Genomic DNA, 56,103 nt, shown 5'->3' with positions numbered 1-56,103 from the left:
AGGCTGTTGCGGTAATGGTAATGGCAAGGCAACTTTAGTTATCGTTTGCGGAAGTTGTGCCACCGTGTGCGCTAGTTTCTGACACGTCGCATAATCTGGGTGGACCTGATCATCCGTTGTGCAATATAACAGCACATCCTCTGCAATAAACAATGCTAAGTTATCCATGTGCCCGCTGGTTTCATCAGCGCTGAGTTTACCGTCAAAAAAATATACTTCGAGTCCAGCTAAGTTCTGTTCGACGCGACGCGATAACTGCTTTTCAGTTAACTCGGGTTGACGAGATTTTAACGCCGCTAACCCCATCAAGGCGACCGCCCCATTATGGGTTAACATTCCCCCTTCACCAATTAATTTGGACACAGGGTAAAGATGTTCCGCAAATAACTGTTCAGGCAATTGGCTATCTTGTTCGATTGTCTGTTGCACATCGCCCCAGCCATCAAACTCCATCAATAATCCGCGCCATTGCCCTGAGTCTTCTTGATACCAGAGCGGCAGAATATCACGCATCCAAATATCATCGTAAGAAACGGTTTGTGGGGTTAACAAGCATATCGGATGGTATTGACGCAATAATTGAGCCAAGGATTCAATGCACTTGCGCGCTGGACGTGCAGATTGTCTCCACACGTCACGTCGGTAGGGTTGAGCCAGCACAATCTGCTGAGCTGAAGCGAAGTCAGGACGCCAATAAACCATAGTTAACTTAGCTTACTTACGTTTATTTTTATTCACGCGCTGTGCTTCACGCAGGCGATCTTTGCGTCTCGATGTGGCTTTACGAATCTTAGCGAACTTACGTTGCTTAGACTCCTGATGACGCGGGTCGATAAAAGACTTATCCTCAGGCGGCAAACCTACTTTTGCACGCAGTTCGTTAACCTGTTCCAGCCCTAATTCGCTCCAGCCACCCTGAGGAAGGCCTGATTCCAACTGAATATCGCCATAACGCACTCGGATCAATCGGCTCACCTGAACTTCCTGACTTTCCCACAGTCGCCTTACTTCACGGTTACGACCTTCTTTCAGCGTTACATGGTACCAACGGTTCATTCCCTCACCGCCACCTGCTGCTTTGATGGTATCAAAATGTGCCAATCCGTCTTCCAGCTGAACACCCTTCTTCAACCGATTAATCATCGCGTCGGTCACTTCACCAAAAATACGCACAGCATACTCACGCTCAACTTCTTGGCTCGGGTGCATCAATCGGTTTGCCAGTTCGCCATCGGTGGTAAATAGCAGTAAACCTGAGGTGTTGACGTCCAAACGACCCACCGCGACCCAGCGTGCACCACTCATACGCGGCAGACGTTCGTAAACGGTCGGGCGACCTTCAGGATCTTTTCGGGTGCACAATTCGCCTTCTGGCTTGTGATAGGTCAAAACACGGCAGACAACTGAGCTTTCGGACTTAATCACGACCTCATGACCGTCTATACGGACTGACGCATCGGCATCAATTCGCTCACCCACCTGCGCTACCTTGCCATTCACACGGATGCGGCCAGCACCAATCATCGCTTCAATTTCGCGTCGTGAACCATAGCCAGAACGGGCCAATACTTTTTGTAACTTCTCAGTCATGAAGATCGTCTCTCTCAGTTATCGCTGTCTCAGCGGTAGTCTCATCAGAAAAATCAATCGATGGTAATTCTGACAAGTTTGTTAGATTAAAATCATCCAAAAATTGCGCAGTGGTGCCATACAGCTGCGGCCGTCCAGGCACTTCTTTTTGCCCAACAACCGCGATCCACTGTCGCTCTTGCAATGTTTTAATAATATTCGAACTTACGGTGACACCGCGCACCTGCTCAATTTCACCACGCGTAATCGGCTGCCGATAAGCAATCAATGCCAATGTCTCGAGCAGCGCCTGCGAGTATCGTGTCGGTCGTTCTTGCCACAAGCCTGCAAGTAACTCACCAAATTCAGGGCGCGTTTGAAAGCGAAATCCGGATGCCACATTAACGAGCTCAATACCGCGATCATTGTAATCGTCTTGCAAGCTCTTAAGTGCCGACCTAACGCCATTTAATGATACACCTCTTGCCTCAAACAGCTCATGTAGCCGTTGTACAGACAATGGCTGAGGGTGCGCAAACAATGCTGCTTCAATCAGTTGTTTCAGTTGCTTCTTGTTCATCAAATGAGGCTTTTCTTCGTAGATGAATTTCGCTCATCGGTGTTACCTGTGACAATTCTATCATTGATTCCTTCACAAGTTCCAAAATTGCTAAAAAACTTACCACAGCGCCGGCTCGGCCCTCGCTTTTATTAAATAGCTGCCCAAAGCGCAAGTACGGTTGCGTCTGTAATCGCTGCAAGATCTGGCTCATGCGCTCACGAGTCGATAACTGTTCACGCTGAATATGATGATGCGCATTTAATTTGATTTGATTAAGAATACGGCTAAAGGCCAATGTTAAATCTTCGAGGCTAACTTCAGGTGGTGCTGTGGTAACGTGATCGCGCGCATTACTGCTGACTTCAGACAACCACATATCACGACCTACTTGCGGCTGTTCATCAATATACTCGGCACCGTGCCGAATCGCTTCATACTCACGTAAGCGGCGCACTAACTCAGCCCGGGGATCGTCTTCTTCATCGTCCTCTTGCGGCGGCTTTGGTAATAGCAAACGACTTTTAATTTCCGCTAACATAGCCGCCATAACAAGGTAATCAGCGGCCAGCTCAAGCTTGAGCTCTTTCATCATCTCGACGTATTGGACATACTGCCGAGTGATGGTTAACACGGGAATATCGACAACATCAAACTTTTGTCGACGAATTAAATACAACAGCAAGTCCATTGGCCCGGAAAAGGCATCAAGGATAACTTCGAGCGCATCAGGCGGAATATAGAGGTCTTCCGGCTTTTCAATGACCGGCTCGCCACGTACGAAGCCAAGTGGTAAGGATTGCTGTTCTGCCACGTCCTTGTTAAGACTCCATTAAAACTCAAACGGTTGGGTGTCACCTGAACCACCGCGAATGACCACGGGGGCGCCCTCAGATAAATCAACCACAGTCGTTGGCTCTTCACCTTTATGCCCGCCATCGACGATGAGATCTACCCGTTTTTCAAGCTGTTCACGAATGGCCTCTGGGTCAGACTCGGCTAACTCGTTGTCACCCAGAATTAAACTCGTCGACATTAATGGCTCATTCAATTCCTCAAGTATCGCGAGCGCGATACGATTAGTTGGCACACGGATACCAATTGTCTTACGTTTGGGGTTGAGCAGCCGTTTAGGTACTTCTTTAGTGCCTTTCAAAATAAAAGTGTAAGGTCCCGGCGTATTGTTTTTCAGCAGCCGAAAAGCATCATTATCGACCCGAGCGTAGGTTGACAGTTCGGAAAGGTCTCGACACATCAAGGTAAAGTTATGGTCCTTATCTATGTCGCGGATCTGACAAATGCGGTCAACCGCTCTTTTATCGCCCAGCTGACAGCCAATCGCATAGCCCGAATCCGTCGGATAAACCACGATACCACCTTGACGAATAATATCGACGGCTTGCTGAATGAGTCGCTTTTGTGGATTCATCGGATGTACTTCAAAGTATTGGCTCATAGCCCCTCCATGCTCGGGTGTGGTCTTTAACTGAACCAGTCATTCCATATTGGCACACAAGTATCCGGCAGACAAAGATTTTTGCCTAAATCACGCCACTGCGACGGATAGTGAAAATCCGACCCCTGCGAAGCTTTCAATTGAAAATCGTTGGCGAACTCAGCCAAGGCTGAGCGTTGGCCCATGGTTTGTTGACCAATACTAACTTCAAGACCATCAAGTCCCCAAGCTTTCGCTTCGCCGATGAGCTTTCTCAGCCATTTGTTAGATAGTTGATAGGCATGTGGGTGCGCCAGCACTGCGCTACCTCCGGCGTCATGTATGGCTTTAATCGCATGCCCAATTGAACACCACTGCGGCCTTACGTAAGCAAAATTACCTTTGCCGATAAATCGGTCAAAGGCTTTTTGAACTTTATCAACATAACCCTGCTGGACGAGTTCATCGGCAATATGCTTGCGGGTAGGGATACCCTCACTATCAATCTCAACGTTGATATCGCGCGACGCGAGCTTTTGGATTATTGAATCGATGCGCTCCCGGCGGCGGTTTTGCTGCTTTTGCAGCAGCCGCTGTAAGCTTTCACTGCGTGTGTCGACATTCAAACCCACAATGTGGATTTCAAAACTTTCCCACCAACAGGATAACTCAACCCCTGCCACCAACGTCAGATCATAACGTGCTTGTTCAATATACTGTTGAGCTTCACCTACGCCGTCGATGTTATCGTGGTCAGTAAGCGCTAACACCGAAACACTATTATTGTGTGCGCGGTCAATCAACTCGGGCACAGTCAAGCTACCGTCAGAATGCGTACTATGACAATGTAGATCGATTATCAAATTAAATCCTTGCTGCGAGTTCCGCCCCTTGACGAATCGCTCGTTTCGCATCGAGTTCAGCGGCTACGTCAGCGCCACCAATAAGATGCACGGGTTTGCCCTGTTGCTCTAGCGAAGATTGTAACGCGCGTAGCGGAACCTGTCCTGCACAAATAATAATATTATCCACTTCAATCAGTTGCTCTTTACCATCGCGCTCAATCAATAAGCCCTCGGCTGTCACTTTCTTATAGGTCACACCATTCCACATGTGCACTTTTTTACTTTTCAGTTCAGTACGGTGTACCCAGCCCGACGTTTTCCCCAAGCCTTTACCCACTTTGCTCTCTTTACGCTGCAGCAACCAGACTTCGCGAGGACTGTCTTCTGGATGTTGCTGTTTTAAGCCGCCACGCGTTTCATAAGATTTATCGATTCCCCAACGCTCGCTCCAAGCCGACTCATCGAGCGTCAGTTGCTCTTCAGTCGTCAGATACTCTGCCACGTCAAATCCGATACCCCCTGCGCCTATCAGCGCTACACGTTGGCCGACCGCTTTGTGATCACGCAATACATCCAAATAACTCAACACATGGGGCTGATCGATACCTTCAATATCAACTTGGCGAGGCAGTACTCCGGTAGCCAAGATGACTTCGTCAAAGCCACCCTCAGTGAGACTTTCAGTCGATTGTTCCTCACCCAAGACACGTTTCACACCCGCGTCTTTTAAGCGTTCATCGAAATAACGTAGGGTTTCGAAAAACTCCTCTTTGCCAGGAATTTGTTTCGCGTAGTTAAACTGTCCACCGATTTCGCTCGCTTTATCAAACAGCGTCACATCATGACCACGCTCAGCGGCGAAGCACGCAAACGCTAACCCCGCAGGGCCTGCTCCAACCACTGCGAGCCGTTTTGACTGTTGCGTCGGCTGCATTAATAACTCAGTTTCGTAGCATGCGAGTGGATTAACCAGACACGACGCCCGCTTATTCGAGAACACATGATCAAGACACGCCTGATTACACGCAATGCAGGTGTTAATTTTTTCAGGTTGTTGGCGTTGCGCCTTGATCACTAGCTCGGGATCGGCCAACAACGGGCGTGCCATCGACACCATGTCAGCTTGTCCACTAGACAAGATATGCTCAGCAATTTCAGGCGTATTGATACGATTAACCGCCACAACGGGCACTGACAGTGACTGCTTCACACGCTCAGTGATCCATGCAAACGCGCCCCGTGGTACCGACGTCACGATCGTTGGCACACGCGCTTCGTGCCAGCCAATACCGGTGTTGATGATGGTCACTCCGGCTTTCTCAAGCGCTTGTCCTAACTCAATGACCTCGTCGAGCGTATGACCGTCTTCAACCAAGTCCAGCATGGACAGTCTAAAAATAATAATAAAGTCCTTACCCACTTGCTCGCGCACGCGATTAACGATTGCGAGTGCCAAGCGACTACGTCCGTTAAAATCGCCACCCCACTCATCCGAGCGCTTATTTGTGCGCGGGCAGAGGAATTGATTAATCAAGTAACCTTCCGAGCCCATGATCTCAACACCGTCATACCCTGCCTTCTGAGCGAGCTTAGCGCAGCGCCCGTAGTGGCGAATGGTATTGGTGATTTGTCGTTCACTCATCGCTTTAGGGCTAAAAGGCGTGATAGGCGCTTTAATTGCACTCGGAGCTAAAGAAAACGGGTGATAGCTGTAACGTCCGGCATGCAAGATTTGCAGACAAATTTTACTATCATGCTTATGTACAGCATCTGTCACTTTTCGATGTTTAGCGACGTGCCACGGCTTTGACAGCTCACTTCCAAAAGGCGCCAATCGTCCTCTAAAGTTTGGACTGATACCCCCTGTGACAATCAAGCCGACGCCGCCCTTAGCACGCGCCTCGTAGAAAGCTGCCAGCTTTTCGAAGCCATTTTTCTCTTCTTCGAGTCCCGTATGCATTGAGCCCATGAGCACGCGGTTTTTTAACTGAGTAAAGCCAAGCTCAAGCGGTGTAAAAAGCGTCGGATACTGTTGTTTGTTAGCTACCATCTTCATTATTCTCTATTTTAAACGGGCGTTTAATTTTAGCTCACTCTATACCTTTATGGGTATTTGCTCAAGCCTATCAGTAGTCGTGTTTGTTCGCACGATGGTCGCATTTGTTTTGACCCCTACAGGTAAAAACCTGCTAATCTGATATGGAAAATTCCAAGGAGAGCGTTATGACTTTAGCAACAAAAACTATCGTAGGCACATTAACTGCGACTTTATTAACAACCGCCTCAGTCATGACATTGGATGCTCAAGCACAGACTCAAGACGTGACGGCGCACCAGCGTTTAATTCCGATTGAATCAAGTAAGACCACTGAGCACAGTGTCGAAATTCGCGGCGAAACTGTTGATTATACGGCAACGGCCGGCACCTTACCGGTATGGAACGACGAAGGTAAACCAACGGCCACCTTGTTCTACACCTATTACAAACGAGAAGACATTGATAATCGTGAAAAGCGACCCATTATCTATTCGTTTAATGGCGGTCCAGGCTCGGCTTCGGTATGGATGCATTTAGCCTATACCGGCCCAAAAGTCCTCAAACTCAGTGATGAAGGTTACCCCGTGCAACCTTACGGCGTCGAGGATAACCCTTATTCAATTTTAGACGTCGCTGACATCGTATTTATCAACCCAGTTAACACGGGTTACTCGCGCGTGCTACCCAATGAGGACGGCGAAATGCCTTCTCGTGATGCACAACAAAAGATGTTTTTTGGGGTAAATTCGGACATCCAATACTTAGCAGAGTGGATGAATACCTTTACCTCACGTTACGACCGCTGGCGTTCACCTAAGTTCTTAATTGGTGAAAGCTATGGTACAACACGTGTATCCGGTCTAGCTCATGCACTGCAAAACCAACAGTGGATGTATCTCAACGGCGTGGTATTGGTGTCACCGACCGAGTTAGGTATTGAGCGCAGCGGCCCCGTTGAAGAAGCTAATCGTCTGCCTTACTTTGCTGCCGCAGCCTGGTACCACGACGCATTACCAAGCGACCTGCAAAGTAAGGACCTGCTAGAGGTACTCGATGAAGCGGAGTCATACACGCTCAACGAATATTTACCCGCGCTAGCAAAAGGCGCTTCATTGACTCAACAACAACGTGAGCAGATCGCTTCGCAAGTGGCGCGCTACTCCGGTCTTTCAGAAGAAGCCGTGTTGAGTAATAACTTAGCACCAAGCACTTGGTATTTCTGGAAAGAACTCTTACGTGACCGCGATCGCACAATTGGTCGTCTGGACTCTCGCTATTTAGGTATCGATGGCAGCCGCGCAGGTGATAGTCCTGACTACAATGCTGAACTGACTTCATGGTTACACTCGTTCACGCCTGCAATTAACTACTATTTACGGGAAGAGTTGGGTTACAAGACCGATGTGAAATACAACATGTTCGGTCCTGTTCACCCATGGGATCGTACTAATAACAACACTGGCGAGCAGCTCCGCGAGGCGATGGCAGCGAACCCTTATCTGAATGTGATGGTACAGTCAGGTTATTTCGATGGTGCGACCAACTACTTTGACGCGAAGTATACAACTTGGCAGTTAGACCGCAGCAAGTTAATGCAAGATCGTATTAGCTTTAAAGGTTATCGTAGTGGTCACATGATGTATCTGCGCCGCCCTGACTTGCAGAAGTCTAATCAAGATCTTCGCGAATTTATTATGAATGCACTTCCTGAAGAAGGTCAGCCGGCACAATACAAGTAATGCGTTTTGGGTGTTGACACCGCGCTCTTTGCGCGGTAATTTGTCAACAACTGATTAGCAAACTGAAACGAATTGGACATTATTACGATGCAACTCGCACAATTTTCACTACAAGCTTGGTGGTGGCACTTCCCGAATTAGCGGGTTGTGGTTCTGTGCGCATACGTAAATAAGTACAGTTTCGAAAACCCGCTCAACGAGCGGGTTTTTTTATGCTTGTTGGGCGGTCTCAAAAGGAAGTAGTTAAATGAATTCAAACACTCAACAAGCGCTAGCAGCGGTCACATCGATTCAGGTCGAGTTACCCTACCAAGCCGATACGCAGAGCGTGTACCAACAGGTTTGCCAACCTCATGGTCGTCACGTGCTACTCGATTCAGCCGATATCGGCACCAAACAAGCGCTAAAAAGTCTGTTACTCATCGATGCCGCCCTCGAACTCAAATGCAGCGGTCAGCGCGTTATCGTGCAAGCACTGACGAATAACGGTAAGCCACTTAAAGCGCTGTTAGACCAACAGCTCAGTGATTATTTGCTGGCGGCCTCGGAGTCAACCAGTGAATTCGAATTCCCTGTTTCCAACCGAGATCTGGACGAGATAAGTCGCCTTAAAGAGGTCTCTAACTTCGAGCCGTTGCGGCTTATCCAAAACACGCTAGAGCGTCGCAACGCAGCTTCAAACCACGAGTTTGCGGTATTCCTTGCAGGCTCATTGGGTTACGACTTACTTGCCAGTTATGAGCAATTGCCACAGGTTGAAGCTGGCGAAAATTGCGCACCTGATTATGTGCTCTATGTGTCTGAAACACTGCTAGCGGTCGACCATCAACGCCAGTCGAGTCAATTAATAGCCAGCTTGTTTACACCCGAAGTGTCCTCCGACGCATATGCGCAAATGAGCCAGCGCATCGGAGAGCTCGCAGCACGGTGTCAATTACCGCCACGTCAGCAAACCCATTACACTCCGCTTGCCGCAGACTATCAAAGTGTTACAGCAACGCCCTCACAAGCGGTATTTAAGCAACATGTCTCGGAGTTGAAAGAACATATTCTCGACGGCGATATTTTTCAAGTAGTGCCCTCGCGTCGCTTTAGTTTACCGTGTCACGATGCACTTGCGAGCTACGCCGTACTTAAGCAGACCAACCCATCACCCTACATGTTTTATTTAAGTCATCCAGATTTCACGCTATTCGGCGCCTCACCTGAGTCCGCTTTAAAGTACACCGCGGCGAGTAATCAAGTCGAACTCTATCCGATTGCAGGCACCCGTCCTCGCGGCAAGCAGCCTGACGGCAACATTGATCACGATCTCGATAGTCGTTTAGAACTCGAGTTACGCATGGATCAAAAAGAATTATCAGAACACCTGATGCTAGTCGACCTTGCACGAAACGACCTTGCGCGGATTTGCCAACCTGGTACACGCAATGTCGCTGACCTACTCAAAGTTGATCGTTACTCCCACGTAATGCACTTGGTGTCTCGTGTTGTCGGTCAACTACGTGAAGACTGCGATGCGCTTCACGCTTACCGCGCCTGTATGAATATGGGCACACTCATTGGCGCTCCCAAAGTCAGCGCGGCACGGCTAATCCGACAGGTCGAGCAGCAAGCGCGTGGCAGCTACGGCGGTGCTGTTGGTTATCTGGCTGGTAATGGCGACATGGATACCTGCATCGTTATACGGTCCGCCTTCGTGAGTGAGGGACGTGCATTAGTTCAAGCCGGTGCCGGCGTGGTGCACGACTCCGATCCGCAGGCGGAAGTTGAGGAAACGGAAAACAAAGCACGCGCCGTAATCGCCGCAGTGCAGACAGCGAACGCACAAGGAGAGCGCTCATGAAAGGTCGTATTACGCTCATTGATAACCTTGACTCGTTCTCTTACAACTTAGTTGATGAGCTCAGCCAACTTGGTTATGAGCTAAAAGTTTATCGCAACACGATCAGTGCCGAACGCTTAATAAGCGAACTCGATAGTTACTCAGGTCCGCAAGTCGTCTGTCTATCGCCCGGTCCTGGTAGCCCGTCGCAGGCGGGGCATTTAATGGACATGATCGATGCATGCCAAAAGCGATATCCCATGCTCGGTATCTGTTTAGGTTTTCAAGCTCTGGCTGAAAAAAGCGGTGCCCGAGTCGACCGCTGTGGCGAGGTCGTGCATGGCAAAACCGCACAAATGTTGTTTCGCTCTCACCCACTGTTCGCGAGCCAACCGCAACCAAATCATTGCGTCATCGGTCGTTATCACTCACTCAGTATTTACGATTTACCAGCGACCATTGACGTAGTCGGGGAATGTCAAAGCGTCAATGGAATGATTCCTATGGCGGCGGCGTTTACCGAATTGAATGCTGTGGGTTTTCAATTTCATCCAGAATCTTTATTAACACCGACCGGCAAACTTATGTTGCAGGATGCGGTTCAGTACCTTTTTACACAGTTTAGTCAAGGACACAGTCATGAATGAGATCACCACCCTGCTTGAAGGTCGACCTCTGTCCCAGGACGAGAGTCAAAAACTATTTCGTCACCTGGTAAAAGGTGAGCTCAATGATGCACAAATCAGTGCCGCATTGGTCGCCATGAAACTACGCGGTGAAACGCCAGCCGAATTGGCCGGTGCAGCGCGTGCTGTGCTCGATGTGAGTAAGCCTCTGACAAGCACCAACGGTATACTTGCGGACAGTTGCGGTACCGGTGGTGATGGCTCCAATAGTATTAATCTATCGACCACATCGGCATTAGTTGCCTCTTCGATGGGCTTACCCATGGCAAAGCACGGTAACCGCAGCGTATCATCGCGCTCAGGGTCAGCCGATGTATTAGAGTCGTTAGGTCTGCGCGTTGATCTCGATCCGCGCGAGGCTTCAAAACAGCTCTCTGACCACGGCTTTTGCTTTTTATTTGCGCCGCATTATCATCCTGGTATCAAACATGCGATGCCCGTGCGCCAAACACTCAAAACACGAACCCTATTTAACCTTATCGGTCCGCTAGTGAATCCAGCACGGCCCAATATTCAGCTATTAGGCGTATATAGTCCAATTTGGCTACAACCGATGGCCGAAACCTTACAGCGTCTTGGCACTGAGCGTGCTATGGTCGTGCATGGCTCTGGCGTTGACGAGTTTGCTTTGCATGGCACGACGGAAGTCGTTGAGTTACGTGATAACCAACTTGAACAATACACCCTGTCGGTCAGTGATTTTGGCTTGAATGAAGCCCCTCTGAGCGAACTGAAAGGCGGCGATGCCGACTTTAATGCGACGGTATTGAAACGTATCTTAGCCGGGCAAGGTTCCCGCGCTCACAACCATGCCATTGCAATAAACACAGCACCATTATTAGTGATGGCAGATAAGTTTTCAGACTACAAACAAGCGGCCGAGGCAGTGCTTGAGCATCTCGCAAGCGGCGCAGCCATGGCGCACTTAGAGGCAATTCAAGCGGTACAAGGAGTCATCCATGTCAAGTAATATTCTGACTGAAATTGTTGCCCGCAAGCGAGTGCAGAACGAGCAACAGGATCAACACTACCCGATGCCGAGTGACAAACACGCGCTGTCGCGCAGTGAGCGTAGTTTGTACGATGCGTTGAACCGGCCTCAAGCCGGCTTTATTCTAGAGTGCAAAAAAGCGTCCCCTTCCAAGGGACTTATTCGCCCCGATTTTAATCCAGTGGAGTTGGCAAAGACCTACCAACCCTATGCTGCCGCGATTTCGGTATTGACTGAACCTGAGTATTTTCAAGGCAGCTATGAATACCTTGCGGCAGTCAGTCAACAGGTTAACCTACCGATACTATGCAAGGACTTCTTCATTGATGAACAGCAAGTTTATCGTGCACGCTACTTTGGCGCTGATGCGATCCTGCTCATGTTATCGGTACTCGATGATGATCAGTATCAACGTCTGCACGCAGTCGCGGACGACTTAGGTTTAGATGTACTGACGGAAGTCGCCAATGAGACTGAAATGCGTCGCGCCGCGCAGTTAGGTGCGCGCATTATTGGTATTAATCACCGTGACTTGACCGACCTAAGCATCAACCCGAATCGCAGTCATGAACTCGCACCCTATGCCCCCGAGGGTGCCTTACTTGTTGCTGAGTCGGGCTTTAGTGAACACAAAGATATTCGCCGCTGCAGTGATGTCGTAAATGGCTTTTTAGTCGGAAGTGCATTAAGTGCTGAAAACGATGTCGACCTGGCTTGCCGTAAGTTATTGTATGGTGAAAACAAAGTCTGTGGACTAACTCGAGCGGAGGACGCCTTAAACGCTCATGCAGCCGGTGCGGTATTTGGTGGACTCATCTTTGCCGAGCGTTCGCCTCGATGCATTGAACCAAGCCAGGCCGGGGCGATTATCCGTCAAGTTCAGGGTCTTCAGTATGTCGGCGTATTTGCCGACCAGCCGCTATCCTTTGTTGTTGATACTGCTTTCGAACTGGGTTTACACGCAGTGCAATTGCACGGGCATGAAGATATCGACTTTACCGTTGAACTCAAGAACCGCTTTAAGCAAGCCGGTATCGCACACGTACAGATTTGGAAAGCTGTAACCGTTGACGCACCATTCAGACTCAATGAACATCCATTGCGTCACTCAGTTGACCGCTTTGTACTCGACCATGGTCAAGGTGGCACCGGTGAGACCTTTGATTGGCAGTTACTGAGCGAATTAGATACCGATGAACGAGGACGTTGCCTCCTCGCTGGCGGCATTAGTCCCGATAATGTTTGCGACGCAATTGAACAAGGCTTCAGTGGTGTCGATGCAAGCTCTAAATTAGAGTGGCAAGCAGGCATCAAAGACGCACGGTTAATTTCTTCTCTTTTTAAACGCATTCGCCACTACGGTGCCAATGCAAACTCAAATCAGTCACAGGAGGCCGCAGCATGAGCCAGTCACTTTCAGCTTATTTTGGTGATTTTGGTGGTCAGTTCGTACCTGAAATCCTTCTACCTGCGCTCGAGCAGCTAGAAAAAGCCTTTATCGATGCGCAACAAGATGAGGCGTTCCAACAGGAGTTTCGTGGGTTACTGAAAAATTATTTAGGCCGACCGACGCCTTTATCACTGTGTCGTAACTTGCCACTTGAAAGCCCTAACGGCACAAAAATATATCTCAAACGTGAAGATTTGTTACACGGTGGTGCGCATAAGACTAACCAGGTACTCGGACAAGCATTGCTTGCCAAGCGTATGGGTAAAACACGGATTATCGCTGAGACCGGCGCGGGGCAGCACGGGACAGCGACCGCACTGGCCTGTGCATTGCTCGACCTCGAATGCATTATTTACATGGGCAAAAAAGACGTCGAACGTCAGCAGCCCAATGTATTTCGAATGGAGTTGATGGGCGCCAAAGTAGTGCCTGTCGATACCGGTAGTGGTACATTAAAAGACGCGGTGAACGAAGCGTTACGAGATTGGACGGCTAGTTACCCAACCACTCATTACCTGCTCGGTACGGCAGCCGGAGCTCACCCCTTCCCGACAATTGTGCGTGAGTTCCACAAAATGATTGGCGAGGAAGCCAAGCAACAAATCATTGAGCAAGCGGGTCGTTTACCCGATGAGGTTATTGCCTGTGTCGGGGGCGGTTCGAATGCCATTGGCATGTTCACTGATTTTATCGACGAACCTAATGTAGCTCTCGTGGGCGTTGAACCCGCCGGCAAAGGCGTCGATACGCAACACCACGGCGCTACACTCACCGCGGGAAGTCCAGGTATCTTGCACGGCTGCTTGACCTACTTGATGCAAACCGACGAAGGCCAAGTGGAAGAATCCTACTCAGTCTCAGCAGGTTTGGACTACCCAGGTGTTGGACCACAACACGCGCACCTAAAGGCCATTGGTCGTGCACGTTATGAGTCGGTTACGGATGATGAGGCATTGACGGCATTTCAACTACTTTCTCGGCATGAGGGCATTATACCTGCGTTGGAATCTGCACATGCGCTCGCCTATGCGCTGAAACGCGCGGCTGAGCCCGATGCTCCAGAAATTCTATTGATCAATTTATCGGGCCGTGGTGACAAAGATATCGATCACGTCCGTCGTATTTTCAATGCTCAAGAACAATCATAGGGTGTCCACACATGAGTCGTTATGAACAACTATTTGCAAACTTAGACAAGCAACATCAAGGCGCTTTTGTGCCCTTTGTGACGCTGGGCGACCCGACTCCTGATGTCAGCGTTGAGGTGATTAAACGATTGATCGATGCGGGCGCCGATGCATTGGAGCTGGGTCTTCCCTTTTCTGACCCGGTCGCCGATGGTCCTGTAATCCAGCGCGCTAACGTTCGCGCGCTTGAGGGAGGTACGCGGTTTGAAGACTGCTTATCGATTCTAGAGCAAGTGCGAGCGTACGCGCCTGAAATTCCCATTGGCTTGTTAGTTTACTCAAACCTGATTTTTGCCAAGGGTATCGATACCTTTTATGAAAAAATGGCCGCCGTCGGCGTCGACTCGGTGCTAGTCGCGGATTTACCAACCAAAGAGGCGATTCGTTTCTCGCAACCGGCCATCGATCGTCAAGTGGCTCCGGTTTTTATTTGCCCACCTGATGCTTCAGATTCGTTGATCGAGGCGATTGCCAAACAAAGCCAAGGCTATGTTTACTTGCTTAGTCGTTCGGGGGTTACAGGTACCGAAACGCAAATGCAGGTGCCGGCGGAGAAACTCATTTCACAACTGCGTTCAGCCGGTTCAGCTCCAATTATGCTGGGTTTCGGTATTTCTCAACCTGATCATGTTAAGGCTACGATTAAAGCAGGCGCTCAAGGTGCTATCAGTGGTTCAGCGGTCGTTGCTATTATCGAAAAAAACCTCGACAATACAGCACAAATGCTCGACCAACTTGGACAGTTTGTTGAGTCGATGAAGTCAGCCACATCGCAGTAGGAGTATCCATGGCGCTGGTATTAGAGTATTTACCATTAGTTGTCTTTTTTGTTGTTTATCAGATGGTCGATATTTTCGCGGCAACCTGGGCTTTAATGGGATTAACGATTGTACAATTAGTCGGTCTTAAGCTGCTTAAGCAACCAATTACTAGCCGCCACTGGATCGTATTAGGTGCCGTGCTGGTTTTTGGCGGCATCACCGTTTTTCTACACGATGATTGGTTTGTTAAAATCAAAGTATCCATTATTTATGTGCTGATTGCCGCATTGTTAGCTGGCACACTTTGGATAAAAAAAACCAGTCCACTAAAAAGCCTATTTGATGCAGACATAAAAATGCCAGATAGCGCCTGGAACCGACTCACATATGCTTGGGTTATTACGTGTTTGGCTATCGCCGCTGTGAATGTTTATGTTGCTCAGTATATGTCACAAGATGCTTGGGTTAATTTTAAAGTCTTTGGCATTATTGGCATTTCGTTGGTGCTTGTCGTTGCTACAGGAATGTATATCTACCGACACGCCGAGGACATGGAAGGAGATAAATAAGCCATGTGGTTTGTGATTTTTGCAGAAGATCATGACGATTCACTCGCCAAGCGTAAGCAAGCGCGTCCAGCGCATATCAAACGCTTAGAGGCATTAAAAGAACAAGGACGTTTACTTGTCGCAGGCCCCTGCCCTGCGATCGCTGAAAAAGATCCGGGTATCATGGGTTTCACAGGCTCAGTTGTAATCGCTGAATTCGACACTCTTGAACAAGCCGAACAATGGGCACACGCTGATCCATACTGGGATGCGGGCGTCTACCGTTCAGCGCAGGTTAAACCGTTCAATCCGGTACTCCCCTAACTCGGTATGCAATCCACACGGCTCAAATATGCTAACCGCGCATTAGCAATTAATTATTTTCCTGCCGCAGGGGCGCAACAACATGTTGTGATTGCGCCAGCCCTTGGCGTAAAACAACGGTTTTATCATCGATTTGCGCAGTGGTTGGCAGAACAGGGTATTGCCGTGACGTGTTTCGATTATTACGGCATTGGCGACTCTATAGATAAGCCGCTCAGTAAAATTGAGACCGACATTATCGATTGGGCGACCCAGGACCTTGATGAAGTGCTTACTTGGGCACGGGAGCAACTTCCCAGCGCCGAACTAATTTGGTTAGGCCATAGTTTAGGCGGTCAACTTTTGGGATTAATTCCTCACCCCGAGCGTATTGATAGGATAGTCACGGTGGCTTCCGGAACCGGGTACTGGCGACAAGCGAGCCCTCAAGTGAGACGCACATCTTGGCTGTTATGGTATTTTGCGATACCACTTGCCACACCGATTGCGGGTTATTTTCCAGGAAAGCGGCTCAATATGGTTGGCGACATGCCCGCGCGGGCAATGCGTCAGTGGAGCCGTTGGTGTCGCAGCCGCAATTATTTATTCGATCATTTATCGACGGCACAACTCAAAGGTTACCTTCGTTTAACGCAATCGTATCATGCCTTCGCTATTAGTGATGATGAGTTGTTGGTGGAGGATAACGTTCGTGCACTTTTACAACGTTATCCTAATACACAACAAAAGCTGACGCGTTTGACTCCTCAACAGGCGGGGCGCCGCATCGGACACTTTAATATCTTTAAACCGACGCACCAACAGACGCTTTGGCAAAAAGCGTTGTTACCCGCCATTAAAGCAGATCAGACAGCGCGTCTTGTAACTGAGGAAAATTAAAGTTAAACCCCGCTTGCTCGAGCTTTTTCGGCACGACCGCCTGCCCCTCCAATAACATGGAGGCCATTTCTCCCAACATTAGATTCAAAGCAAACGCTGGAACGAACAACACATGGGGTCGATGCAACGTTTTCGCTAAGGTTTGGCTAAACTGTTTATTCGTCGTTGGATTAGGTGCCGTCAAGTTAACAGGTCCCGAGATGCTGTCGTCCTGCAGAATAAATTCTATCGCACGGATCATATCCTCAATGTGAATCCAGGACATCATTTGTTCCCCGGAGCCCATCGGACCACCTAGACCGAATTTATAGGGTAGCGACATGCGTGGCAAGGCACCTTGGCTACTATCGAGTACAACTCCGGTGCGTAAACATACGACACGCGTGTGATTCTTGACTTGCAGCGCAATGGACTCCCATTGCTCGCAAAGTTCGACGGCAAAATCGCGTTGGTTCGCCGTAGCCGACTCGTCCACCGGCTCGCTGTTTCGCGGACCATAGACACCAATTGCAGAACCACTGAGCAAGATGGGTGGCGTTGGACACGCTTTTATCTGCTGTACTAGGGCTTGAGTGACTTGCCAGCGACTGTTTTGCAATTGCTGTTTACGCTCGGCCGACCAGCGTTTATCAGCAATTCCAGCGCCTTGCAGGTTAATCACCGCATCAAACGAGGCGAGCGCCTCAGCAGTTGGCAGTTCACCCACAACATCAACATTACAACCTCGAAATTGCTGCTTGACGCGCTCTACTGAGCGCGTCGTCACCGTAAATGAATGTTGTTGGCTGAAGTAACGAATAAAGCGTGAGCCGATAAGCCCAGAGCCACCAGTTATAAGAATATTCATACTTCGCCTCCCATTAAATCAATTTACGTATCAATTGTGCCGTGTTGCGGCGAATCAAACGCGAACACGCGAGTCGACCTAACAAGGCAACGACAACAGCGCCTGAAATAGGACCAACCAACCACAAACGCCAATGCCAGGTGGCATCCATGTTAAACACTTGGGTCTGTAAAATGAGCAGCGATAAATCCATCGCAATCGTCGCTATTAGACCACTTATAGCCCCTAACATAAGAAATTCATAACTGATACTTCGACTTAGCAACTTACCTGAAGCGCCCAAAGTGCGTAGAATAACCAGTTCCTTCTGGCGCTCCTCCATGCTTGCCTGTACTTGCGCTATCAATACCAAGGCGCCTGCAATCATCACCAGAACTAAGACGAAAAGAATCGCAATACTGACCTGCGAGATGACTTCACGGATTTGGTCAATAATCGCGTCCAAATCGATTAAGGAAGCCTCGGGAAACGGTCTAAATAATTGGTATAGCTCATCTTTACGCTCACTGTCTAAGTGAAAGCTGGTTATATAAGTTGCAGGAAAATCAGCGAGTGTGCTGGTATTAAAAATCATGTAAAAGTTAGGCTGAAGCGAGCCCCAGTCCGCCTCTCGCAAACTCGTTACTGGCACGGTAAATACTTCACCGCCGATATTAAATGTCAGCGTATCGCCCACTTTGATTTCTAATCGTTCAGCCGCTTGTTTTTCAACGGACACCTGTGGCTCGGCATTATCGCCCCACCACTCGCCGCTCACAATTTCATTGTTGGGCGGTACCGTATCGCGCCATGTCAATGAGAGCTCACGACCAAAACCTTCCTCACGATCGCCCTGCTCGACTTCCTCGCGATTTTCTTTGGTCACTTCATCAATCAGTTCAGTACCGTTATGGTGGGTTACCCGACCCGGGATTAGCGGATATTGATCGGTTGCTTCGATGTCCTCTCGAGCGAACATAGCGCGCAAATCGTCAACTTTCTCTTCAGCGATATTTAGCGCAAAATAATTCGGTGCATCCGCTGGCAGTTGGCGCTGCCAATCCGCAAGTAAATCATTGCGCATGACGATAACCAACAGCAACAACATAATCGCGGTTGAAAAACTCAGCATCTGTACGCTGTTTGCTGACGCGCGTCGTTGTAAGCCGGCCATCGCTAAACGCCAAGCACTCCCTGCTTGCATGCCTGCTTTCCGACCCGCACCGATCAGCAGACGACCAATCAACAACAGGATACCCGCAGCAAAAGCCCCACCCACGAACAAGGCCGTCGATAACCACCATTGCTGTGAGTACAGCACCAATAACCCATAAATCGTGCCGCCGCTTAATATCCATTGCAGCCAGCGAACCGCCTGTACACCGACCATTTGACGGTGTAGTACACGTAACGGTGGAATAGAAATCAATCTAAATAGCGGGTAAAGCGTAAACATCACCGCACTAATTAGGCCCGTTGCAATAGCGAGCGCATAAGGTCGCCAACTGGCTGATGGTAGTGAAGCGCCCAACTGTTCAGCGACCCAGTTAATCACGTAAGATTGAATGAGCCACCCTAACAAGATGCCAATACCGACGCTGATTCCCGTAAGCAATAGCAAGTGAAGCACAAAGATCTTACGGATCTGCTGTTTGCCTGCTCCTAAGGTTTTAAATATGGCCACCACGTCATAATTGCGCTGGCAGTAGCGTTGGGCGGCTACGGCAACAGCCGTTGCTGCAAGTACTACACCTAACAGACTCGCCAGCATCATAAAGCGTTCAGCGCGATTTAGGGCGCGCGCCAAGGGGCTATCGCCATCTTCGATACTGCGCCAGCTATGAGTGTCATCATTCAATTGTGGGAGAAGCCAATTCTCGTAGTTATCCAGTTGCGTTGGCGTTCCGGCGAATAGGACGTTGTAACGCACGCGGCTGCCGGGCTGAATCAACCCCGTCTCAGCTAGCTGTGAATAACGAATGATGACATTGGGACTGTCAGTGAACACAGAAAAACCTACATCAGGCTCATAAGTCACGACCTTAGTCACTTTAAAGCGGCTATTACCCACTTCAATAGAATCGCCCATCTCAAGCGATAACGCTTGGAATAGACTCGATGCTACCCAAGCTTCTCCAGCCGGGGGGAGTGTGTTAGTGACTTGTCCTTCAACAAAGGGCTTATCGGCTACTTTAAGCTCACCTCGTAGCGGATAACCATCAGATACCGCCTTGATATCGACGAGCTCAAGCTTATCGTTAGCAAACGCCATTGAGTTAAATATCACTCGCCACGCGCTCTGAATCCCCTCTTTATCGGCTTTATCTAGCCATTCCTGCGGAATATCTCTGCGTGAGCTTAATACACGATCAGCTGCGAGAAACTCACTGCTGCGTTCAAGCAACCCCGACTGCAGGCGCTCGCTAAACAGTGACAGTGATAAAACCGCGGTCACCGATAAAATGATAGCGAGCGCCATGATCGTGAGCTCACCGCGCTTGAGCTCCTGCTTAAGTAAGCGAAACGATATTTTATGCCACATCTTGCGAAGCCTCCGCTAGCTGCCCTGCCTCCATGTTTAGGATACGCTGACAGCGTTTCGCTAACGTGGTGTCGTGGGTCACCATTACTAAGGTGGTGCCGTAATCCTTATTCAAGTCAAATAGCAACTGTTCGACTTTGTCACCGGTTTTACTGTCGAGGTTACCGGTGGGCTCATCAGCAAATAAAATCTTTGGCTGACCGACAAACGCGCGCGCAATCGCGACGCGTTGCTGTTCGCCGCCCGACAGTTGATTAGGGTAATGGTGCCAGCGGTCAGAGAGCCCGACCTTTTCTAGAAGCTCGCGAGCCTCTTTCTCTGCGCCTTTGTGGCCGGCAAGCTCTGCCGGTAACATCACGTTTTCTAATGCGCTTAAGCTAGGCACTAGCAAAAACGACTGAAAAATAAAGCCTACTTTATCGGCGCGTAGTTTCGCACGTTGTTCCTCATCCAAATCGCTTAACTTTTCGTTTTCTATAAGAACATCGCCGTGGGTGGCAATGTCTAACCCAGCGAGTAGTGATAGTAGTGTTGATTTACCTGAGCCGGACGCTCCAACAATCGCAACGGTCTCACCGGCATTGATTGCGAGGTCAATTGGTTGCAAAATCTGTAACGGTCCCTCAGAGGTTTCGACTATCTTTTCGAGTTGTTGAGTTTGAATGAGCATAAAATGAAAAACATCCTATTAAAGTTAGCTTGTATTACTTTGATTTTTATATCTATACGTAGTTTTGCAGCAAATGTTTCACTTGTTGTATTAGGAGATAGCCTAAGCGCAGGTTATGGTCTTTCGCAACAACAAACTTGGGTTGCCGAATTGCAAAAGCGTTGGCAGCAAGCATACCCAAACATTGAACTAATTAATGCCAGTATCAGCGGTGAGACGACTCGTGGCGGCCTAAACCGTTTACCAGGCGTTATCGAACGTCACCAACCAGATGCTATCTTTATTGAGTTAGGTGGCAATGATGGGTTGCGAGGGTTTGATTTAGCGACCGTTGAGACTAATTTGTCCGATATGATCGAGCAAGCGCAAGCGAAAGGCATTAAAGTGGCGCTCAGTCAGGTCATGGTGCCGCCTAACTATGGTCCGCGCTTCTCAAAGCGATTTCAGGCGGTGTTTACGCGTGTGGCAGAAAAGTATGATGTAACACTAGTGCCATTTTTTATGACCGAGTTAGTAGAGAACCCAGACTTCGTGCAAGATGATGGCATCCACCCCACTGCAGAAGCACAAGACGCTATTGCGGATTTTCTTTCACCTTACTTACTTGAGCTGGCTAAAAACGCCGAGGCATCGAGTTAATACGCGTTGATAAATTGCAGGCACAAAAAAACCACCATGGAAGGTGGTTTAGTGTTGGCGTCCCCTAGGGGATTCGAACCCCTGTTACTGCCGTGAAAGGGCAGTGTCCTAGGCCTCTAGACGAAGGGGACCCAGAAACTGTTTGTGATGCTTTTGAATGGCGTCCCCTAGGGGATTCGAACCCCTGTTACTGCCGTGAAAGGGCAGTGTCCTAGGCCTCTAGACGAAGGGGACGCAATCAAAACTGCATCGTGTTAGTAAAATTGGCGTCCCCTAGGGGATTCGAACCCCTGTTACTGCCGTGAAAGGGCAGTGTCCTAGGCCTCTAGACGAAGGGGACGCAATCACTAACATTGCTATCAAAATTTCACTTGGTGGAGCTAAGCGGGATCGAACCGCTGACCTCTTGCATGCCATGCAAGCGCTCTCCCAGCTGAGCTATAGCCCCACTGCTTTAGCAGCGAAACTGCCTTGACAGCGGGGCGCATTCTATTGCGAGGAGCGCTTAAGTGTCAACTGTTTTTTGAAAAAATATCTCCAACTGGCGATTTTTATATCAAGTTGACTATTTTACATGCAAATCGCGTATTATGCGCTCGCTTCGCGCTCAGCAATGAACGCAAGCGCCAGATCAATACGCTCGATAACCTTTTGCTGCTCCAACTGAGCTAAGGTAACATCCAACGATGGTGAGTTGCCCCCACCGGTTGCTGCAACGCGCAACGGCATGCCAATTTTGCCCATGCCCACGCCAAGCGCTTCAGCCGTGCCATTAATCGCTTCTTGAATTGATTCAGCAGTCCAGTCCGTTAAGCCTGACAGACTTGCCTTCACCGCTTCTAATGGTTCTTTAGCTACAGGGCGCAAGTGTTTCTTAGCTGCTTTTTCTTCAAACTCAGTCACTGGTTCATAGAAATAACGGCTAATCGCGGCCATTTCTTTCAACGTTTTCACACGATCGGCTTGCAAACCAACAATGGATGTCAGTGCTGGACCCGTCGACGTATCGACGCCGAGTTGATCAAATTGCCATTTTAGCGCATCAGCCACTTGTTCAGCGGGCAACGTCTTCATGTAATGCTGGTTTAACCAATTAAGCTTTTCGGTGTTAAACGCAGAAGCCGCTTTATTCACGTCCTCTAGTTTAAACAGTTTAACCAACTCTTCTTTACTGAATATCTCTTGATCACCGTGCGACCAACCTAAGCGTGCCAAATAATTAATGACCGCTTCGGGCAAGTACCCATCATCGCGATAATGCATCACACCCACCGCGCCATGGCGTTTAGATAATTTTTTACCGTCATCACCCAGAATCATCGATACGTGTGCGTAATAAGGCACCGGCGCGTTTAAAGCTTTTAGAATATTAATCTGACGCGGCGTGTTATTGATGTGGTCTTCGCCTCGCACCACATGCGTAATACCCATTTCCCAATCATCCACGACAACACAGAAATTATAGGTTGGCGTACCATCACTGCGGGCAATGATTAAGTCATCAAGTTCTTGGTTTGAAAACTCGATACGACCGCGGATCAAGTCATCAAAAATGACGCTACCCTCTTGCGGGTTACGAAAACGAATCACGTAGCTGTCACCAGACGCATTTGGATTATCACGACAATGTCCGTCATAACGCGGTTTTTCGCCACGCTCCATTTGCTCTTCGCGCATTTTTTCCAACCGCTCGGTCGAGCAGTAACATTTATAAGCTTTGTCTTCTTCAAGTAATTGATCGACTAATTCTTTATAGCGGTCAAAACGCTTAGTTTGATAGTAAGGACCTCGGTCCCAGTTCAACCCTAACCATTCCATACCCTCTAAGATGGCATCAATCGCCGGCTGCGTTGAACGCTCCCGATCGGTATCTTCAATGCGCAAGACAAACTCACCACCTTGGGCCTTTGCGACCAGCCAAGAGTAAAGCGCTGTGCGAGCACCGCCAACATGTAAATAGCCAGTCGGGCTTGGAGCGAAACGCGTAACTACACTCATTACTGTGTTCCTTTATTTGATTCAGTGATTAGACCCGGTGAATTTTACCAGTCCTAGGCAAAAAGCGCATTATTCAATTAAAATGATTAAAAAGTCAGCAAACAGAAAAAACTTTGCATTTTTTGTTTGACACTTTGGCGCGTATCCCTATAATGCCTCCTCGCAACGACGCAGAAGTGCGATGACAAAACTGGATGGTTAGCTCAGTTGGGAGAGCATCGCCCTTACAAGGCGAGGGTCACTGGTTCGAGCCCAGTACCATCCACCACTTCTTCCCCTTCGTTGTTTTCCTTGGCGTTGGATGGTTAGCTCAGTTGGGAGAGCATCGCCCTTACAAGGCGAGGGTCACTGGTTCGAGCCCAGTACCATCCACCACCTTTTTTTACTTCCTGAATTACTCTAATTAAACCCACGACTTCAACCGTTATCGGTTAGCTTCAACTTCAAAAAGTCTATTAATACTCTGACTTTCGCAATTCGATGTCGCGACTCAGGATACAATGCCCAAATACCATCGTCGGGTTGACGATACTTTGTCAGCACTTCCTGTAAGACACCAGCTTCAAGCTCATCAGCGACATAATAATCAGGTAGAATCGCTATCCCCAGGCCTTTACACACCGCATCTTTTATCGCTAGACCGCTATTGCAATGAACTAATGCATTTGGTTGCACTGACTTTGCTTTTCCATCCACCTGAAAACGCCAACTCTTGAGCGTGCCCGTCAAACAACGGTGATCAGCCAGCGAAGCTAAATCCGTGGGTTCGCCAAAGCGTGCAAAGTATTCGGGTGTTCCGACTAAAAAGTGTCTGCGATGACCCAGCGGACTCGCTTTCAGCCGTGGTGTACCTAAGTGACCTAAGCGAATCGCTAAATCGTAGTGTCCCTCAATGAGATCCAAGGTCTCATTGGTCAGATTAAAGTCGAGTCGACAATCGGGATACTGATTTAAAAAATCGTTTACTAAAGGAGCAATCACGTGTTCGCCGTAAAATACTGGAGCGGTCAGCCTGATTAACCCTTGTGGTTTTTCTGATCGCTGTTGGATAGCCTGATCCGCATCATTGAGACTCGCCACTAAGTGTTGGCAATGAGGTAAATACAATAACCCCTCCTCCGTTAAGCTCACACTTCGGGTCGACCGGTAAAGTAACGGAAGTTTCAGACGTTGCTCGAGTGCAGCAATATTACGGCTCACTTGCGCAACAGACAGACCTAACTGCTTCGCCGCACTGGTGAAGCTGGATGTTTGAGCCACCGCAACAAACTCACTGATTCCTTGCCATTGTTTCATTATTACGTATCTGCAAAAGTCATTTGTAAAAAGTTTAGATTACCTTTAAAACAGAAAAAGTTAAACTTGTTCCTGTCATTAACGTATAACTAGCCAATCACATACCGAATAAAGGAAGCTAAGATGGAAACAATTAAGTCGCGTGCAGCCGTGGCGTGGGGCCCCGGCGAACCGTTGAAAATGGAAGAAATCGATGTAGCACCACCTAAAAAAGGTGAAGTGCGCGTCAAAATCATTGCGACAGGCGTGTGTCATACCGATGCTTACACGCTATCAGGCGCTGATCCTGAGGGTATCTTCCCAGCCGTTTTGGGCCACGAAGGCGGCGGTATTGTTGAGTCGGTCGGCGAAGGCGTGACTTCTGTCGAGGTTGGTGACCACGTGATTCCACTGTACACCGCCGAGTGTGGTGAATGTAAATTCTGTACTTCAGGAAAAACAAACTTATGCCAAGCCGTGCGTGCAACGCAAGGTAAAGGCTTAATGCCAGATGGCACCACACGTTTCTCAAAAGACGGCGAGCCGATTTACCACTACATGGGAACTTCGACCTTCTCCGAATACACCGTATTGCCAGAGATTTCCGTTGCTAAGATTCCAAAAGAAGCACCGCTTGAAAAAGTCTGCTTACTCGGTTGTGGCGTCACTACCGGCATGGGTGCAGTTAAGAACACAGCTAATGTACAAGAAGGTGATACTGTCGCGGTATTTGGGCTCGGTGGTATCGGTCTAGCCGTCATTATCGGTGCTGTACAAGCGAAAGCGTCACGCATTATTGCGGTTGATGTTAACGAAGATAAGTTCGAAATTGCCAAGCAGCTCGGTGCGACTGATTTTGTTAATCCAACAGATTACGACAAGCCTATCCAAGAAGTGATTGTCGATATGACCGATGGCGGTGTCGACTTCTCATTCGAGTGTATTGGTAACGTAGAAGTGATGCGTTCAGCACTTGAGTGTTGTCACAAAGGCTGGGGTGAATCTGTAATTATCGGTGTCGCCGGCGCAGGTGAAGAGATCTCAACCCGCCCATTCCAACTGGTAACCGGTCGTGTATGGCGTGGAAGCGCTTTTGGTGGCGTCAAAGGTCGCAGCCAATTGCCCGACTACGTGCAACAGTACATGGATGGAAAGTTTGATTTAGATACCTTCATTACTCACAACATGTCACTTGAAGAGATCAACGAAGCGTTTGAGCTCATGCACGAAGGTAAGTCGATTCGTTCAGTGATTCACTACTAAGCGACAAAGGTATCCACTATGGAAATCGTTAGCGAAGTACGTACGTTTGGCGGCCGTCAAGTCCGCCTCAAGCACCGCTCTTCGACACTCAACTGCGATATGCAATTGAGTGTGTTTCTACCGCCGCAAGCAGAGCATCATGCAGTCCCCAGCGTGTACTTTTTATCAGGACTAACCTGTACTGATGAGAACTTCTCTACTAAAGCAGGTGCACAGCGCGTCGCTGCGCAGCTCGGTATCGCGCTAATTATTCCTGATACCAGCCCGCGCGGTGACGAAGTAGCCGACGAAGATCGTTATGACTTTGGCAAAGGTGCAGGCTTTTATCTGAATGCCACCGAAACGCCTTGGGCAAAGCACTATCAAATGTACGACTACATTCTTGATGAGCTCCCAAAATGCGTAGAGGCACAGTTCCCATTAACGGATAAACGCTCGATTGCCGGTCACTCCATGGGTGGCCATGGCGCGCTTGTCATTGGCGTGCGGAATCCAGAGCGCTATCAAAGCATTTCGGCATTCTCACCGATCACCCACCCGACTCAATGCCCCTGGGGTGAGTATGCGTTTACGCAATATTTGGGAGGCAACCGTGATGCTTGGAAAGACTATGATGCGGTTGAACTTATCAAAGCTTATGGGCAAGTCAGACCGATTCGCGTCGACCAAGGCTTAGCAGATAACTTTCTCGAAGAGCAACTGAAGCCTGAGGCTTTGCAAGCTGTATTCGACGAAACAGACGGACCGGGCGCTGTTTATCTGCACGAAGGCTACGATCATAGCTACTACTTTATCAGCAGTTTCATTGAAGAGCAGTTACGCTTCCACGCGCATTATCTGCTCTAACACGCTCACCCTTATTGCGCTGATGTATCGGTGTCTTCGGACACCGATGATTCGGGCTTTTCAGCGAGATGACGCCGATAGAAGCGCCATTGCCGCGACTTAGTCACGTACCAGAGGCTAACAAACCACGCTAAAATAATACTCGCTTTACCCCAAGAAAAACTGCCATGTTGATGCAGTAACAAACTACTAATTAATATCGCATCTAACACGAGGGAGGCCCACATCAGTGGCTGTGCCGCTCGCATCACATGATTAGCCCAGTTGTAACCATCCTCCTTTGCGAAACTCGTCGCCAACAGTACAAGTAAGGCAGGCATGCCAACCAGAAGCATGAGACCAAATTGTTCTGAACTTTTATAAAATAATGAAAGTAAACGCGTGCGATCTTCATTAAAAGTGAGCGAAACAATACCCGCAAGATAACCGCGGCATAAAAAGAATGTGACCCAAATGAAAAATAGAGGAGTGCTCGCGCGCCCCTCTTTATCCAGATAACGCGCTCGTTCGACGAACGCCGCTCCGTTGCCAGATCTTTTCATGGAAATAATAACCTACTGTGTTTACCAGTGGCTCAATCAATGCCACGGCACCGCCCATCACGATATCGCCTGTCATCACCCAAACCACTGTAAAAGCGATTGAGAAATGCATCACGGCAAAACTAGCTGTCTTTATCATAATGCCCTCCATTCCTGTCTAACGAAATGATAGCAATTACGATTTACATTTCTAATTATAAAAACCGATTAAACTGCTCGCTTAAGTTGCTCACGTAATGTTTTGATATCGTCTCGTAATTGTGCCGCCTTCTCAAACTCAAGGTTTTGAGCCGCTTCGTACATTTCTTTTTCTTTTGCTTCGATTTCTTTAATCACCGCATTCGTGTCTTTGATCATCACGGTGCGTGGATCATAGCCTGAAGCAACCTCGGCAACGGCCTTCGCCGCTCGGTTTTTACGGTTTGCACCGCCTTGCCCTAAGTCCATCACGTCGGTGACTTTCTTATTCAATTTTTGCGGCGTGATACCATGCTCTTCGTTAAATGCGATTTGCTTTTCACGGCGACGATCCGTCTCCTCAATCGCGCGTTGCATCGAACCAGTAATCCGATCGCCATAGAGAATCGCCTTACCATTCACGTTACGTGCTGCACGACCAATGGTCTGAATCAAAGAACGATCAGAGCGTAAGAAGCCCTCTTTATCAGCATCAAGAATGGCGACTAGGGAAACTTCCGGCATATCAAGGCCTTCTCGCAGCAAGTTAATGCCGACCAACACATCAAACTCACCGAGTCGCAAGTCGCGAATAATCTCCATTCGTTCGACCGTATCAATGTCTGAGTGAAGATAGCGTACACGGATGCCGTGTTCATCGAGGTAGTCACTTAAGTCTTCGGCCATCTTTTTGGTCAATGTTGTCGCGAGTACACGTTCTTCTTTTTCCACGCGCAAACGGACTTCAGACATTAAATCATCGACCTGCGTCGCTACCGGCCGCACTTCAATAATCGGATCCACTAAACCTGTGGGTCGCACGACCTGCTCAACCACCTCACCACTACTGCGTTCAAGCTCATATTTACCAGGTGTTGCAGAAACATAAACTGTTTGTGGTGCAATAGCTTCGAATTCATCAAACTTTAACGGTCGGTTATCCAGCGCACTCGGCAGTCGAAAGCCATACTCCACCAGGTTTTCCTTTCGTGAGCGGTCACCCTTATACATAGCGCCGACCTGCGATACCGTCACATGAGACTCATCAATAATAAGCAGCGCGTCGTCAGGTAAGTAATCCATCAACGTGGGTGGCGGCTCACCGGGCGCACGTCCAGAGAGATAACGTGAATAATTTTCGATGCCGGAGCAATAGCCAAGCTCCAACATCATCTCAATATCAAACTGAGTGCGCTGATTAATACGTTGCTCTTCAAGCAATTTATTTTGCTTCAGCAATACATCTCGGCGATCTTTCAACTCGTCTTTGATTTTCTCAATCGCTTCGACCAAAACTTCACGTGGCGTGACATAGTGTGTCTTTGGATAGATGGTCGCACGTGCAACATCCGCTTCAGTCACCTGCCCGGTGAGCGGTTCGAAAAAGCTGATACGATCGACTTCGTTATCAAATAGTTCAACGCGCACTGCAAGTTCTTCCGATTCAGCGGGGAAAATGTCAATGACCTCACCGCGCACACGATAGGTGCCTCGTTCGAAAGCCGCATCGTTACGCTTATACTGTAGCTGCGCCAAGCGCCGCAAAATATCGCGCTGGTCAATAATATCGCCACGACGCAAATGCAACATCATCTTCATATATGATTCGGGATCACCCAAACCATAAATAGCCGAAACCGAAGCCACCAACACAACATCACGGCGCTCCATCAACGCTTTTGTCGCTGACAGACGCATTTGTTCAATGTGGTCGTTTATCGACGCGTCTTTTTCAATAAAGGTGTCGGTGGTGGGTACATAAGCTTCGGGCTGATAATAATCGTAATAGGACACAAAATATTCGACAGCATTATTAGGGAAGAATTCTTTCATCTCACCATAGAGCTGTGCTGCCAACGTTTTATTGTGAGCCAGAATGAGCGTCGGGCGTTGCGACTGCGCAATCACGTTAGCCATGGTAAACGTCTTACCCGAGCCTGTGACGCCGAGTAAAGTTTGATGGGCAAGACCCGCGTCTAAATTCTCTAGAATTTTTTCAATCGCCGCAGGCTGATCACCTGCAGGCTGGTAACTCGATATTAATTCAAATGCTTTACTCACCAACCCTCCTCAGCGCTCGCGTAAACCATATATAAGCGATAGCCGCTGTAATGATATTAGCCACCACACCGCCAATAAATAAGCCGTGCAGGTCCGCTAGTAGACTTCCTAAGTAGGACAAGGGTACGAAAAAAACAAATAAGCGGATGACACTTAAGCCGAGCGCACGCATGGGTTTATGAATGGCATTAAAACTTGAGTTCGAGAGAATGATCCACCCCTGAAAGCCATACCCGATGGGCATTATATAAATAAACAGTTCAACAATACGCGCCACTTCTTGCTCTTTGGCAAATGCCATCGCTATCCACGGTGCGGTTATTGCCATCGCCGCGTAGATAACCAGTTGAATGGCAAATACCGCTTTTAAGGCTTTACCATAGGCCTCACGTACCCGATCAACTCGATTGGCACCAAAGTTTTGACTAATCAACGGCGGTAACGACATGGATAGCGCCAAAATAATGATACTCGCCAGCGATTCGAGTCGAGTGCCGACGCCAAATGCCGCCACCGCGGCCGCCCCATAGGATGCAATAATAGCCGTCATGACCGACATCGCGAGCGGTGTAAGGATGTTCGCACCTGCCGCTGGCAGACCAATTTTCAGTATGGCGCGCGCAGCATCCAACCACTCGCGAAACAATCCGCGTGTCGTTTCAATACGCACCCGTATGAGCTGCTTACGGTTGAGTAACCAGAACACTAACACCACACCACTCAACCAAGAAATCACACTGGCCAGCGCCGCGCCTTCAATACCCATCGCAGGGATAGGTCCCCAACCAAAGATAAGGATCGGATCAAAAATCGCATTCGCCAAACCGCCCGAGGCCATAATCAATGATGGCGTTCGCGTGTCGCCCGATGCGCGCAACACCGCATTGCCGACCATTGGCGTAACCAACATTACGCTGCCCGCAAACCATAGCGTCATATATTCACGGATCAGCGGCAGTAAACGTTGTTGTGCTTGCAGGAGGGTAAAAATACTGTCCATGAAAATATAGCCAACGGCTGACAGCATCAGAACAAGTAAAGCGGAAACCGAGAGCGCGGCAAAGCCGTCAAACTGCGCTTCTTGCGGTTTATCTCGACCATATTTTCGCGCGATTACCGCCGACGTACCAATACCTAAACCAATAGTCAAACTGACCACCGTAAAGGTAATAGGGAAGGTAAAGCTGACCGCTGCAAGCGGGTCGGTGCCCAGCAGACTGATAAAGAAGGTATCAACGACATTAAAGCTTATCAGCGTTGCCACGCCAAAGATTACTGGCCAAGTCATTTCCCATAGCGTTTTTCCAACCGGCGCGTTGATAAGACTTCGAGATGCGTCGGTTGTAGCCATGAAAATACCTCCTCTTGAATGAACTTACGTAGTGTACAGCAAACACCCATTGTTTGGCTATGTTGATAGACTTTAGCGCCACCGATACGTATAGTAGAGAGCAGTTTACATAGGCATAATCGGAAGGAATTCGTAGTGGACTATCAGCTATCAAAGCGCGTTAATTCGATCCAACCTTCACCAACACTCGCGGTGACACAGAAAGCCAACGAGTTAAGAAGTGCGGGCAAAGATGTCATCGGTCTAGGAGTCGGTGAACCCGATTTTGATACTCCTGACTTCGTCAAACAAGCCGCTATCGCAGCTATCGAGTCTGGCAAAACCAAGTACACTGCGGTTGATGGTATTGTCGAACTTAAACAAGCGGTGGCCGACAAGTTTAAGCGCGATAATCAACTCGATTATGGTCTTGATGAAATCATCGTCTCGGCTGGTGGTAAACATAGTATTTTTAATTTACTGAGTGCTTGGCTGAACCCAGGTGATGAAGTGGTGATACCGGCGCCTTACTGGGTTTCATATCCGGATATGGTCAAACTGGTTGAAGCAGAGCCTGTTATCGTACACACCCATTTAGAGCAGCGCTTTAAAATCACTCCTGAGCAATTGCGTGATTCATTAACCGACAAAACCCGTTTAATGTTTATCAACAGCCCATCTAACCCGAGTGGCACGGCGTACTCAGCAGAGGAGCTACGCGCACTTGCTGATGTACTGGTTGACTTCCCTAATGTGCTGATCGCGACAGACGATATGTATGAGCATATTTTATGGGATCGTAGCCAATTCGCTAATATTGTGATGGTTGCGCCTGAATTACGCGAGCGCACGGTTATCTTATCAGGTGTTTCGAAAGCCTATGCAATGACCGGTTGGCGTATTGGTTACGCAGCAGGCCCAGCGCCAATCATTGCAGCGATGAAAAAAATCCAGTCGCAAAGTACGTCTAATCCAGCCAGCATCAGCCAACATGCGGCAGCAGCTGCTTTAAATGGCGACCAAAGCTGCATCGATACAATGGTCAGTGCCTTCAAGGAACGTCACGATTACTTGGTAGAAGCACTTAACGAAATCGACGGTATCGAATGCGTCAAAGGTGATGGTACCTTTTACACCTTCGCGCGTATTCAGGGATTAATGGATAAAGCCGGTGCCTCTAACGATGTTGAATTGTGTGAAAAGCTTCTGACGGAAGCTAATGTGGCATTAGTACCTGGATCAGCCTTTGGTACCGAAGGCTACTGTCGCCTATCGTTCGCGACAAGTCTAGACACACTTAAAGAAGCCGTCTCACGTATTAAAGCATTCGTTGCTAAGCTGGGTTAAAACCTAGCTTTATCGACATTACGGCCTCGTTAGCATGCTAACGAGGCTTTTTTTTAACTTTCATTCCTACATGAATGCCTATTTCACCCACTAAAGCCGACCAAACTCGTAAGACATTTTTATTACAATACAGTCGCTAAAATACGCGATATAGAACAAAAACGTTATACAAATGCGGCGTTGGGTTCAGCAATTAAAGCTCGCAAAAGCCTTGCCAAACGTGTTGAAAAAATACCCAAATTAAATAAGAAATACACAAGTTGCTGATTCTTCGGGCAATCTTAACGCGTTCTTCAACCGGTCCTTTTTGATTTTTACAATTTTTTATTAAACCTTTGTTTTTATTGGGTTTTATTTGATAGAGCGATTTTCTGAACAATCATTAATTTTGCCTACAAACCGCACTAAACGTACTATTTCACACACTTAGACACAGGGTTATCCACAGAATCCGTGGATAAGATCCTGTAGGCTGTGGCTGATGCGGATTTCAGCCATGTGTGGATATCCTTAACTCGCAACAAATTATAACATTAGATATAAAGGCATCTGTGACAGTCACTTGACATTTCTCTACGGAGGCATTAGACCCAACTTTTGCATGTAAGGCTACAAAATAAACACTCGCACAAGATTTAATCAGTCAAACCAAAAAACAGTAAAAATACTGTATCTCTAGTTGACAGGCGCGGCATAGGTCTTTAATATTCGTCGCCGTTAAGACGTGTTCCCCAGTAGCTCAGTTGGTTAGAGCGGTGGACTGTTAATCCATGTGTCGTTGGTTCGAATCCAACCTGGGGAGCCAACGCGTTTTAACTCTGCAATTTGTTATTCCCCAGTAGCTCAGTTGGTTAGAGCGGTGGACTGTTAATCCATGTGTCGTTGGTTCGAATCCAACCTGGGGAGCCAATCTTTTAAGTTCCTCTTAACGCCAAAGTTTCGTTAAATTATTCTGTGCACTACCTTCTGCACCTTGTTTAATCCAGAACGCAATATTATCCGCCATGTTTGGCCACTGACAGTTCAGCGATGAACTTTGATGGCTCGCAAGCCAAGCCTGCACGCTGTCCTCAGAAATCTCTTCTATTACCTGTGCCAAGTGACTATCTGACAACAGCTTCGCGTTCCAGTGTTGCTCGAACTGTCCGCGCAGTGGTTTAACAGCAAATTTTTTTTCGCCCTGCAGCGCTTCACAGCTGGTTTCAAACCCTGCATTAGCTAACACGTACTCTGCACTTTCAAACTGACGCTTAAAACTCTCTCGTGACGGTGGAAAGCCGAAAATGTGGGGCGCATCAAGATTGTCTGTCTGTTGGATGCTTGGATGAAAAACTGAAAATTGATAGGACTTTAGTGGAATGAGCGCGTCAACCACTTGCTCTAAATTTTCAAAAGGTAAGTAAACCAAAACATGACGCTGACTGATCTCACGCTCGGATTGATGTTCCCTTACTATCGGTGCAATACAATTATCAAGCGGCTGCCAATGCATACCGAGCCAGCGCGTAGCCGGAGCAAAATAGTCAATGAGACCACGCTGAAGTAACGTTAACTTAGCGTAAAGTGATGGCTCTTTAAATGCGTACTGTCGGCCAATTCCAATACACGGCTTATGGGCGCGCTTGGCAGCCCATGCGGTAACAGGCTCATAATCAGTCAGAACAAGGTCATAAGCAGAAAGATCGAGCGTTTTTACGTCTGACCAAAACTGTTTAAAAGAATTGCGTCGATAAGAGTTTAAATAATCAACCCGGCCATTTTGAGTAGCAAAGCTCAGTCCTTGACGCCATTGATAGTCGCCAAATGCGCTCATATCAAATAAATGGCTCGGCTCACGTCCCGAGATTAAGTAGTCCACATCAACCGCATAATGATTTAGCCATTTTGATAACGTGTGGCAACGGCTTAAATGACCATTACCGGTCCCTTGAATACCAAACAAAATACGCATAATCGACCTTAAAAAGCGGAATGGATAAGAAAGAATGTTTCGACAAACGCAATGCCGAGTAAGGCGCCGACACAAACATCCGACACATAGTGTGCCCCCACCACCACACGCGAGACTCCAACAGCACACGCCCAAGGCAAAAGACACAATGCGAAAACGGGATAGTAGTAAGAAAGGCAGGTGACGAAGATAAAGGCCGCGCAGGTATGACCGGAGGGAAAGCTGAACTCATCCTGAGCGACAAATAGCTTTTTAGAAGCAACTAACGGTGTTGGTCGTGCCCGTTTAAACTTGTTTTTTAGCCACCAATACAGCGGACGCTCAACGAGAAAAATGGCAGCACATGCGATAAAGAAGGCTTGACCGTCGGCACTGTGTAAAACAAATACTAGTCCAGCGATAAAGTACCAATAACCATCACCTGAGCGTGACAAACACCGAGCAATATTGGCAATCCAACGGCGTTGGTTTAAACGATGAATACGTGCAAACCAACTTAAATCAACACGTAACGCGGTTTCTTGCAATGCTGTTAACCAGACCATGACAATGCCCCGTTTATTGGCTTGCAGATTACATTGCGCTAACAAAATGACAGTCACGCGTCAGTTACGTTAAATATCAATGACAAAATCACGGCATTCTTGCTACTTCTATTGACCTCTGTCTGTTGTTTATCAACGTCAAAACACCGATAATAGGCGCTGATTTAAATCACGTGTGGAAGAATCGAATGACAGACTACTTACTGCTGCTCATTGGCACCGTATTGGTCAATAATTTTGTGCTGGTAAAGTTCTTAGGACTTTGCCCATTTATGGGTGTGTCCAATAAGCTTGATACCGCAATTGGCATGTCAGCGGCGACCACATTTGTATTAACCCTTGCATCGGTATGTAGTTACTTGGTGAATCAGTACTTACTCGAGCCGTTAGGGTTGATGGCCCTGCAAACCTTAAGTTTTATATTGGTGATTGCAGTGGTCGTGCAATTTACTGAAATGGTGGTGCATAAAACCAGTCCTACACTCTACCGCTTGCTGGGTATTTTTCTTCCGCTTATTACCACCAACTGTGCGGTTTTAGGTGTAGCACTTCTAAATATCAATGAACAACACAACTTCGTGCAATCAATCGTTTATGGCTTTGGCGCCGCAGTCGGTTTTTCACTCGTTTTAATTCTATTTTCTGGCATTCGCGAGCGCTTGGCAGCCGCCGATGTACCGAAAGCTTTCAAAGGCTCAGCGATTGCGATGATAACAGCGGGTTTAATGTCGCTCGCATTTATGGGCTTTAGCGGATTGGTGACCCAATAATGAGTTTTGTAGTTGGTTTAATCGCTATCGGTGCGCTTGCGCTGATATTTGGCTTAATTCTTGGTTTCGCAGCTATCAAGTTCAAGGTAGAAAGTGACCCGATCGTTGATCAAATCGATGAGATCTTGCCGCAAACTCAATGTGGTCAATGTGGCTATCCAGGCTGTCGTCCTTACGCAGAAGCCATTGCCAATGGCGACGAGATCAACAAATGTCCTCCCGGCGGTGAAACCACAATAAAAAAGCTCGCGGATCTGATGGGCGTGGAAGCCAAGCCTCTCGACGCCGCGCATGGTGAAGAGAGCGTCAAAAAGGTTGCCATCATTCGCGAGGACGAGTGTATTGGTTGTACCAAATGCATCCAGGCCTGCCCCGTAGATGCCATTCTCGGCGCCGCAAAACAAATGCATACCGTCATTGAGCATGAATGTACCGGCTGTGATTTATGTGTCGAACCCTGCCCTGTCGATTGCATTGATATGGTGGAAGTCGAAGCTAAACCCGAAACCTGGCAATGGAACCTTGATAGCGTGAAGCAGAATATCCATAAAGCCGACACTATTCCTGTCAAACTGGTGGAGTAAGACGATGCAAGACATCAAGCAGTTCGTTGAGTCAGGTCAAATTGCACGCTTTCCTGGCGGCATCCATCCACCAGAGCGTAAGCAGCCAGCCAGTGAGCAGCCGCTGCGCCGAATTCCGTATGCCAATGAACTTATTCTGCCGTTGCGTCAACATATCGGTGTATCGGGACAGTGCACCGTGCGTGAGGGCGATCATGTACTCAAAGGACAACCGTTAACCGATGCGGTATTGCATCAAGGCTTGCCATTACACGCACCGACATCTGGGACCGTCAAGGCAATTGAACAGCGTCCAATGTCACATGCTTCTGGACTTCCCGAACAAGCCATTGTGATTAGCCCTGATGGCCACGATCAGTGGCGTGAACGTCAGCCTTTGCCCGATTATCAGCAACGCGATAAAGCTGAGCTGTTAGATATCATTCAAGCGGCCGGGGTTGCAGGGCTTGGAGGAGCGGGCTTCCCTACTTCGCAAAAGCTCGCTCAACAAAAGCCAGTCAGTTACCTCATTATTAACGGCGTAGAATGCGAACCCTATATTTGCGCCGACGATCGATTAATGCGTGAACATGCCAGAGATATTGTGCTCGGTATGCGAATTTTGGCGTACATCACGGGCGCTGATAAAACACTGCTCGCTATCGAAGATAATAAACCGGAAGCGATCGCCAGCATGCACCAAGCAATATCCGAATATAGCGATATTGAACTGCGCGTAGTGCCAACGAAATATCCCTCTGGGGGCGAGAAGCAGCTGATTCAGCTGCTTACGGGTCATGAAGTACCCAGCAAGCAGTTGCCTATTGAGATGGGCGTCATTATGCAGAATGTGGGAACTGCTTTTGCTGTTAAAGAAGCCGTCATTGACGATAAACCATTAATCGAGCGCGTAGTAACACTCACTGGGGAATGTATTGAACACCCTGGAAACGTATGGGCCCCGCTAGGAACGCCAGTGGATGCGTTACTAGATTTCGCTGGCTTTAAGCCTGAACAACAACAGCGGGTCATCATGGGCGGTCCAATGATGGGCTTTACGTTGCCAATTACCGCAGTGCCCGTCATCAAAACCACTAACTGTATTCTCGTACCAAGTACCGAAGAACTTCCGCCTCCGGGCGATGAAATGGCGTGTATCCGTTGTGGTGCCTGTGCAGAAGTATGCCCTGCAAGTCTTCAACCGCAACAGTTGCAATGGCTGGCAAAAGCCAAAGATTATCCAGCTCTGGAAGATAATAACCTATTTGACTGTATAGAGTGCGGTGCATGTGCCTTTGTTTGCCCGAGTGAAATACCCCTTGTGCATTACTACCGTCAGGCGAAATCGCAGATACGTAATCAAGCACGTGAACAGGCCAAAGCGGAACTTGCTAAACAACGCTTTGAAGCGCGCCAAGCGCGCCTAGAACGAGAGAAAGAAGAACGGTTAGAACGTCACCGCAAAGCGGCAGAGGCGCGTAAGCAAATGCAGCAGCAAAAGGCTCAAGACGCGCCTGAACAAGAGTCGAACAACGACGGTAAGTCATCGGCGGTCGCTGCAGCCATTGCTCGTGCGAAAGCCAAAAAGGCGGCGCAAGAGGGAGGCAGCGCTGGTAGCGAAGCGAGTGACGAAGCCACCACACAACCACGCCCCGCGCAAGATAAGTCGGCAGCCGTTGCGGCAGCGATTGCTCGCGCGAAAAAGAAGAAGCAAGCGCGCGATCAGGAGGATAAACAATAATGAGTTTTAAAGTGGCAGCCGCCCCACATGGTCACAGTCAAAAAAAGACCAACCAAGTAATGGCATGGGTGGTGTTCGCGCTCATTCCTGGAGTGCTCATTCAATCTTATTTCTTTGGTTGGGGTGTTTGGTTTCAAATTCTCATTGCCATCAGTGTGGCTTACTTGGCGGAATCTATATGTGTATGGGCTCGAGAGCGCAGCGCGCGTCAGGCTTTACGTGATAACACGGCATTGGTGACCGCCGTACTTTTAGCTATCAGCATTCCACCATTGGCCCCTTGGTGGATTATTGTGATAGGCACTTTATTTTCGATTGTGGTCGTCAAACAAGTCTATGGAGGCATGGGACAGAATATATTTAATCCTGCCATGGCCGGTTACGTCCTGTTACTCATTTCTTTTCCAGTGCAAATGACTCATTGGCTGCCGGCAGCACCGATTGCTCCCTACGACTTAGGCGTCTGGCAGACACTACACACCATTATTTTTGAGTACACACCTGCTGGGTACGACGTTGAGCAATTACGCACGACCGTTGATGGCATATCGATGGCGACCCCGCTTGATGGTGTCAAAACGGCGCTCGACCAGGGTCAGATTTTGTCAGAAGCCTATCAACTCCCCATGATGGGAGCATTGGCGGGTATCGGTTGGCAGTGGTTGAACCTAGGGTTTCTGCTGGGCGGTGCTATTTTATTGCAGCAACGTGTTATTCGCTGGCATATCCCGGTCGGCTTTTTAGCGGGCCTACTTATCCCTAGCCTATTAGCACATGTGTTTGCGCCCAGTATCATGCCCGGACCTATTTTTCATGCGCTTAGCGGCGCCACCATGCTAGGTGCCTTCTTTATCGCCACGGACCCGGTATCGGCTGCAACTTCCGATCGTGGGCGCTTATTATTTGGTTTACTCATTGGCTTGTTAATATGGGTGATCAGGACTTGGGGTGGTTACCCCGACGCAGTGGCCTTCGCAGTCCTACTGGCGAATTTATGCGTTCCCATAATTGACCGCTATACACGCCCTACCGTGTACGGACATCACTCAGGAGCGAAACATGACGCTGAATAGCATGCAAAAAAATGGCTTGTTACTGGGGTTGTTTGCTTTGGTATCGACCGCGTTGGTACTTGGCGTGGAAGCCGTTACCGAAGATGCCATTGCTGAGCAACAGCGGACGCAAACACTCGCTTCCCTGAATGAGATCATTCCTCCGGAGTTACACGACAATGACCTCTATCATTCATGCGGTCTGTTGTCGGAACCAGCACTGAGCCAACAATCGGTGCCTATCTACCGCGGTTACTTAAATGGCGAACCAAGCGCACTTGCCGTTGAAGCTGTCGCGCCTAACGGATATTCCGGTAAGATACGCTTACTGGTTGCCATTAAGCCTAGCGGCGAGGTGTTGGGTGTGCGAACCTTGCAGCATCAAGAAACGCCCGGTCTAGGCGATAAGATAGAAAAGCAAAAGAGCGACTGGATACATTCATTCGCTGGTAAACGGTTACAAAGCCAGAATGACGACCGTTGGGCGGTACAACGTGACGGTGGTATGTTTGATCAATTTACCGGGGCAACGATAACGCCCCGCGCCGTTGTCGGCGCGGTAAAGTCCGCCACTTGGTATTTACAGCAACATAGCGCTGAGCTGTTCCAAGCCGCGTTACCGCAATGTAATTCAGCTCCACAAGGTGATTCCCATGAGTGAATTTAAAACGTTGACGAAACAGGGTTTATGGGAGAACAACCCAGCCCTCGTGCAACTGTTAGGGCTTTGCCCACTACTTGCTGTCACCGCCTCGGTGACCAATGCCTTAGGGCTTGGTTTGGCTACCTTGTTTGTTTTAGTAGGCTCAAATATCACTGTTTCATTGGTACGTCAGTGGGTTCCTCAAGAAATACGTATTCCTGTTTTCGTGATGGTAATCGCGACCTTCGTTACCATTATTCAGCTCCTAATGAACGCCTATGTATACCAGTTGTACCAAACGTTGGGGATCTTTATACCGCTGATCGTAACGAACTGCGCTATCATCGGTCGTGCTGAAGCCTATGCATCTAAAAACAAATGGAATTATGCTGCGATCGACGGTCTTATGATGGGGCTGGGCTTTGCCGCCGTGTTAGTCGTATTAGGCGGACTCCGCGAAATACTTGGAAATGGCACCCTTTTTGATGGCGCTGAGTTATTACTGGGCGAATGGGCCAAACAATTACGCATCGAATTGTTCAGCCTCGATTATCCCTTGCTATTAGCTATTTTACCGCCAGGCGCTTTTATTGGTATGGGCTTTATTATAGCGCTTAAAAACCGCATTGATGCAAAACGTGAAGAGTTGCAAGCCAGTGAAAAAACAGTTACACGCGCACGCGTAACAGCCGAAAGCTAATCGATATGAATAAAGATAAACGTTATCAAATTTTAAGCCGTTTACGGGACAACAATCCTCACCCGACCACTGAGTTAGAGTATGAGTCCCCTTTTCAACTACTGATTGCCGTTTTATTGTCAGCGCAAGCAACCGATGTGGGTGTCAACAAAGCCACACGAAAACTGTTTCCTGCTGCACCCACTGCAGAAACAATGCTTGCACTGGGTGTTGACGGGATTAAGGACTACATCAAAACTATTGGCTTGTTCAACTCAAAAGCAGAGAATGCCTACAAGACGTGCAAGATATTAGTGGATCAATACAACGGTGAAGTTCCTGAAAGCCGCGAGGCACTCGAGGCATTACCAGGAGTTGGGCGAAAGACAGCCAACGTGGTTCTCAACACTGCGTTTGGCTGGCCGACAATAGCCGTTGACACACATATTTACCGTGTATCCAACCGCACAAAGTTGGCACCTGGCAAGAACGTCAACGAGGTTGAACAGAAGCTAATTAAAGTCGTACCTAAAGAATTTAAAGTCGATGTTCATCACTGGCTTATCCTGCATGGCCGTTATACCTGCGTTGCGCGCAAACCGCGTTGCGGCAGCTGTATAATCGAAGACTTATGCGAGTTTAAAGATAAAACCAGTGATTAGCGAGCTATAGAGCCACCGCTGAAGGCTTACTCAGCTGAACAATGACACGGCGGTTTTTCTGGCGACCTATCTCATTATCATTGTGTTCGATAGGTCGATCCTCACCGTGAGATACAGTTTCAATACGCTCAGCATTAATTCCGCGCTCAACAAAGAACGCTTTAATCGTATTAGCACGCTGCTCAGTCAACGCCTGATTAGGCTCTCTCGCGCCCAATGCATCGGTGTATGAGTCGATAAGCACGAGGTCTAAATCAGCGTCCACTTTCAAATAGTCACTGATCTGCTTTAACTTGCGCTGTGAGCTCACTGTGAGCTCATCACTATCCGCCTTATGATTGAGTACCGTGTAAGCGATATCGTCAAAAGAAAACGGTAGCAAGGCATTAATGCAACCTTTAAATGCATCATAGGCGCTGCGGAAATTAACCGATGAGATTGCCACGGCCACCTGATCTCTTTGATTATACCAATCTTGATATAAAAACGTGGGGTAGCGTCCTTTTTCAAGCTCTGACAAGAGTGTCCAAGCCGCCTTCTTCTCTAGCTCACCATTGAACTGCTTATATAAATCCATGCTACCAATGGCATAGCTATTGGCACCGGGTTGCCAACGCGGAGGAACAGACTCAATGCTTGCGACACCATATTCGTCAGGCAGTTGATGCATATCGAGTGTCATTGTCAGATTGAGTTGCTTACTCGCTTCACTGTGAAACTGTACTTTGCCAAAACGAGGAATAACGTGTTCTAACTCACAGTTAAGCTGCGTGTTATTGGCCATATACCAAAGTGAATTATCTAAATTTGCACTGTAGTATCTCACGGCGTTTGCTTTTGCGAACGGACTGATACTGACTAGAGCGCTACTCAGCACAATTAATGCTGACAGCCGAGCCGTATTATTCACCTGCACACGCACCTCCTTTAATTACTTGTCTTTTATATCGGTCGTGTTGCAATAACCTTTAACCAAATCACAAGCAAAAACGCCCGCTCTTTGGCATAATGGGCAGTAGCAATTTAGCAGATACAGGTAATTTCATGTCAGGTTCCGAAGACTCTCTTATGAAGCAACGTTTTCGCGGCTACTTACCCGTAGTCATCGACGTCGAAACGGCGGGCTTTAATGCGTCAACCGATGCCTTGTTAGAGATCGCCGCCGTTATACTGGATTTTGATGAAGATGGGCAGCTCAAGCCGGTCGAAAGCCATCAGTTTCATGTCGAACCATTTGAGGGCGCCAATATTGAACAAGCAGCAATTGAATTCAATGGTATCGATCCTCATTCGGAATTACGCGGCGCACTCCCCGAAGATGAGGTGCTTAAAGCCTTATTCAAACCGATTCGAAAGGCACAAAAAGCGGCTGGATGTCAGCGCTCTGTGCTGGTTGGGCATAACTCGAATTTTGATCATAGCTTCCTGATGCGAGCGGCTGAGCGAGCTAATATCAAACGCAATCCGTTTCATCCCTTCGTCAGCTTTGATACCACATCTTTAGCAGCGTTGACATTAGGACAAACTGTACTGATTAAAGCGTGCAAAGCGGCGGGTATCGAGTTTGATCAAAAGCAGGCGCATTCAGCGCTTTATGATACCGAAAAAACAGCCGAATTATTTTGCTGGATGGTTAATAAATGGAAAGCGCTTGGCGGGTGGCCGCTCACTAATCAACAGCCATAAAAAAACGCGCCCAACGGCGCGTTTTTTGTGAATCGCTGCGAGCTATTATTATAGCTTATCAGCGTTCTTAGAAAGGTATGCTGCAACGCCTTCAGCGTTCTCTTTCATGCCTTCTTTACCTTCTTCCCAACCTGCAGGGCAAACTTCGCCGTGCTTCTGGTTAAAGTTCAAAGCATCTACCATGCGCAACATTTCGTCGATGTTACGACCTAATGGCAAGTCGTTAACGACTTGGTGACGTACAACACCATCTTCGTCAATTAAGAACGAACCACGGAATGCAACGCCTGCTTCTGGATGCTCAACATCGTATGCCTTACAAATGCTGTGACGAACGTCTGCAACGAGTGGGTATTTGACTTGACCAATACCACCATCTTCAGTTGCAGTGTTGCGCCATGCGCTGTGAGTGAATTGTGAATCGATTGATACACCAATTACTTCAACGCCGCGCTTCTTGAACTCGTCCAAACGCTTATCAAATGCGATAAGCTCAGAAGGACATACAAATGTGAAGTCTAGCGGGTAGAAGAACAAGACGGCTTTCTTGCCTTTGATCGCGTCAGAAAATTTAAAATCTTCAACGATTTCGCCAGAGCCCATTACCGCTGCTGCGGTAAAGTCAGGTGCTTTACGTCCTACTAAAACTGCCATTGATACTCTCCGTCTTTAGTGAATGTTGGGCTGCCGCTTGGCAGCCTAAATTAAAAGCTTTAATAAATATGGGGATCGACAATAAAAGATCAACCCCTAAGCGCCGATTATTACTCGCCGCTTTCTGGCTGAGGATGACGTGCTGCCACCTCAGTGATCAGTTCTTGCAACTCGCCTTTCTGGAACATTTCAACGATGATGTCACAACCACCGATGAGCTCACCCTCAACCCAGAGTTGCGGGAATGTAGGCCAGTCTGCGTATTTAGGCAACTCAGCACGAATATCTGGGTTTTGTAAGATATCGACATAAGCGAACGCTTGACCGCAGCCCATGAGCGCTTGCGAGGCTTGAGAAGAAAAGCCACAGCTCGGTAATTTAGGTGAGCCCTTCATATAAAGAAGGATGGGGTTTTCTTCAATCTGCTGTTTAATCTTGTCGATGGTTTCCATATCACCTCAAATCACTGTTAACGAATGGAATGGTTGATAAAAATACTCAAGTATTTTAGCACATGCAACCCCCGATTGCTCTCTTTGAACGCTTTACAGTCAGCGATACAAATAATAAAAACTTATACTTGAAAAGAGAACCAGTCACCCCTATATATCGTATGAATAACAACAACAGCTTGCACATTCATTTTGTGTAAGACGCTATTTGCACTAAAAACTATGGAGAGAGATTATGGCATTTGAACTTCCCGCTCTTCCTTATGAGAAGAACGCACTCGAGCCACACATTTCAGAAGAGACACTCGAATACCATTATGGCAAGCACCATGCGACTTACGTAAGCAAGCTAAATGATGCAGTTAAAGGCACTGATTTAGAAAGCAAATCGCTTGAAGACATCATCAAGTCTGAGAAAGGTGGTTTGTTTAACAATGCCGCACAGGTATGGAACCACACGTTCTACTGGAATTGCCTGAGCCCCAATGGTGGCGGTGCTCCTAGCGGCGCAATCGCAGACGCAATCAACGAGAAATGGGGTTCTTTCGAGAAGTTCCAAGAAGAGTTTAACGCAAGTGCTGCGGGCAACTTCGGTTCTGGTTGGACTTGGTTAGTTAAGAAGTCGGATGGTTCTGTCGACATCATGAATACCGACGACGCAGACACGCCAGTTGCACACGATGGTGTGACGCCATTATTGACTGTTGATGTGTGGGAACACGCTTATTACATCGACTATCGCAATTCACGCCCTAACTATTTAGAAGCTTTCTGGAAGCTCCTTAACTGGGATTTCGTGAACAAAAACTTTGCTTAATTTAGCTAGGTTGATTAACAAAAAAGCCAGCGAACGCTGGCTTTTTTTGTGTCTATTTAGCCCGTTTAGGAAAAAGCGATTGCCTCAATCGACTAAGTTGGACGGGATGTCGCCGCGAAGACTATGCCAAATTTCAGCTGACTCATAACCATAACGCCGAACCAAGTTAACAGACTCATTATAATCACCTTGCTTAGCTACATTATCGAGGTTGTGGTAATAATCTCGTGCTAATTGACGAGCTTCAGGTGACGAAAAGTAGAATTGGCCAATACGTGAATACAAGCCTTTAAAACCATTGAGTACAAGTACATAGATTGGGTTACCCGACGCCATCGCAAGATCATGATTCAATTGGTAATCAAAATCCGCAAAACGCTCTGCATCATCAGCGAGTTCGTCAGTATTAGCCAAGAGCTCGACAACGCGTTCGGGGTTGTGTCGAATGGCAGCACGAATGTAAATCGCGCTAATGTTAGTGCGCGCTGACAATAGTTGGTCAACCAGTTCAGGCATACCATCTTCATCTAAACGCGCGAGTGTCTCCAGAATATTAAGTCCAGAAGTCTCCCAAAAATTATTCACTTTTGTTGGTTTACCGTGCTGGATTGTTAGCCAACCATCTCGCGCTAAGCGCTGTAAAACTTCCCTTAGCGTCGTGCGAGTCACACCAATGAGCTCGGACAGTTCACGCTCTGCAGGAAGGATCGTACCCGGAGCAAAATGACCGTTCCAGATTGATTTAACGATGTATTCCTCGGCAAAACCTGCCGGACTCTTTGCTTTAATGATCATTGTTACGCCTGTTTCATTATCAATCGTGTGATTCTATCAGTGTTACATGAGGTCGGACAAGCAAACTGATTATTATCGACAAGCCGTTTACTTTTCAGCTATGTTATAGCGCTTAAATTCACTCACGGATATATCTCATCATGCGAATATACCTTTGGCCAACTCAGCGCAACGCGTGGTTAGCGCTATTTATCATCTCCTTGTCGCTATTAGCTGCTGCCGCCTACTTTCAGTACGGTCTTGGGCTTGAGCCCTGCGTAAAATGTGTATATCAACGCGTGGCAGTGATCGGGATTGCGTTGTTTGCTCTGCTTGGCTATTGGGGGGCGACGCATCCGTTCATACGCTTGATAGCACTTGCTGGGGTGCTCTACTCAGCTGTTGAAGGGTTACTCATTGCTTATGACCACTGGGATCTGCAAACTTCAAAAAATGCGTTCTTTGCGGTCTGTGAAAGCAACCCGAATTTTCCGTCTTGGGCGCCACTGCATGAATGGCTACCTAGCTATTTTTCAGCGCCAGGCTTGTGTGGCGATATTGACTGGTCGTTTTTAGGTGCCACCATGCCAGCGTGGATGACCTTTATTTTTGCAGGCGTGACGCTTATTGTTACCGTAGCAGCCGTCAGCCATATTATTTACAAGCTACGCTAGAGCGGCCAGGTAACAATACGATCTTCTAACTCGCCTCGGAATTCTGTTTCACTGATACAATGGCCGGCTACATGATAGCCGGCTTTTTTCATCGCTAATTTATTGCCATGATGGCGCACAGGATGCCAATCCGGAAGCGGTTGCCCTTGCGCTCTAAGCCGGTAAGCGCAGGTTTTAGGCATGAAATAAACCGCATCTAAGTTCTCGGGTGTCAGCTGAACACAACTGGATACTCGCTGAGTACGGTTTTCATAGTCACTGCACACTGCATTGTCAGTATCCAATAATCGGCACGCGACATCGGTTTGATACAGGTTATCCTCTTCATCTAATAATTGGTTTAGACAACATTGCCCACAACCATCGCAAAGGGCTTCCCATTCGCGATGATTGAGCGCATGAAGCGGTTTATCATACCAATTCATCGAGGAAAACGGATACGATCAGAGAGATACCCGACAGCAGCAACAAAATAATGCGAACGGTTCCAACGCATCAACGCATCGTAATTGGCATAGGCAAGATACACTCGACCTTCTTTATCATCAGGAATCACAACCGAGGCTTCAATATCATCTCGTTGCGGTAACGGGCTTCCGTCCATGCGCGTAATACCCAGCTTTTGCCATTCGGCGAGTCCCTTTTTGGTATCTAGCCCAGCTAACGATGTATCAAACTGTTCAGGTAACTGTACTTGGCGTCCCCACGTCACATCATCTCGCCAACCCACAGAGCTCAAGTAGTTAGCGGCTGAAGCAAATACATCACCATAACTGTTCCAAATATCCTTTTTACCATCACCATCATAATCAATAGCGTAGCTCATGAACGAACTTGGCATAAACTGGGTTTGTCCCATCGCACCTGCCCAAGAACCTTTCATTTGTTCAGGCTCGATGTGACCGTCTTGAATGATAGTCAGAGCTTGCCAGAGTTGCTTTTTGAAAAAGGCCTCGCGGCGTCCATCAAAAGCCAACGTCGTTAATGCCGAAACAACATCAAAGCCACCCGTATAGGAGCCAAAATTAGTCTCAATACCCCACAGTGCAACGATAAAGCGGGGTTGCACACCGTACTTCTTACCGATTTCGTCAAGTAAGTCTTTGTGCTCTTGATATTTTTCAATGGCTTTTTGTGCTTTCCAATCCGGCACTGCTCGCGGCAAGTAAGTATCTAACGTGAGTTTAAATTCCGGTTGGTTTTTATCGAGCTCAACAGCGCGTTGATAGTATTTAACTTTAGCAAACGCCCGATCAAGTGTGTCAGTAGTGTAGCCTTGCTCAAGCGCCTCAGCGCGCAGTTTATCGACATACGTCTGAAACTTCTGCTCGACATTATCGCTTTGTTCGCTTGCCGAGCCCTGTTCAGACTGAGAGGCATTTACATGAGCGGTAAACCCTATCGACGATGCACTTACGATAAGCGCCAAAGTGCTCAAAGTTAACTTTTTCATAGCATGGACTCCTGTTGTGGTGGAAGTTGCAAATAGTAGCCTGGCTCCACCAAGTGCTGTTTTAATTCTTCTACGCTAATCCGAGCAAGTTGGTCGCGTTTGTCTAAATTTATCGTCATTATTTTTTGCGGAGTGCCAAAGTGGTTTACTAATGCTTCAGGCAACTCATCAAATTCACTTCCCAACGGGAGGTATAGATAGGTATCGCTTTTCTTTGAGCTTTTAAATACGTCGCACAGCATGGTCTTAAACTCGCGTTAAATATATTCTTTTAATTCAGATTCTAGCGCTCTCCAGCGCCAGCCCTGCTGTAAATCAGGCCGAGGTAATTCCGCGCGATGATCCGCGCTGAACTGCCAGTGATACATCAAAAAGTCATTAATTTGCTTGCGCGAAGCGACCAATGCCGTATCAATCCCAAGCATTGAGGCTAAGCCCTGTGCCGCTTTCTTGATACCATTAAACGCGGTTTTATAGTTTGGCATGTCGTCGAGCCTTTGCAAAGTCTGCGGCCAAGTCGATGCATCGTCGGCGAGCGCTAAAGCGATCTGGTCGATAATCTCGCTACCTGAGTACTTACGCGTCATCGGCGCTAAATCCCTAATTTTATGTAAGTCGGATTTAGACTCCGGCATTTTCCGCGCCAGCTCGATTAATACACCGTCCTTGAAAATAAAACCGAGCGGCATATTTTCACTGACCGCCTTTTCTACGCGCCACGCCGCTAGCGCTCTCATCACTTGTAATTGTTTTTGATTAAGTTGCCAAGCATTACCGACAAACAAGTACAGCAAGTGTTTAGGGATAGTTTGTGTACGCTTATTTACTTGTAACTGACTTTCTTCAGTGACGATATCTGCTACATGAGCCTCTGCCACTTGCGCCGCTAACCACGGGTACATCGTGTTCAAAAAGCTCACGTCCGCTGCCGCGTAAGCTAATTGTTCCTCACTCAGTGGCCGCTTCAACCAGTCCGTACGTGACTGACTTTTATCTAGCGTCACACCATCAAAGAGCTGCTCAACTAAATTGGCATAACCGAGTGACGAGCCCATACCCGTAAAACCTGCTGCAATTTGTGTGTCGAATACAGCACGCGGTTTCTCACCATTAGACTGATGAAAGAATAGTTCGATATCCTCTCCCCCAGCATGCAATACAGTAATGACATCCGGATCCGCGATAAGCTGCCACAAATTAGCAAGATCAATATCGTACAAGGGATCGATGATAAAAGTATCGCCATCAACATTAAGTTGTACAAGACCTAGCTTGGCAAAATATGTTTTTCTTCTTACAAATTCGGTATCAATAGCAAATGAGCCCGCAACGCGGGCTCTTTGACAAAATTCAGTAAGTGCTTCAGCGCTACTGATATAACGGTATCCAGTGTCTGGATGAGTTAACTTAGTCAATCTTTTTTCTCGTCTCTTAGCTCTTTACGTAGGATTTTGCCCACATTCGATTTTGGCAACTCATCGCGAAACTCAACGAGTTTCGGCACCTTGTAGCCTGTTAGGTTTTCTCTCGAAAAGTCGATGATCTCTCGTTCCGTTAGAGACTTATCCTTTTTAACAATGAAGACTTTCACAACCTCACCCGACGACTCGTGCGGCACGCCAACAGCAGCCACTTCCAGTACTTTTGGGTGATCGGCAAGCACATCTTCGATTTCATTAGGATAAACGTTAAAGCCTGAAACCAAAATCATATCTTTCTTGCGATCTACGATTTTAAAATACCCACGTTCGTCGCAGGTTGCCATGTCGCCAGTCGCAAACCAACCGTCTTTAATCGACTCTGCTGTCGCATCTGGGCGATTAAGGTAGCCCACCATGACTTGCGGACCTTTCACATACAGCTCACCAGCTTCACCGATGGCCACTTCCTCGCCACTGTCTGGGTCGCAAATTTTTATGTCAGTGCTTGGCACGGGTAGACCGATACTGCCGGTGTAGTGTTCAATATCGTAAGGGTTTACCGTGACGACGGGCGCACACTCAGTTAGACCATAACCTTCGAGCAAACGAGACTTTGTGACGCGCTCCCAGTGTTCAGCTACTGACTTTTGCACCGCCATACCGCCACCTAAAGCCACTTTTAAGTTAGAAAAGTCGAGATCTTTAAAGCCCTTGGTGTTCAATAGTCCATTAAACAACGTATTGACACCCGAGATCATCGAGAACTTAACTTTACCCAGCTCTTTTACAAACCCAGGCATATCGCGTGGGTTGGTGATTAAAATATTACGTCCGCCGTGCTTGATGAACGTTAAGCAGTTCGCTGTTAAGGCAAAGATATGATAAAGCGGTAATGCAGTAATAATAATTTCTTCGCCATCGGACATGATCGGTGTAATGACCGATGAAACCTGCTCTAAGTTTGCCACCATGTTTCTATGAGACAACATAGCGCCCTTCGCGACACCGGTTGTACCGCCTGTGTATTGTAAGAAAGCAATATCATCACCGGTTAACGAAGGCCGTTGATACGCTTTTTGCTTGCCTTTGTTTAACGCGACGTTGAAATCAACACGTCGACTAATCGAGTGACTCGGCACCATACGCTTAACGTACTTCACCACAAAGTTGACTAACCAGCGCTTAGGTGCAGGCAGTAAATCACCAATTTGCGTGGTGATCACTTTTTCAAGTTGCACATCGTTGGCAATCTTTTCATACGTGTTTGCAAAATTCTCTAAAATCACAAGCGCTTTCGCTTGTGAGTCATTCAACTGATGCTTTAGTTCACGGGGTGTGTACAACGGGTTCACATTGACCACTGTCATGCCCGCTGCGAGCACACCAAAAAGTGCCACAGGGTACTGCAACAGATTTGGCATCATAATCGCCACTGCATCACCTTTTTTAAGGCCAATGCTTTGCAGGTAGGCGGCGAATTGCTTTGCCTTTTCACCCAGCTCTGCAAAAGACATTTCGCAGTCCATATTCACGAATGCTGTCTTTTCACCGTATTTCTCAATACTCTCTTCGAGAATATCGAGCAACGACGCATAGTGATCTGGATCGATCGTATCTGGCACTCCCGCTGGGTAATGTTTAAGCCAAATCTTTTCCATACTAGGCTCCAAAATTTATTTCTATAATTATTATGTAGAGTTCACGTAAACGTAAGCTTATCGGACCAGTTTATCTCAATCACGCCCCTCGGCACAATCTAAGATGACGACTGTTGACGGACCAAGGCCGCAATATCTTTCGGGCATTGCATATGAATATGATGCCCACCTTTCATCTCAGCCACCTGTAATTGCGGCACGCAGTCCTGCCACTGTTCGAGTGCCTTATCGAGTTGGGCATAACCTTCGCTCCCTCTTATTAATACAACGGGCACGTTTAACTGGTTCAAAATTTGTTCAACTGCTTGAGCAGGCAACCGATAAGGGGATGTTGATCGCACTTTTGGATCAGCACGCCAATACCAATGACCATCGGCCATCAACTTGATTCCTCGCTCTACCAATACCTCTACAAGTTGATTGCCGAAATCTGCAGTTTTGGCTCGCGCTAACACAGCATTTGACTTGGCTGTATAGGGACGCCAACGCGCCTCATGCGACTTTCTGCGCGACTGAAAACCAGCCAAAAGTTGCTCGTGCGCGTTCTCGCCGTCACTGGTGAGTAAACCAAACGCCTCGATTAGCACCAAGTGCGACACCTGCTTCGGTAAAAGTGTGGCAACCATATTCGCCACAAAGCCTCCCATGGAATGACCAACGAGCGTGATGTTCGACCATTCATGAGTCTTAATCAATTGCCAAATATCGTACGCATAATCAGTGAAATGATAGTAATTTCCCGTGGGTCGGTGGTCCGAGTGACCATGACCTGCCCAATCAAGCGCAAGGATTCCTTCGTCAGATTCAAGTAGATGTTCAACAAGAGGTAGAAACGAGTGACAATTATCTAGCCAACCGTGCAAGAGTATGTAACGAGGATTACTGACATTGCCCCACGCTAGTCCTCTGAGGCAACCCCAGTCAAGAGCGTACTCGATGGGCTGAGCACGCTCAAGTAACGACTGATACAACACGCTATTGCTTATTTTTCACGCTGGGTTTGTCGTCTTGAACTCTTACCCGCGTTGGGTAGGGGTAATAGTAAGGACGGTAAGGATACGGTGCATAAAAATTATGTCTAAACCACAACGGCGAATAGTCAATGCCCGTATCTACACGATCAGCCTCTTTTGGCCATAGATGATAGCCTGTTGCTTCAATGACAGGGTAAACGTAGGTGTAATCATCGATTTTGCCTTCTTGAGTCTTACCTACCTTGCCTAGTACAGTCAGGCTGCGTCCTTGACGATACACTTGGGGATCGACAAAGCCATTAATGACCGCCAAAAAGCGGCCGTCAGTATCATCACTGACCAAGGGGCGTCCCCAGCTTTTTAGCGGAAAGTGCACCATCTCGATGACAGTAAAGCCTTCATCATTGCGAACATCCGCAATAATGCCTCCCCAACGCGCAGACTGACCTACAGTCGTTGACGCATTATTTTTTACCTGAGAATAAGATACCAAAGCGTCTTCATTATCCGTAGCAATGGAATCTGGGAATGCACTGCAACCCGCTAGTAGCAGCGCACCTAAAGTTAAACTCGCGATACGTAACATAACGCCTCCTCAGGCATACAAGTCCAAACTGAACATCGATTCAACGTGCTCTCTCTTCTCGCTAAGGGCCACCGCCTGATAAGCCGTTAAAGCCTTTTGGGCCGGCTGCGACGGCTGATCATAAACAATATTTAAATCATGCCACCGCTGTGCTTGAGCAGAGCTTTGTTGCCGATTTGGAATTTGAATAGAAGCATTTGCCGTTTGCTGATCACCTTCCTGCCCCCCAGCGTTACGCTCATCAGGCGTAATGCGACGACCGGGCGAGAGATAGCCTTGTACACCATTAATATGACTTGATGAAACAGGGTTCACAGAATGCTCCTCAAAATACTTTGACTCGATTTATTATGGCGAGTTCCAATGGATTCTACAAGTTAGCGCCCGGGCAACTTCTTCCACGTCACTTCATTACGTACGTAAAGCGGCTCCAGTTCATCCGCAGCTACCTCAGCCTCGTTCTGCTGCTGTGCCCAACGCAGCATGGCTGCCGCTGTAGGTAGTCTGCAAGCAAGTGATTGCGGGTCTACGGGCACTGTTGCTTTAAGTTGCTCAGCATAGGTTTCCCAGCCCGTACCGACAAACCCAACGGACTCCGTAGTCAGATAGCCATACTCAGAGAGCTGTTCACTAAGGTTCAGGTGTTCAGGCTTAGCGACTTGGGCGGGCGCAAAAGTAACTAATCGCTCGCCATCATTTTTATAAGCACGCCAATATACCTCGCCCATTCGGGCATCAATAGCGCTAATAATCCAATCCGTTGTCTTGTTTTGCGCCCCTTCCAATGCCATCGCATCTAAGCTGCTGACGCACTGAACAGCGAGATCGGCACCAAAAGCTAAGCCTTGTGCAATCGAGACACCAATACGAACCCCAGTAAAACTACCTGGACCGATGCCAACGATCAGCCTATCAACATCGGACAACTTAATATCGGCTTCTTCTAACACAGCTTGAACGAAAGGTAACAAACGCTGTGAATGCTCGCGTGGACTCTCCATTTCGCGGCTAATGACCGTATTATCAACCTGAAGTGCGACTGAGCAGTTCTCCGTCGATGTATCAATGGCTAGCAAGGTTGGTTTCATTATATGTATCCTTTAAAAACAGCATTGCCCGGCTCAGATCACGTGTGCGAGCCATAGGCGGTAAACTTTTGATAAAGCGTGCACCATACTGGCGCGTGACAAGTCGGTCATCACAGACAATCAATACCCCTGAGTCGCGCTGATCGCGTATCAAACGCCCTGCTCCTTGCTTCAGCGCGATAATGGCTTCGGGTAGCTGAATAGTATGGAAGGCATCCACGCCCCGTAACTTAGCGTCCTCTACCCGTGCATTCAGCAACGGGTCGTCGGGCGAAGCAAACGGTAACTTATCAATAATGACACAACGCAACGCAGCGCCACGCACATCGACGCCCTCCCAGAACGACGACGTGCCTAGTAAAACGGCATTACCTGCATCAGTAAACTTCTGCAAAATACTGCGTTTACTGCCCTCACCTTGAACCAGTACCGGCCTGTCCAGCTTTTCATCGAGTAAACTGGCTACGCGCTTCAACATACTGTGACTGGTAAATAATAAGAACGTGCCGCCTTGGTTGGCCTCGATACATTGTTGCGCCAACTGCGCGAGTCGCTGATCGCGATTAAACTGGTTCGCCGGTGGTAAATAACGCGGCAAACACAGCATCGCTTGGTGCTCAAAATCGAACGGACTCGCGAGTACTAAAGTCTCGGCATCCCAAAGCCCCAGCCGATTAACAAAGTAATCAAACTTCTCGTTAACCGAGAGCGTAGCCGAAGTAAACACCCAACCCCGATCACTGTGTTTGACCAGGTTACCAAAACGCTTAGCGACGCTCAGTGGCGTTTGGTGCAAAACAATATGACGCACCGTTGTTTCATACCAGAAGCTATAACCTGTCTGATCCGTTTGCATCAACTGTTGCCACAAATCATAGGCTTCCTCAGCGCGTTCAATGAGGCTATCCATTTCTTTATGACGCCCACGCGCTGTTTTGATGACATCGATAAATAAGGTTAGCTTCTCTGCGACACGGCTACACACCTCGGTCATTGAAGAGTCATCACGTTTATCACGCCAGTTTCCACGCGTCGGGTCCGATGGAAATTGTAACCGCCAATCTCGCACTACTTGTGTCAGAATACGCGCCATTTGCGCCGCTTGAGCGAGATCCTTTAGCTCTGTTAAACACAACCGCTGAACCTCATCAGCGATTTCTATTAATTGCCGTGAAGACAATGAGTCGCCAAAATATTGGCTCGCAATATCAGGCACCTGATGCGCTTCATCAAACACCACCATATCTGACTCGGGTATGATTTCACCGAAACCAGTATCTTTAATTGCTAAGTCCGCAAAAAATAAATGATGATTGACGACCACGACATCAGCTTGTTTAGCTTCATCACGCGCTTTGACTAAGTAGCAGTCATCGTAATTCGGGCACTCGCGTCCCAAACAATTATCCTTGGTGCTAGTCACTAAGGCAGTCAACTGAGGATCATCCTGCAGTACCACCAACTCACCAATATCGCCATCTCGTGTCTGTGTTGACCAACGTTTCACTTTAACCAGCTTGGTTTGTGTCTCGCTATTAAACTGACCGGCTTGTAACTGTGCTTGCTCTAGGCGATGAGTACAGAGGTAATTTGAGCGGCCCTTTAATAGGGCAATGACCTTTTCCGGCGCCAGCGCAGCGCGTAAAGTGGGTAAGTCTCGATGGTAAAGCTGTTCCTGAAGTGCTTTGGTACCCGTGGAAATAATCGCCTTACCTTTGGCTTGAAGTACAGGCGCTAAGTACGCAAAGGTTTTACCGGTACCGGTCTCGGCTTCAACAACCAAGGTACCTTTTTTGCGAATGGATTTTTCAATAGCCTGGGCCATGGTAAGCTGAGCATCGCGCGGCTGAAAGCCCTCTATCGCCTTTGCCAGTTGACCCTCGGGCGTAAAAACAGCTGCCACTTTGCTCATTAAATGCCCACACCTAATTCAAATATCGACTGATTAAAGCGCTATAGTATGACATAGTTGCCAGCTCGCTGTTAATGTTAAATCCCATGCAGCTAGATAGGTTATAACTTACTTTTTGCGTGTCGACATCGCATTACTTAGGTGTCTGTCTTAAGCATAGGTATCGATGTGCCCGTCACCATCACGACGTTCATCATCCTCGCTTTGCTCTTCGTTTGCTTCACCGTCTCTTGATTGCGCACCTTGCTCATGGTGTTCGGCATCGCGATCACCGATACTATTTTCTTGCTCTTCTTCAACAGCAGCAAGTTTCTGGGCTTTCTCCACTTGCTCTACTTTCAGTTGCTCTTCATTGTGACTCACCGGAATACGCGCATCTTTCGGTATCAAAGGAATCATTGCATCAAAGTTGACCATATCGCGTCTCCACACGTCTCTCTGTCATGAGTTTAGACTATTATCGTCCAACTTTTATGCACCAATAGAGTTGCGTTCAGTCTTTTTTTTATTTATAGTGCTATACAACTTAACAGTTAAAACCATTTTTTTAAGGAAACGAACAAATGAACTTAAGCCAGCACCACCATCATCAACATTGGAATTTACTGGGCTAGCTAGGTTTATTATTCAGGCTAGTCCATATTTTGACTAGCCTTTCGCATGACTATACAACCCTTCGAAAGGCAGCTTTCGAAGGGTTTTTTTATTATCAGGAGTAGATCAATGAGTGAACGACTTACTATAGCGATTCAAAAGTCAGGCCGTTTAAGCAAGGAGTCTTTATCTTTGCTTAATGCATGTGGTGTCAAATTCAGCATTAATGAAGCGCGCCTCATCGCCCACAGTACCAGCCACCCTATTGATTTGCTCAGAGTACGCGACGATGACATTCCAGGCCTAGTTATGGATGGCGTCGTCGACCTCGGTTTAGTGGGTGAAAACGTATTAGAAGAGGTCGCGCTTGAGCGCACCGCGGTCAATGAGAACGCAGAGTAT

At 48.0% G+C, this 56,103-nt stretch carries 58 protein-coding genes, 8 tRNA genes and 1 other annotated feature (2 of these 67 running past the window's edge); of the genes, 29 read left to right on the top strand and 37 right to left on the bottom strand.

Features of this window, described 5'->3' with window-relative positions:
- The 7 genes in view from BFR57_RS01875 to BFR57_RS01845 are tightly spaced (at most 26 nt apart) and all read right to left on the bottom strand, a layout consistent with a single transcriptional unit that may run on beyond the window.
- Positions 1-702, bottom strand: the 5' portion of a protein-coding gene (locus BFR57_RS01875; protein ID WP_071462371.1) for an agmatine deiminase family protein. It extends 285 nt beyond the left edge of the window; the window shows 702 of its 987 coding nt (coding positions 1-702); its start codon is at positions 700-702; its stop codon lies off the left edge, out of view.
- Positions 703-714: 12 nt separating this feature from the next.
- Positions 715-1,590 (bottom strand): 23S rRNA pseudouridine(2605) synthase RluB, encoded by an 876-nt coding sequence (gene rluB, locus BFR57_RS01870; RefSeq protein WP_071462370.1) that lies wholly within the window; start codon positions 1,588-1,590, stop codon positions 715-717.
- On the bottom strand, positions 1,583-2,149 hold the full coding sequence (gene scpB, locus BFR57_RS01865; protein WP_071462369.1) for an SMC-Scp complex subunit ScpB: 567 nt from the start codon (positions 2,147-2,149) through the stop codon (positions 1,583-1,585). The genes rluB and scpB overlap by 8 nt, the downstream gene beginning before the upstream one ends.
- Entirely contained in the window at positions 2,118-2,942 is an 825-nt protein-coding gene (locus tag BFR57_RS01860) for a ScpA family protein (RefSeq protein WP_071462368.1), read from the bottom strand. Before BFR57_RS01860 ends, scpB begins: the two co-directional genes overlap by 32 nt.
- Before the next feature lie 18 nt (positions 2,943-2,960).
- On the bottom strand, positions 2,961-3,584 hold the full coding sequence (locus tag BFR57_RS01855) for an L-threonylcarbamoyladenylate synthase (protein ID WP_071462367.1): 624 nt from the start codon (positions 3,582-3,584) through the stop codon (positions 2,961-2,963).
- A 26-nt stretch (positions 3,585-3,610) separates the two neighbouring features.
- The gene (locus BFR57_RS01850) at positions 3,611-4,426 is read right to left on the bottom strand and encodes a PHP domain-containing protein (RefSeq protein WP_171903921.1); all 816 of its coding nucleotides are present in this window, start codon (positions 4,424-4,426) and stop codon (positions 3,611-3,613) included.
- A gap of 1 nt (position 4,427) precedes the next feature.
- Positions 4,428-6,458, bottom strand: a complete 2,031-nt coding sequence (locus BFR57_RS01845) for an NADPH-dependent 2,4-dienoyl-CoA reductase (RefSeq protein WP_071462767.1) — start codon at positions 6,456-6,458, stop codon at positions 4,428-4,430.
- Between the two features lie 239 nt (positions 6,459-6,697).
- On the opposite strand from BFR57_RS01845, the gene BFR57_RS01840 reads away from it, so the two are divergent.
- The 10 genes from BFR57_RS01840 (at position 6,698) to BFR57_RS01795 (ending at position 16,836) form a co-directional block, all read left to right on the top strand.
- Positions 6,698-8,185: a S10 family peptidase gene (locus tag BFR57_RS01840; protein WP_071462766.1), complete on the top strand. Its 1,488-nt coding sequence runs from the start codon at positions 6,698-6,700 to the stop codon at positions 8,183-8,185.
- Between the two features lie 111 nt (positions 8,186-8,296).
- Positions 8,297-8,399, top strand: a sequence feature (Trp leader region).
- Positions 8,400-8,432: 33 nt separating this feature from the next.
- Positions 8,433-10,031 (top strand): anthranilate synthase component 1, encoded by a 1,599-nt coding sequence (locus BFR57_RS01835; protein WP_071462365.1) that lies wholly within the window; start codon positions 8,433-8,435, stop codon positions 10,029-10,031.
- Complete coding sequence (locus tag BFR57_RS01830; RefSeq protein ID WP_071462364.1) at positions 10,028-10,657, top strand: aminodeoxychorismate/anthranilate synthase component II; 630 nt, start codon at positions 10,028-10,030, stop codon at positions 10,655-10,657. The genes BFR57_RS01835 and BFR57_RS01830 overlap by 4 nt, the downstream gene beginning before the upstream one ends.
- Positions 10,650-11,666: an anthranilate phosphoribosyltransferase gene (gene trpD / locus BFR57_RS01825; RefSeq protein ID WP_071462363.1), complete on the top strand. Its 1,017-nt coding sequence runs from the start codon at positions 10,650-10,652 to the stop codon at positions 11,664-11,666. The genes BFR57_RS01830 and trpD overlap by 8 nt, the downstream gene beginning before the upstream one ends.
- Positions 11,656-13,092 carry a bifunctional indole-3-glycerol-phosphate synthase TrpC/phosphoribosylanthranilate isomerase TrpF gene (gene trpCF / locus BFR57_RS01820; RefSeq protein ID WP_071462362.1) on the top strand — a complete coding sequence of 479 codons (1,437 nt, stop codon included), beginning with the start codon at positions 11,656-11,658 and terminating at the stop codon, positions 13,090-13,092. The genes trpD and trpCF overlap by 11 nt, the downstream gene beginning before the upstream one ends.
- Entirely contained in the window at positions 13,089-14,285 is a 1,197-nt protein-coding gene (trpB, locus tag BFR57_RS01815) for a tryptophan synthase subunit beta (protein ID WP_071462361.1), read from the top strand. The genes trpCF and trpB overlap by 4 nt, the downstream gene beginning before the upstream one ends.
- Before the next feature lie 11 nt (positions 14,286-14,296).
- Positions 14,297-15,103 (top strand): tryptophan synthase subunit alpha, encoded by an 807-nt coding sequence (gene trpA, locus BFR57_RS01810; RefSeq protein ID WP_071462360.1) that lies wholly within the window; start codon positions 14,297-14,299, stop codon positions 15,101-15,103.
- 8 nt (positions 15,104-15,111) lie between these two features.
- A complete protein-coding gene (locus BFR57_RS01805; RefSeq protein WP_071462359.1) occupies positions 15,112-15,654 on the top strand; it encodes an inner membrane-spanning protein YciB in 543 nt (180 codons plus the stop codon).
- Positions 15,655-15,657: 3 nt separating this feature from the next.
- Entirely contained in the window at positions 15,658-15,957 is a 300-nt protein-coding gene (locus BFR57_RS01800) for a YciI family protein (protein ID WP_006956556.1), read from the top strand.
- Between the two features lie 6 nt (positions 15,958-15,963).
- Positions 15,964-16,836, top strand: coding sequence for an alpha/beta fold hydrolase (locus BFR57_RS01795; protein ID WP_071462358.1), 873 nt, complete (start codon positions 15,964-15,966; stop codon positions 16,834-16,836).
- Here the strand turns inward: BFR57_RS01795 and BFR57_RS01790 are convergent.
- The 3 genes from BFR57_RS01790 to BFR57_RS01780 are packed head-to-tail and all read right to left on the bottom strand — an operon-like array spanning position 16,793 to position 20,874.
- Entirely contained in the window at positions 16,793-17,683 is an 891-nt protein-coding gene (locus tag BFR57_RS01790; RefSeq protein WP_071462357.1) for a TIGR01777 family oxidoreductase, read from the bottom strand. The genes BFR57_RS01795 and BFR57_RS01790 overlap by 44 nt on opposite strands.
- A 13-nt stretch (positions 17,684-17,696) precedes the next feature.
- On the bottom strand, positions 17,697-20,204 hold the full coding sequence (locus BFR57_RS01785; protein ID WP_071462356.1) for an FtsX-like permease family protein: 2,508 nt from the start codon (positions 20,202-20,204) through the stop codon (positions 17,697-17,699).
- Entirely contained in the window at positions 20,194-20,874 is a 681-nt protein-coding gene (locus BFR57_RS01780; RefSeq protein ID WP_071462355.1) for an ABC transporter ATP-binding protein, read from the bottom strand. The genes BFR57_RS01785 and BFR57_RS01780 overlap by 11 nt, the downstream gene beginning before the upstream one ends.
- A 3-nt stretch (positions 20,875-20,877) precedes the next feature.
- On the opposite strand from BFR57_RS01780, the gene BFR57_RS01775 reads away from it, so the two are divergent.
- Positions 20,878-21,513 carry an arylesterase gene (locus BFR57_RS01775; RefSeq protein WP_071462354.1) on the top strand — a complete coding sequence of 212 codons (636 nt, stop codon included), beginning with the start codon at positions 20,878-20,880 and terminating at the stop codon, positions 21,511-21,513.
- 55 nt (positions 21,514-21,568) lie between these two features.
- Here the strand turns inward: BFR57_RS01775 and BFR57_RS01770 are convergent.
- From BFR57_RS01770 to gltX, 5 genes are all read right to left on the bottom strand, one after another.
- Positions 21,569-21,644, bottom strand: a tRNA-Glu gene (locus tag BFR57_RS01770).
- Between the two features lie 27 nt (positions 21,645-21,671).
- Positions 21,672-21,747: transfer RNA gene (locus BFR57_RS01765), tRNA-Glu, on the bottom strand.
- A gap of 30 nt (positions 21,748-21,777) precedes the next feature.
- Positions 21,778-21,853, bottom strand: a tRNA-Glu gene (locus tag BFR57_RS01760).
- A 32-nt stretch (positions 21,854-21,885) separates the two neighbouring features.
- Positions 21,886-21,961: transfer RNA gene (locus BFR57_RS01755), tRNA-Ala, on the bottom strand.
- A 140-nt stretch (positions 21,962-22,101) separates the two neighbouring features.
- Complete coding sequence (gene gltX / locus BFR57_RS01750; RefSeq protein WP_071462353.1) at positions 22,102-23,511, bottom strand: glutamate--tRNA ligase; 1,410 nt, start codon at positions 23,509-23,511, stop codon at positions 22,102-22,104.
- Between the two features lie 192 nt (positions 23,512-23,703).
- On the opposite strand from gltX, the gene BFR57_RS01745 reads away from it, so the two are divergent.
- A tRNA-Val gene (locus tag BFR57_RS01745) sits at positions 23,704-23,779 on the top strand.
- A gap of 31 nt (positions 23,780-23,810) precedes the next feature.
- Positions 23,811-23,886 (top strand) — tRNA-Val (locus tag BFR57_RS01740).
- Between the two features lie 42 nt (positions 23,887-23,928).
- On the opposite strand, the gene BFR57_RS01735 is transcribed toward BFR57_RS01740, so the two are convergent.
- Positions 23,929-24,807 (bottom strand): LysR family transcriptional regulator, encoded by an 879-nt coding sequence (locus BFR57_RS01735; RefSeq protein WP_071462352.1) that lies wholly within the window; start codon positions 24,805-24,807, stop codon positions 23,929-23,931.
- A gap of 123 nt (positions 24,808-24,930) precedes the next feature.
- Here BFR57_RS01735 and BFR57_RS01730 point away from each other — a divergent pair, with 123 nt between their 5' ends.
- Positions 24,931-26,049 carry an S-(hydroxymethyl)glutathione dehydrogenase/class III alcohol dehydrogenase gene (locus tag BFR57_RS01730; protein WP_071462351.1) on the top strand — a complete coding sequence of 373 codons (1,119 nt, stop codon included), beginning with the start codon at positions 24,931-24,933 and terminating at the stop codon, positions 26,047-26,049.
- Between the two features lie 18 nt (positions 26,050-26,067).
- The gene (fghA, locus tag BFR57_RS01725) at positions 26,068-26,895 is read left to right on the top strand and encodes an S-formylglutathione hydrolase (protein WP_071462350.1); all 828 of its coding nucleotides are present in this window, start codon (positions 26,068-26,070) and stop codon (positions 26,893-26,895) included.
- A gap of 11 nt (positions 26,896-26,906) precedes the next feature.
- On the opposite strand, the gene BFR57_RS01720 is transcribed toward fghA, so the two are convergent.
- The 4 genes from BFR57_RS01720 to BFR57_RS01710 form a co-directional block, all read right to left on the bottom strand.
- Positions 26,907-27,437 (bottom strand): DUF2919 family protein, encoded by a 531-nt coding sequence (locus BFR57_RS01720; protein ID WP_083404990.1) that lies wholly within the window; start codon positions 27,435-27,437, stop codon positions 26,907-26,909.
- Positions 27,382-27,576 carry a DUF2061 domain-containing protein gene (locus tag BFR57_RS12675; RefSeq protein WP_083404989.1) on the bottom strand — a complete coding sequence of 65 codons (195 nt, stop codon included), beginning with the start codon at positions 27,574-27,576 and terminating at the stop codon, positions 27,382-27,384. The genes BFR57_RS01720 and BFR57_RS12675 overlap by 56 nt, the downstream gene beginning before the upstream one ends.
- Before the next feature lie 68 nt (positions 27,577-27,644).
- Positions 27,645-29,675 carry an excinuclease ABC subunit UvrB gene (gene uvrB, locus BFR57_RS01715; protein WP_071462349.1) on the bottom strand — a complete coding sequence of 677 codons (2,031 nt, stop codon included), beginning with the start codon at positions 29,673-29,675 and terminating at the stop codon, positions 27,645-27,647.
- The gene (locus tag BFR57_RS01710) at positions 29,668-31,026 is read right to left on the bottom strand and encodes an MATE family efflux transporter (RefSeq protein ID WP_071462348.1); all 1,359 of its coding nucleotides are present in this window, start codon (positions 31,024-31,026) and stop codon (positions 29,668-29,670) included. The genes uvrB and BFR57_RS01710 overlap by 8 nt, the downstream gene beginning before the upstream one ends.
- 135 nt (positions 31,027-31,161) lie before the next feature.
- On the opposite strand from BFR57_RS01710, the gene BFR57_RS01705 reads away from it, so the two are divergent.
- From BFR57_RS01705 to BFR57_RS01695, 3 genes are all read left to right on the top strand, one after another.
- Positions 31,162-32,352, top strand: coding sequence for a pyridoxal phosphate-dependent aminotransferase (locus tag BFR57_RS01705; RefSeq protein ID WP_071462347.1), 1,191 nt, complete (start codon positions 31,162-31,164; stop codon positions 32,350-32,352).
- A 728-nt stretch (positions 32,353-33,080) separates the two neighbouring features.
- Positions 33,081-33,157, top strand: a tRNA-Asn gene (locus tag BFR57_RS01700).
- 27 nt (positions 33,158-33,184) lie between these two features.
- A tRNA-Asn gene (locus BFR57_RS01695) sits at positions 33,185-33,261 on the top strand.
- Between the two features lie 16 nt (positions 33,262-33,277).
- On the opposite strand, the gene BFR57_RS01690 is transcribed toward BFR57_RS01695, so the two are convergent.
- Positions 33,278-34,303, bottom strand: coding sequence for a glycosyltransferase family protein (locus BFR57_RS01690; RefSeq protein ID WP_071462346.1), 1,026 nt, complete (start codon positions 34,301-34,303; stop codon positions 33,278-33,280).
- Positions 34,304-34,311: 8 nt separating this feature from the next.
- The gene (locus BFR57_RS01685) at positions 34,312-34,905 is read right to left on the bottom strand and encodes a phosphatase PAP2 family protein (RefSeq protein ID WP_083404988.1); all 594 of its coding nucleotides are present in this window, start codon (positions 34,903-34,905) and stop codon (positions 34,312-34,314) included.
- Between the two features lie 131 nt (positions 34,906-35,036).
- Here BFR57_RS01685 and rsxA point away from each other — a divergent pair, with 131 nt between their 5' ends.
- The 7 genes from rsxA to nth are packed head-to-tail and all read left to right on the top strand — an operon-like array spanning position 35,037 to position 40,958.
- Positions 35,037-35,618, top strand: coding sequence for an electron transport complex subunit RsxA (gene rsxA, locus BFR57_RS01680; protein WP_006956531.1), 582 nt, complete (start codon positions 35,037-35,039; stop codon positions 35,616-35,618).
- A complete protein-coding gene (rsxB, locus tag BFR57_RS01675) occupies positions 35,618-36,202 on the top strand; it encodes an electron transport complex subunit RsxB (RefSeq protein WP_071462345.1) in 585 nt (194 codons plus the stop codon). Before rsxA ends, rsxB begins: the two co-directional genes overlap by 1 nt.
- A gap of 4 nt (positions 36,203-36,206) precedes the next feature.
- On the top strand, positions 36,207-37,922 hold the full coding sequence (gene rsxC / locus BFR57_RS01670; protein ID WP_071462344.1) for an electron transport complex subunit RsxC: 1,716 nt from the start codon (positions 36,207-36,209) through the stop codon (positions 37,920-37,922).
- The gene (gene rsxD, locus BFR57_RS01665) at positions 37,922-38,995 is read left to right on the top strand and encodes an electron transport complex subunit RsxD (protein WP_071462343.1); all 1,074 of its coding nucleotides are present in this window, start codon (positions 37,922-37,924) and stop codon (positions 38,993-38,995) included. Before rsxC ends, rsxD begins: the two co-directional genes overlap by 1 nt.
- Positions 38,982-39,635: an electron transport complex subunit RsxG gene (gene rsxG, locus BFR57_RS01660; protein WP_071462342.1), complete on the top strand. Its 654-nt coding sequence runs from the start codon at positions 38,982-38,984 to the stop codon at positions 39,633-39,635. Before rsxD ends, rsxG begins: the two co-directional genes overlap by 14 nt.
- The gene (locus tag BFR57_RS01655; protein ID WP_071462341.1) at positions 39,628-40,317 is read left to right on the top strand and encodes an electron transport complex subunit E; all 690 of its coding nucleotides are present in this window, start codon (positions 39,628-39,630) and stop codon (positions 40,315-40,317) included. Before rsxG ends, BFR57_RS01655 begins: the two co-directional genes overlap by 8 nt.
- A gap of 5 nt (positions 40,318-40,322) precedes the next feature.
- A complete protein-coding gene (gene nth / locus BFR57_RS01650; RefSeq protein WP_071462340.1) occupies positions 40,323-40,958 on the top strand; it encodes an endonuclease III in 636 nt (211 codons plus the stop codon).
- 4 nt (positions 40,959-40,962) lie between these two features.
- On the opposite strand, the gene BFR57_RS01645 is transcribed toward nth, so the two are convergent.
- Positions 40,963-41,874 (bottom strand): OmpA family protein, encoded by a 912-nt coding sequence (locus BFR57_RS01645; RefSeq protein ID WP_083404987.1) that lies wholly within the window; start codon positions 41,872-41,874, stop codon positions 40,963-40,965.
- A 128-nt stretch (positions 41,875-42,002) separates the two neighbouring features.
- Between BFR57_RS01645 and rnt the strand changes: the two genes are divergently transcribed.
- A complete protein-coding gene (rnt, locus tag BFR57_RS01640; RefSeq protein ID WP_071462339.1) occupies positions 42,003-42,644 on the top strand; it encodes a ribonuclease T in 642 nt (213 codons plus the stop codon).
- A gap of 48 nt (positions 42,645-42,692) precedes the next feature.
- On the opposite strand, the gene BFR57_RS01635 is transcribed toward rnt, so the two are convergent.
- A complete protein-coding gene (locus BFR57_RS01635; RefSeq protein WP_006956540.1) occupies positions 42,693-43,298 on the bottom strand; it encodes a peroxiredoxin in 606 nt (201 codons plus the stop codon).
- Between the two features lie 110 nt (positions 43,299-43,408).
- Positions 43,409-43,750 carry a Grx4 family monothiol glutaredoxin gene (locus BFR57_RS01630; RefSeq protein WP_071462338.1) on the bottom strand — a complete coding sequence of 114 codons (342 nt, stop codon included), beginning with the start codon at positions 43,748-43,750 and terminating at the stop codon, positions 43,409-43,411.
- Positions 43,751-43,985: 235 nt separating this feature from the next.
- Between BFR57_RS01630 and BFR57_RS01625 the strand changes: the two genes are divergently transcribed.
- A complete protein-coding gene (locus tag BFR57_RS01625) occupies positions 43,986-44,567 on the top strand; it encodes a Fe-Mn family superoxide dismutase (protein ID WP_071462337.1) in 582 nt (193 codons plus the stop codon).
- Positions 44,568-44,651: 84 nt separating this feature from the next.
- Here BFR57_RS01625 and fadR read toward each other — a convergent pair whose 3' ends face one another.
- Entirely contained in the window at positions 44,652-45,362 is a 711-nt protein-coding gene (gene fadR, locus BFR57_RS01620; protein WP_071462336.1) for a fatty acid metabolism transcriptional regulator FadR, read from the bottom strand.
- Positions 45,363-45,499: 137 nt separating this feature from the next.
- Between fadR and dsbB the strand changes: the two genes are divergently transcribed.
- Complete coding sequence (dsbB, locus tag BFR57_RS01615) at positions 45,500-46,015, top strand: disulfide bond formation protein DsbB (RefSeq protein ID WP_071462335.1); 516 nt, start codon at positions 45,500-45,502, stop codon at positions 46,013-46,015.
- Here the strand turns inward: dsbB and BFR57_RS01610 are convergent.
- The 11 genes from BFR57_RS01610 to BFR57_RS01560 all read right to left on the bottom strand — a co-directional run bounded on the left by BFR57_RS01610 (position 46,012) and on the right by BFR57_RS01560 (position 55,524).
- The gene (locus tag BFR57_RS01610; protein WP_071462334.1) at positions 46,012-46,440 is read right to left on the bottom strand and encodes a YcgN family cysteine cluster protein; all 429 of its coding nucleotides are present in this window, start codon (positions 46,438-46,440) and stop codon (positions 46,012-46,014) included. The two genes, dsbB and BFR57_RS01610, sit on opposite strands and share 4 nt — an antisense overlap.
- Complete coding sequence (locus tag BFR57_RS01605; protein ID WP_071462333.1) at positions 46,437-47,468, bottom strand: lytic transglycosylase domain-containing protein; 1,032 nt, start codon at positions 47,466-47,468, stop codon at positions 46,437-46,439. Before BFR57_RS01605 ends, BFR57_RS01610 begins: the two co-directional genes overlap by 4 nt.
- Positions 47,465-47,710 (bottom strand): YcgL domain-containing protein, encoded by a 246-nt coding sequence (locus tag BFR57_RS01600; protein WP_071462332.1) that lies wholly within the window; start codon positions 47,708-47,710, stop codon positions 47,465-47,467. Before BFR57_RS01600 ends, BFR57_RS01605 begins: the two co-directional genes overlap by 4 nt.
- Before the next feature lie 15 nt (positions 47,711-47,725).
- The gene (gene rnd, locus BFR57_RS01595) at positions 47,726-48,883 is read right to left on the bottom strand and encodes a ribonuclease D (protein WP_071462331.1); all 1,158 of its coding nucleotides are present in this window, start codon (positions 48,881-48,883) and stop codon (positions 47,726-47,728) included.
- Complete coding sequence (fadD, locus tag BFR57_RS01590) at positions 48,880-50,547, bottom strand: long-chain-fatty-acid--CoA ligase FadD (RefSeq protein WP_071462330.1); 1,668 nt, start codon at positions 50,545-50,547, stop codon at positions 48,880-48,882. Before fadD ends, rnd begins: the two co-directional genes overlap by 4 nt.
- A 98-nt stretch (positions 50,548-50,645) precedes the next feature.
- The gene (locus BFR57_RS01585) at positions 50,646-51,521 is read right to left on the bottom strand and encodes an alpha/beta fold hydrolase (RefSeq protein ID WP_071462329.1); all 876 of its coding nucleotides are present in this window, start codon (positions 51,519-51,521) and stop codon (positions 50,646-50,648) included.
- Between the two features lies 1 nt (position 51,522).
- Positions 51,523-52,107 (bottom strand): Slp family lipoprotein, encoded by a 585-nt coding sequence (locus tag BFR57_RS01580; RefSeq protein ID WP_071462328.1) that lies wholly within the window; start codon positions 52,105-52,107, stop codon positions 51,523-51,525.
- A 9-nt stretch (positions 52,108-52,116) separates the two neighbouring features.
- Entirely contained in the window at positions 52,117-52,422 is a 306-nt protein-coding gene (locus BFR57_RS01575) for a hypothetical protein (RefSeq protein WP_071462327.1), read from the bottom strand.
- Positions 52,423-52,484: 62 nt separating this feature from the next.
- Positions 52,485-53,195, bottom strand: a complete 711-nt coding sequence (gene tsaB / locus BFR57_RS01570; RefSeq protein ID WP_071462326.1) for a tRNA (adenosine(37)-N6)-threonylcarbamoyltransferase complex dimerization subunit type 1 TsaB — start codon at positions 53,193-53,195, stop codon at positions 52,485-52,487.
- Positions 53,170-55,107 carry an ATP-dependent DNA helicase gene (locus tag BFR57_RS01565; protein WP_071462325.1) on the bottom strand — a complete coding sequence of 646 codons (1,938 nt, stop codon included), beginning with the start codon at positions 55,105-55,107 and terminating at the stop codon, positions 53,170-53,172. Before BFR57_RS01565 ends, tsaB begins: the two co-directional genes overlap by 26 nt.
- A gap of 150 nt (positions 55,108-55,257) precedes the next feature.
- Positions 55,258-55,524, bottom strand: a complete 267-nt coding sequence (locus tag BFR57_RS01560) for a hypothetical protein (RefSeq protein ID WP_071462324.1) — start codon at positions 55,522-55,524, stop codon at positions 55,258-55,260.
- Between the two features lie 306 nt (positions 55,525-55,830).
- Between BFR57_RS01560 and hisG the strand changes: the two genes are divergently transcribed.
- Positions 55,831-56,103, top strand: the start of a protein-coding gene (gene hisG, locus BFR57_RS01555; RefSeq protein WP_071462323.1) for an ATP phosphoribosyltransferase. 621 nt of this gene lie beyond the right edge of the window; 273 of the gene's 894 nt are visible here — the first part of the coding sequence; it begins with the start codon at positions 55,831-55,833; its stop codon lies off the right edge, out of view.

Origin of the sequence: Idiomarina sp. MD25a (assembly GCF_001870515.1) — a bacterium.
GTDB lineage: Bacteria > Pseudomonadota > Gammaproteobacteria > Enterobacterales > Alteromonadaceae > Idiomarina.
The sequence above is the reverse complement of the archived record's forward strand: the minus strand, read 5'-3'. Positions and strand labels throughout refer to the sequence as shown.

What these genes read in the sequence shown, in the direction of transcription:
- rluB (WP_071462370.1), bottom strand. Translation starts at nt 1,590, where the DNA reads ATGACTGAGAAGTTACAAAAAGTATTGGCCCGTTCTGGCTATGGTTCA.
- scpB (WP_071462369.1), bottom strand. Translation starts at nt 2,149, where the DNA reads ATGAACAAGAAGCAACTGAAACAACTGATTGAAGCAGCATTGTTTGCG.
- BFR57_RS01855 (WP_071462367.1), bottom strand. Translation starts at nt 3,584, where the DNA reads ATGAGCCAATACTTTGAAGTACATCCGATGAATCCACAAAAGCGACTC.
- BFR57_RS01845 (WP_071462767.1), bottom strand. Translation starts at nt 6,458, where the DNA reads ATGGTAGCTAACAAACAACAGTATCCGACGCTTTTTACACCGCTTGAG.
- BFR57_RS01840 (WP_071462766.1), top strand. Translation starts at nt 6,698, where the DNA reads ATGACATTGGATGCTCAAGCACAGACTCAAGACGTGACGGCGCACCAG.
- BFR57_RS01835 (WP_071462365.1), top strand. Translation starts at nt 8,433, where the DNA reads ATGAATTCAAACACTCAACAAGCGCTAGCAGCGGTCACATCGATTCAG.
- BFR57_RS01830 (WP_071462364.1), top strand. Translation starts at nt 10,028, where the DNA reads ATGAAAGGTCGTATTACGCTCATTGATAACCTTGACTCGTTCTCTTAC.
- trpD (WP_071462363.1), top strand. Translation starts at nt 10,650, where the DNA reads ATGAATGAGATCACCACCCTGCTTGAAGGTCGACCTCTGTCCCAGGAC.
- trpCF (WP_071462362.1), top strand. Translation starts at nt 11,656, where the DNA reads ATGTCAAGTAATATTCTGACTGAAATTGTTGCCCGCAAGCGAGTGCAG.
- trpB (WP_071462361.1), top strand. Translation starts at nt 13,089, where the DNA reads ATGAGCCAGTCACTTTCAGCTTATTTTGGTGATTTTGGTGGTCAGTTC.
- trpA (WP_071462360.1), top strand. Translation starts at nt 14,297, where the DNA reads ATGAGTCGTTATGAACAACTATTTGCAAACTTAGACAAGCAACATCAA.
- BFR57_RS01805 (WP_071462359.1), top strand. Translation starts at nt 15,112, where the DNA reads ATGGCGCTGGTATTAGAGTATTTACCATTAGTTGTCTTTTTTGTTGTT.
- BFR57_RS01800 (WP_006956556.1), top strand. Translation starts at nt 15,658, where the DNA reads ATGTGGTTTGTGATTTTTGCAGAAGATCATGACGATTCACTCGCCAAG.
- BFR57_RS01795 (WP_071462358.1), top strand. Translation starts at nt 15,964, where the DNA reads ATGCAATCCACACGGCTCAAATATGCTAACCGCGCATTAGCAATTAAT.
- BFR57_RS01790 (WP_071462357.1), bottom strand. Translation starts at nt 17,683, where the DNA reads ATGAATATTCTTATAACTGGTGGCTCTGGGCTTATCGGCTCACGCTTT.
- BFR57_RS01785 (WP_071462356.1), bottom strand. Translation starts at nt 20,204, where the DNA reads ATGTGGCATAAAATATCGTTTCGCTTACTTAAGCAGGAGCTCAAGCGC.
- BFR57_RS01780 (WP_071462355.1), bottom strand. Translation starts at nt 20,874, where the DNA reads ATGCTCATTCAAACTCAACAACTCGAAAAGATAGTCGAAACCTCTGAG.
- BFR57_RS01775 (WP_071462354.1), top strand. Translation starts at nt 20,878, where the DNA reads ATGAAAAACATCCTATTAAAGTTAGCTTGTATTACTTTGATTTTTATA.
- gltX (WP_071462353.1), bottom strand. Translation starts at nt 23,511, where the DNA reads ATGAGTGTAGTTACGCGTTTCGCTCCAAGCCCGACTGGCTATTTACAT.
- BFR57_RS01735 (WP_071462352.1), bottom strand. Translation starts at nt 24,807, where the DNA reads ATGAAACAATGGCAAGGAATCAGTGAGTTTGTTGCGGTGGCTCAAACA.
- BFR57_RS01730 (WP_071462351.1), top strand. Translation starts at nt 24,931, where the DNA reads ATGGAAACAATTAAGTCGCGTGCAGCCGTGGCGTGGGGCCCCGGCGAA.
- fghA (WP_071462350.1), top strand. Translation starts at nt 26,068, where the DNA reads ATGGAAATCGTTAGCGAAGTACGTACGTTTGGCGGCCGTCAAGTCCGC.
- BFR57_RS01720 (WP_083404990.1), bottom strand. Translation starts at nt 27,437, where the DNA reads ATGAAAAGATCTGGCAACGGAGCGGCGTTCGTCGAACGAGCGCGTTAT.
- BFR57_RS12675 (WP_083404989.1), bottom strand. Translation starts at nt 27,576, where the DNA reads ATGATAAAGACAGCTAGTTTTGCCGTGATGCATTTCTCAATCGCTTTT.
- BFR57_RS01710 (WP_071462348.1), bottom strand. Translation starts at nt 31,026, where the DNA reads ATGGCTACAACCGACGCATCTCGAAGTCTTATCAACGCGCCGGTTGGA.
- BFR57_RS01690 (WP_071462346.1), bottom strand. Translation starts at nt 34,303, where the DNA reads ATGCGTATTTTGTTTGGTATTCAAGGGACCGGTAATGGTCATTTAAGC.
- rsxA (WP_006956531.1), top strand. Translation starts at nt 35,037, where the DNA reads ATGACAGACTACTTACTGCTGCTCATTGGCACCGTATTGGTCAATAAT.
- rsxB (WP_071462345.1), top strand. Translation starts at nt 35,618, where the DNA reads ATGAGTTTTGTAGTTGGTTTAATCGCTATCGGTGCGCTTGCGCTGATA.
- rsxC (WP_071462344.1), top strand. Translation starts at nt 36,207, where the DNA reads ATGCAAGACATCAAGCAGTTCGTTGAGTCAGGTCAAATTGCACGCTTT.
- rsxD (WP_071462343.1), top strand. Translation starts at nt 37,922, where the DNA reads ATGAGTTTTAAAGTGGCAGCCGCCCCACATGGTCACAGTCAAAAAAAG.
- rsxG (WP_071462342.1), top strand. Translation starts at nt 38,982, where the DNA reads ATGACGCTGAATAGCATGCAAAAAAATGGCTTGTTACTGGGGTTGTTT.
- BFR57_RS01655 (WP_071462341.1), top strand. Translation starts at nt 39,628, where the DNA reads ATGAGTGAATTTAAAACGTTGACGAAACAGGGTTTATGGGAGAACAAC.
- nth (WP_071462340.1), top strand. Translation starts at nt 40,323, where the DNA reads ATGAATAAAGATAAACGTTATCAAATTTTAAGCCGTTTACGGGACAAC.
- rnt (WP_071462339.1), top strand. Translation starts at nt 42,003, where the DNA reads ATGTCAGGTTCCGAAGACTCTCTTATGAAGCAACGTTTTCGCGGCTAC.
- BFR57_RS01635 (WP_006956540.1), bottom strand. Translation starts at nt 43,298, where the DNA reads ATGGCAGTTTTAGTAGGACGTAAAGCACCTGACTTTACCGCAGCAGCG.
- BFR57_RS01630 (WP_071462338.1), bottom strand. Translation starts at nt 43,750, where the DNA reads ATGGAAACCATCGACAAGATTAAACAGCAGATTGAAGAAAACCCCATC.
- BFR57_RS01625 (WP_071462337.1), top strand. Translation starts at nt 43,986, where the DNA reads ATGGCATTTGAACTTCCCGCTCTTCCTTATGAGAAGAACGCACTCGAG.
- fadR (WP_071462336.1), bottom strand. Translation starts at nt 45,362, where the DNA reads ATGATCATTAAAGCAAAGAGTCCGGCAGGTTTTGCCGAGGAATACATC.
- BFR57_RS01610 (WP_071462334.1), bottom strand. Translation starts at nt 46,440, where the DNA reads ATGAATTGGTATGATAAACCGCTTCATGCGCTCAATCATCGCGAATGG.
- BFR57_RS01605 (WP_071462333.1), bottom strand. Translation starts at nt 47,468, where the DNA reads ATGAAAAAGTTAACTTTGAGCACTTTGGCGCTTATCGTAAGTGCATCG.
- BFR57_RS01600 (WP_071462332.1), bottom strand. Translation starts at nt 47,710, where the DNA reads ATGCTGTGCGACGTATTTAAAAGCTCAAAGAAAAGCGATACCTATCTA.
- fadD (WP_071462330.1), bottom strand. Translation starts at nt 50,547, where the DNA reads ATGGAAAAGATTTGGCTTAAACATTACCCAGCGGGAGTGCCAGATACG.
- BFR57_RS01580 (WP_071462328.1), bottom strand. Translation starts at nt 52,107, where the DNA reads ATGTTACGTATCGCGAGTTTAACTTTAGGTGCGCTGCTACTAGCGGGT.
- tsaB (WP_071462326.1), bottom strand. Translation starts at nt 53,195, where the DNA reads ATGAAACCAACCTTGCTAGCCATTGATACATCGACGGAGAACTGCTCA.
- BFR57_RS01565 (WP_071462325.1), bottom strand. Translation starts at nt 55,107, where the DNA reads ATGAGCAAAGTGGCAGCTGTTTTTACGCCCGAGGGTCAACTGGCAAAG.
- BFR57_RS01560 (WP_071462324.1), bottom strand. Translation starts at nt 55,524, where the DNA reads ATGGTCAACTTTGATGCAATGATTCCTTTGATACCGAAAGATGCGCGT.